The organism is Mycobacterium sp. 5-140-3-2 (assembly GCF_035666375.1).
Lineage (GTDB): Bacteria > Actinomycetota > Actinomycetes > Mycobacteriales > Mycobacteriaceae > Mycobacterium > Mycobacterium intracellulare.
This window is the reverse complement of the sequence record NZ_CP142025.1, coordinates 620,592-676,618: the sequence shown is the minus strand read 5'-3', so window position 1 is coordinate 676,618 and position 56,027 is coordinate 620,592. Positions and strand designations below refer to the sequence as shown.

60 protein-coding genes and 4 tRNA genes (2 of these 64 cut by a window edge) are annotated in these 56,027 nt (G+C 67.4%); 38 read left to right on the top strand and 26 right to left on the bottom strand.

Annotated elements, in window-relative coordinates:
• The 3 genes in view from P6281_RS03450 to P6281_RS03440 are tightly spaced (at most 10 nt apart) and all read left to right on the top strand, a layout consistent with a single transcriptional unit that may run on beyond the window.
• Window positions 1–579 carry the end of a hypothetical protein gene (locus P6281_RS03450; RefSeq protein WP_014379116.1) on the top strand. It extends 768 nt beyond the left edge of the window, so only the last 579 of its 1,347 coding nucleotides appear in the window; its start codon lies beyond the left edge, outside the window; it ends in the stop codon at window positions 577–579.
• A gap of 10 nt (window positions 580–589) precedes the next feature.
• Window positions 590–820: a helix-turn-helix transcriptional regulator gene (locus P6281_RS03445; RefSeq protein ID WP_041787012.1), complete on the top strand. Its 231-nt coding sequence runs from the start codon at window positions 590–592 to the stop codon at window positions 818–820.
• Window positions 821–1,978, top strand: coding sequence for a tyrosine-type recombinase/integrase (locus P6281_RS03440; protein WP_041787011.1), 1,158 nt, complete (start codon window positions 821–823; stop codon window positions 1,976–1,978). It abuts the gene before it with no gap.
• Window positions 1,979–2,010: 32 nt separating this feature from the next.
• On the opposite strand, the gene P6281_RS03435 is transcribed toward P6281_RS03440, so the two are convergent.
• The 3 genes from P6281_RS03435 to P6281_RS03425 form a co-directional block, all read right to left on the bottom strand.
• A tRNA-Phe gene (locus P6281_RS03435) sits at window positions 2,011–2,087 on the bottom strand.
• A gap of 27 nt (window positions 2,088–2,114) precedes the next feature.
• Window positions 2,115–2,191 (bottom strand) — tRNA-Asp (locus P6281_RS03430).
• 29 nt (window positions 2,192–2,220) lie between these two features.
• Window positions 2,221–2,293 (bottom strand) — tRNA-Glu (locus P6281_RS03425).
• Between the two features lie 124 nt (window positions 2,294–2,417).
• Here P6281_RS03425 and P6281_RS03420 point away from each other — a divergent pair.
• Window positions 2,418–2,493 (top strand) — tRNA-Lys (locus P6281_RS03420).
• 39 nt (window positions 2,494–2,532) lie between these two features.
• On the opposite strand, the gene P6281_RS03415 is transcribed toward P6281_RS03420, so the two are convergent.
• Window positions 2,533–3,432, bottom strand: coding sequence for a class I SAM-dependent methyltransferase (locus P6281_RS03415; protein WP_014379114.1), 900 nt, complete (start codon window positions 3,430–3,432; stop codon window positions 2,533–2,535).
• 119 nt (window positions 3,433–3,551) lie between these two features.
• Here P6281_RS03415 and P6281_RS03410 point away from each other — a divergent pair, with 119 nt between their 5' ends.
• The 3 genes from P6281_RS03410 to P6281_RS03400 are packed head-to-tail and all read left to right on the top strand — an operon-like array spanning window position 3,552 to window position 4,744.
• The gene (locus tag P6281_RS03410) at window positions 3,552–4,052 is read left to right on the top strand and encodes a nucleoside deaminase (protein ID WP_014379113.1); all 501 of its coding nucleotides are present in this window, start codon (window positions 3,552–3,554) and stop codon (window positions 4,050–4,052) included.
• A gap of 45 nt (window positions 4,053–4,097) precedes the next feature.
• Window positions 4,098–4,496 carry an ArsR/SmtB family transcription factor gene (locus P6281_RS03405; protein WP_014379112.1) on the top strand — a complete coding sequence of 133 codons (399 nt, stop codon included), beginning with the start codon at window positions 4,098–4,100 and terminating at the stop codon, window positions 4,494–4,496.
• 44 nt (window positions 4,497–4,540) lie between these two features.
• A complete protein-coding gene (locus tag P6281_RS03400; protein ID WP_014379111.1) occupies window positions 4,541–4,744 on the top strand; it encodes a hypothetical protein in 204 nt (67 codons plus the stop codon).
• A 73-nt stretch (window positions 4,745–4,817) separates the two neighbouring features.
• Here P6281_RS03400 and P6281_RS03395 read toward each other — a convergent pair.
• Window positions 4,818–5,977 (bottom strand): IS3 family transposase gene (locus P6281_RS03395; protein ID WP_324738612.1). Its coding sequence is split into 2 segments (ribosomal slippage): window positions 4,818–5,689 and window positions 5,689–5,977, totalling 1,161 coding nucleotides; the frame shifts between segments, so codons are not numbered across the junction.
• Between the two features lie 116 nt (window positions 5,978–6,093).
• Window positions 6,094–7,146, bottom strand: coding sequence for an oxygenase MpaB family protein (locus P6281_RS03390; RefSeq protein ID WP_036458188.1), 1,053 nt, complete (start codon window positions 7,144–7,146; stop codon window positions 6,094–6,096).
• Window positions 7,147–7,212: 66 nt separating this feature from the next.
• Here P6281_RS03390 and P6281_RS03385 point away from each other — a divergent pair, with 66 nt between their 5' ends.
• From P6281_RS03385 to phoU, 5 genes are all read left to right on the top strand, one after another.
• Entirely contained in the window at window positions 7,213–7,827 is a 615-nt protein-coding gene (locus tag P6281_RS03385; protein ID WP_029384628.1) for a TetR/AcrR family transcriptional regulator, read from the top strand.
• 154 nt (window positions 7,828–7,981) lie between these two features.
• The gene (locus P6281_RS03380; protein WP_009954448.1) at window positions 7,982–9,004 is read left to right on the top strand and encodes an acyl-ACP desaturase; all 1,023 of its coding nucleotides are present in this window, start codon (window positions 7,982–7,984) and stop codon (window positions 9,002–9,004) included.
• 7 nt (window positions 9,005–9,011) lie between these two features.
• On the top strand, window positions 9,012–10,145 hold the full coding sequence (gene dusB, locus P6281_RS03375; protein WP_014379108.1) for a tRNA dihydrouridine synthase DusB: 1,134 nt from the start codon (window positions 9,012–9,014) through the stop codon (window positions 10,143–10,145).
• A 209-nt stretch (window positions 10,146–10,354) separates the two neighbouring features.
• Window positions 10,355–12,490, top strand: coding sequence for an LCP family protein (locus P6281_RS03370; RefSeq protein ID WP_324738611.1), 2,136 nt, complete (start codon window positions 10,355–10,357; stop codon window positions 12,488–12,490).
• A gap of 58 nt (window positions 12,491–12,548) precedes the next feature.
• The gene (gene phoU, locus P6281_RS03365) at window positions 12,549–13,217 is read left to right on the top strand and encodes a phosphate signaling complex protein PhoU (RefSeq protein ID WP_008263921.1); all 669 of its coding nucleotides are present in this window, start codon (window positions 12,549–12,551) and stop codon (window positions 13,215–13,217) included.
• On the opposite strand, the gene pstB is transcribed toward phoU, so the two are convergent.
• The 6 genes from pstB to P6281_RS03335 form a co-directional block, all read right to left on the bottom strand.
• Entirely contained in the window at window positions 13,214–13,990 is a 777-nt protein-coding gene (gene pstB / locus P6281_RS03360) for a phosphate ABC transporter ATP-binding protein PstB (RefSeq protein WP_008263919.1), read from the bottom strand. The genes phoU and pstB overlap by 4 nt on opposite strands.
• A gap of 12 nt (window positions 13,991–14,002) precedes the next feature.
• Window positions 14,003–14,917: a phosphate ABC transporter permease PstA gene (gene pstA, locus P6281_RS03355; RefSeq protein WP_036458183.1), complete on the bottom strand. Its 915-nt coding sequence runs from the start codon at window positions 14,915–14,917 to the stop codon at window positions 14,003–14,005.
• Window positions 14,914–15,957 (bottom strand): phosphate ABC transporter permease subunit PstC, encoded by a 1,044-nt coding sequence (gene pstC / locus P6281_RS03350; RefSeq protein ID WP_036458181.1) that lies wholly within the window; start codon window positions 15,955–15,957, stop codon window positions 14,914–14,916. Before pstC ends, pstA begins: the two co-directional genes overlap by 4 nt.
• A gap of 15 nt (window positions 15,958–15,972) precedes the next feature.
• Complete coding sequence (gene pstS / locus P6281_RS03345) at window positions 15,973–17,097, bottom strand: phosphate ABC transporter substrate-binding protein PstS (protein ID WP_179300170.1); 1,125 nt, start codon at window positions 17,095–17,097, stop codon at window positions 15,973–15,975.
• 164 nt (window positions 17,098–17,261) lie between these two features.
• The gene (gene mshD, locus P6281_RS03340) at window positions 17,262–18,191 is read right to left on the bottom strand and encodes a mycothiol synthase (protein ID WP_095662548.1); all 930 of its coding nucleotides are present in this window, start codon (window positions 18,189–18,191) and stop codon (window positions 17,262–17,264) included.
• Entirely contained in the window at window positions 18,188–18,976 is a 789-nt protein-coding gene (locus tag P6281_RS03335; protein ID WP_014710924.1) for a winged helix-turn-helix transcriptional regulator, read from the bottom strand. Before P6281_RS03335 ends, mshD begins: the two co-directional genes overlap by 4 nt.
• A 169-nt stretch (window positions 18,977–19,145) precedes the next feature.
• Here P6281_RS03335 and lmeA point away from each other — a divergent pair, with 169 nt between their 5' ends.
• The 6 genes from lmeA (at window position 19,146) to P6281_RS03305 (ending at window position 23,165) form a co-directional block, all read left to right on the top strand.
• The gene (lmeA, locus tag P6281_RS03330) at window positions 19,146–19,958 is read left to right on the top strand and encodes a mannan chain length control protein LmeA (RefSeq protein ID WP_036458179.1); all 813 of its coding nucleotides are present in this window, start codon (window positions 19,146–19,148) and stop codon (window positions 19,956–19,958) included.
• Between the two features lie 49 nt (window positions 19,959–20,007).
• Complete coding sequence (locus tag P6281_RS03325; protein ID WP_009955017.1) at window positions 20,008–20,442, top strand: thioredoxin family protein; 435 nt, start codon at window positions 20,008–20,010, stop codon at window positions 20,440–20,442.
• A 224-nt stretch (window positions 20,443–20,666) separates the two neighbouring features.
• Window positions 20,667–21,137, top strand: a complete 471-nt coding sequence (locus tag P6281_RS03320; RefSeq protein WP_036458177.1) for a DUF4395 domain-containing protein — start codon at window positions 20,667–20,669, stop codon at window positions 21,135–21,137.
• 37 nt (window positions 21,138–21,174) lie between these two features.
• Window positions 21,175–22,008 carry a sulfurtransferase gene (locus P6281_RS03315; RefSeq protein ID WP_008263910.1) on the top strand — a complete coding sequence of 278 codons (834 nt, stop codon included), beginning with the start codon at window positions 21,175–21,177 and terminating at the stop codon, window positions 22,006–22,008.
• A gap of 1 nt (window position 22,009) precedes the next feature.
• Window positions 22,010–22,312, top strand: coding sequence for a DUF1416 domain-containing protein (locus tag P6281_RS03310; protein WP_008263909.1), 303 nt, complete (start codon window positions 22,010–22,012; stop codon window positions 22,310–22,312).
• A 196-nt stretch (window positions 22,313–22,508) separates the two neighbouring features.
• Complete coding sequence (locus P6281_RS03305) at window positions 22,509–23,165, top strand: FABP family protein (protein WP_036458175.1); 657 nt, start codon at window positions 22,509–22,511, stop codon at window positions 23,163–23,165.
• A 253-nt stretch (window positions 23,166–23,418) separates the two neighbouring features.
• Here P6281_RS03305 and P6281_RS03300 read toward each other — a convergent pair whose 3' ends face one another.
• The gene (locus P6281_RS03300) at window positions 23,419–24,288 is read right to left on the bottom strand and encodes an aminodeoxychorismate lyase (RefSeq protein WP_014381787.1); all 870 of its coding nucleotides are present in this window, start codon (window positions 24,286–24,288) and stop codon (window positions 23,419–23,421) included.
• A 142-nt stretch (window positions 24,289–24,430) separates the two neighbouring features.
• Between P6281_RS03300 and ygfZ the strand changes: the two genes are divergently transcribed.
• Together ygfZ and P6281_RS03290 are read left to right on the top strand one after the other, a co-directional pair.
• Window positions 24,431–25,525 carry a CAF17-like 4Fe-4S cluster assembly/insertion protein YgfZ gene (ygfZ, locus tag P6281_RS03295; protein ID WP_014381786.1) on the top strand — a complete coding sequence of 365 codons (1,095 nt, stop codon included), beginning with the start codon at window positions 24,431–24,433 and terminating at the stop codon, window positions 25,523–25,525.
• 146 nt (window positions 25,526–25,671) lie between these two features.
• Complete coding sequence (locus P6281_RS03290) at window positions 25,672–25,857, top strand: DUF3073 domain-containing protein (protein WP_008263905.1); 186 nt, start codon at window positions 25,672–25,674, stop codon at window positions 25,855–25,857.
• A 67-nt stretch (window positions 25,858–25,924) separates the two neighbouring features.
• Here P6281_RS03290 and purM read toward each other — a convergent pair whose 3' ends face one another.
• From purM to P6281_RS03275, 3 genes are all read right to left on the bottom strand, one after another.
• Window positions 25,925–27,019, bottom strand: coding sequence for a phosphoribosylformylglycinamidine cyclo-ligase (gene purM, locus P6281_RS03285; RefSeq protein WP_009955025.1), 1,095 nt, complete (start codon window positions 27,017–27,019; stop codon window positions 25,925–25,927).
• 66 nt (window positions 27,020–27,085) lie between these two features.
• On the bottom strand, window positions 27,086–28,612 hold the full coding sequence (purF, locus tag P6281_RS03280; RefSeq protein WP_014381785.1) for an amidophosphoribosyltransferase: 1,527 nt from the start codon (window positions 28,610–28,612) through the stop codon (window positions 27,086–27,088).
• A 137-nt stretch (window positions 28,613–28,749) separates the two neighbouring features.
• Window positions 28,750–29,139 (bottom strand): sterol carrier family protein, encoded by a 390-nt coding sequence (locus P6281_RS03275; protein ID WP_009955028.1) that lies wholly within the window; start codon window positions 29,137–29,139, stop codon window positions 28,750–28,752.
• Window positions 29,140–29,158: 19 nt separating this feature from the next.
• On the opposite strand from P6281_RS03275, the gene P6281_RS03270 reads away from it, so the two are divergent.
• Window positions 29,159–30,373, top strand: coding sequence for an MCE family protein (locus P6281_RS03270; RefSeq protein WP_014381784.1), 1,215 nt, complete (start codon window positions 29,159–29,161; stop codon window positions 30,371–30,373).
• Here the strand turns inward: P6281_RS03270 and P6281_RS03265 are convergent.
• Entirely contained in the window at window positions 30,363–31,001 is a 639-nt protein-coding gene (locus P6281_RS03265; RefSeq protein WP_179293391.1) for an Rv0804 family intramembrane glutamic endopeptidase, read from the bottom strand. The genes P6281_RS03270 and P6281_RS03265 overlap by 11 nt on opposite strands.
• Before the next feature lie 19 nt (window positions 31,002–31,020).
• Window positions 31,021–33,342 carry a phosphoribosylformylglycinamidine synthase subunit PurL gene (purL, locus tag P6281_RS03260; RefSeq protein ID WP_085977660.1) on the bottom strand — a complete coding sequence of 774 codons (2,322 nt, stop codon included), beginning with the start codon at window positions 33,340–33,342 and terminating at the stop codon, window positions 31,021–31,023.
• 102 nt (window positions 33,343–33,444) lie between these two features.
• On the opposite strand from purL, the gene P6281_RS03255 reads away from it, so the two are divergent.
• Entirely contained in the window at window positions 33,445–33,666 is a 222-nt protein-coding gene (locus P6281_RS03255; RefSeq protein ID WP_009951916.1) for a hypothetical protein, read from the top strand.
• Here P6281_RS03255 and P6281_RS03250 read toward each other — a convergent pair.
• The gene (locus tag P6281_RS03250) at window positions 33,663–34,736 is read right to left on the bottom strand and encodes a phosphotransferase (protein WP_014383802.1); all 1,074 of its coding nucleotides are present in this window, start codon (window positions 34,734–34,736) and stop codon (window positions 33,663–33,665) included. The two genes, P6281_RS03255 and P6281_RS03250, sit on opposite strands and share 4 nt — an antisense overlap.
• Window positions 34,737–34,886: 150 nt before the next feature.
• Between P6281_RS03250 and P6281_RS03245 the strand changes: the two genes are divergently transcribed.
• Window positions 34,887–35,501, top strand: a complete 615-nt coding sequence (locus P6281_RS03245) for a TetR/AcrR family transcriptional regulator (RefSeq protein WP_014941258.1) — start codon at window positions 34,887–34,889, stop codon at window positions 35,499–35,501.
• 4 nt (window positions 35,502–35,505) lie between these two features.
• Here P6281_RS03245 and P6281_RS03240 read toward each other — a convergent pair whose 3' ends face one another.
• On the bottom strand, window positions 35,506–36,816 hold the full coding sequence (locus tag P6281_RS03240) for a M18 family aminopeptidase (protein WP_029383871.1): 1,311 nt from the start codon (window positions 36,814–36,816) through the stop codon (window positions 35,506–35,508).
• A gap of 222 nt (window positions 36,817–37,038) precedes the next feature.
• Here P6281_RS03240 and P6281_RS03235 point away from each other — a divergent pair, with 222 nt between their 5' ends.
• Together P6281_RS03235 and P6281_RS03230 are read left to right on the top strand one after the other, a co-directional pair.
• On the top strand, window positions 37,039–38,052 hold the full coding sequence (locus tag P6281_RS03235; RefSeq protein WP_095662547.1) for a Dyp-type peroxidase: 1,014 nt from the start codon (window positions 37,039–37,041) through the stop codon (window positions 38,050–38,052).
• Window positions 38,049–38,846, top strand: a complete 798-nt coding sequence (locus P6281_RS03230; protein ID WP_009951922.1) for a family 1 encapsulin nanocompartment shell protein — start codon at window positions 38,049–38,051, stop codon at window positions 38,844–38,846. Before P6281_RS03235 ends, P6281_RS03230 begins: the two co-directional genes overlap by 4 nt.
• A 22-nt stretch (window positions 38,847–38,868) precedes the next feature.
• Here P6281_RS03230 and P6281_RS03225 read toward each other — a convergent pair whose 3' ends face one another.
• Complete coding sequence (locus tag P6281_RS03225; protein WP_009951923.1) at window positions 38,869–40,575, bottom strand: MOSC and FAD-binding oxidoreductase domain-containing protein; 1,707 nt, start codon at window positions 40,573–40,575, stop codon at window positions 38,869–38,871.
• Window positions 40,576–40,810: 235 nt separating this feature from the next.
• Here P6281_RS03225 and P6281_RS03220 point away from each other — a divergent pair, with 235 nt between their 5' ends.
• The 10 genes from P6281_RS03220 to P6281_RS03175 all read left to right on the top strand — a co-directional run bounded on the left by P6281_RS03220 (window position 40,811) and on the right by P6281_RS03175 (window position 49,480).
• On the top strand, window positions 40,811–41,680 hold the full coding sequence (locus tag P6281_RS03220) for an alpha/beta fold hydrolase (protein ID WP_009951924.1): 870 nt from the start codon (window positions 40,811–40,813) through the stop codon (window positions 41,678–41,680).
• A 98-nt stretch (window positions 41,681–41,778) separates the two neighbouring features.
• Window positions 41,779–43,164, top strand: a complete 1,386-nt coding sequence (locus P6281_RS03215; RefSeq protein WP_014383800.1) for a TetR/AcrR family transcriptional regulator — start codon at window positions 41,779–41,781, stop codon at window positions 43,162–43,164.
• Window positions 43,165–43,279: 115 nt separating this feature from the next.
• A complete protein-coding gene (locus P6281_RS03210; RefSeq protein WP_095662546.1) occupies window positions 43,280–44,326 on the top strand; it encodes a zinc-binding dehydrogenase in 1,047 nt (348 codons plus the stop codon).
• 54 nt (window positions 44,327–44,380) lie between these two features.
• A complete protein-coding gene (locus tag P6281_RS03205; protein ID WP_095662545.1) occupies window positions 44,381–45,262 on the top strand; it encodes a DUF427 domain-containing protein in 882 nt (293 codons plus the stop codon).
• 2 nt (window positions 45,263–45,264) lie between these two features.
• Window positions 45,265–45,690, top strand: coding sequence for a VOC family protein (locus P6281_RS03200; RefSeq protein WP_009951927.1), 426 nt, complete (start codon window positions 45,265–45,267; stop codon window positions 45,688–45,690).
• Window positions 45,691–45,729: 39 nt separating this feature from the next.
• On the top strand, window positions 45,730–46,293 hold the full coding sequence (locus P6281_RS03195; protein ID WP_020415590.1) for a TMEM175 family protein: 564 nt from the start codon (window positions 45,730–45,732) through the stop codon (window positions 46,291–46,293).
• 1 nt (window position 46,294) lies between these two features.
• Window positions 46,295–47,002: a haloacid dehalogenase type II gene (locus tag P6281_RS03190; protein WP_009951930.1), complete on the top strand. Its 708-nt coding sequence runs from the start codon at window positions 46,295–46,297 to the stop codon at window positions 47,000–47,002.
• A complete protein-coding gene (locus P6281_RS03185; protein ID WP_014381777.1) occupies window positions 46,989–48,443 on the top strand; it encodes a dihydrolipoyl dehydrogenase family protein in 1,455 nt (484 codons plus the stop codon). The genes P6281_RS03190 and P6281_RS03185 overlap by 14 nt, the downstream gene beginning before the upstream one ends.
• A gap of 3 nt (window positions 48,444–48,446) precedes the next feature.
• Window positions 48,447–48,914 (top strand): cupin domain-containing protein, encoded by a 468-nt coding sequence (locus tag P6281_RS03180; protein ID WP_009951932.1) that lies wholly within the window; start codon window positions 48,447–48,449, stop codon window positions 48,912–48,914.
• A 98-nt stretch (window positions 48,915–49,012) separates the two neighbouring features.
• Window positions 49,013–49,480, top strand: coding sequence for a YbjN domain-containing protein (locus P6281_RS03175; protein WP_009951933.1), 468 nt, complete (start codon window positions 49,013–49,015; stop codon window positions 49,478–49,480).
• A 12-nt stretch (window positions 49,481–49,492) separates the two neighbouring features.
• On the opposite strand, the gene P6281_RS03170 is transcribed toward P6281_RS03175, so the two are convergent.
• Entirely contained in the window at window positions 49,493–50,575 is a 1,083-nt protein-coding gene (locus P6281_RS03170) for an NAD-dependent epimerase/dehydratase family protein (protein WP_009951934.1), read from the bottom strand.
• A gap of 147 nt (window positions 50,576–50,722) precedes the next feature.
• Between P6281_RS03170 and P6281_RS03165 the strand changes: the two genes are divergently transcribed.
• Together P6281_RS03165 and P6281_RS03160 are read left to right on the top strand one after the other, a co-directional pair.
• Window positions 50,723–51,538, top strand: a complete 816-nt coding sequence (locus P6281_RS03165; RefSeq protein WP_009951935.1) for a lysophospholipid acyltransferase family protein — start codon at window positions 50,723–50,725, stop codon at window positions 51,536–51,538.
• A gap of 81 nt (window positions 51,539–51,619) precedes the next feature.
• Window positions 51,620–53,035 (top strand): wax ester/triacylglycerol synthase family O-acyltransferase, encoded by a 1,416-nt coding sequence (locus P6281_RS03160; RefSeq protein WP_176476782.1) that lies wholly within the window; start codon window positions 51,620–51,622, stop codon window positions 53,033–53,035.
• Here P6281_RS03160 and purQ read toward each other — a convergent pair.
• The 3 genes from purQ to P6281_RS03145 form a co-directional block, all read right to left on the bottom strand.
• A complete protein-coding gene (gene purQ / locus P6281_RS03155; protein ID WP_008263873.1) occupies window positions 53,002–53,676 on the bottom strand; it encodes a phosphoribosylformylglycinamidine synthase subunit PurQ in 675 nt (224 codons plus the stop codon). The two genes, P6281_RS03160 and purQ, sit on opposite strands and share 34 nt — an antisense overlap.
• Window positions 53,673–53,912 carry a phosphoribosylformylglycinamidine synthase subunit PurS gene (gene purS / locus P6281_RS03150; RefSeq protein ID WP_008263864.1) on the bottom strand — a complete coding sequence of 80 codons (240 nt, stop codon included), beginning with the start codon at window positions 53,910–53,912 and terminating at the stop codon, window positions 53,673–53,675. Before purS ends, purQ begins: the two co-directional genes overlap by 4 nt.
• Before the next feature lie 61 nt (window positions 53,913–53,973).
• Window positions 53,974–54,708: an ATPase gene (locus P6281_RS03145; protein WP_197538621.1), complete on the bottom strand. Its 735-nt coding sequence runs from the start codon at window positions 54,706–54,708 to the stop codon at window positions 53,974–53,976.
• Here P6281_RS03145 and P6281_RS03140 point away from each other — a divergent pair.
• Window positions 54,685–55,323, top strand: coding sequence for an MBL fold metallo-hydrolase (locus P6281_RS03140; protein ID WP_008263860.1), 639 nt, complete (start codon window positions 54,685–54,687; stop codon window positions 55,321–55,323). The two genes, P6281_RS03145 and P6281_RS03140, sit on opposite strands and share 24 nt — an antisense overlap.
• 9 nt (window positions 55,324–55,332) lie before the next feature.
• Here the strand turns inward: P6281_RS03140 and P6281_RS03135 are convergent, their stop codons facing one another.
• Window positions 55,333–56,027 carry the final stretch of an FAD-binding dehydrogenase gene (locus P6281_RS03135; protein ID WP_095662543.1) on the bottom strand. 973 nt of this gene lie beyond the right edge of the window, so only the last 695 of its 1,668 coding nucleotides appear in the window; its start codon lies beyond the right edge, outside the window; it ends in the stop codon at window positions 55,333–55,335.

The window sequence follows — 56,027 nt, the reverse complement described above, 5'->3', positions numbered from 1 at the left end:
GTGTCAGTCGGCTCCGCCCTATTCAGCAAGATCGCGACGACCGAGGTCGAGGCCGCGAGCCTGCTCAACAAGTTGGAGGAGCTGCTGGATTGCCGTGGCCGCAGGATGGCCGGCCAAGCGCGTTCGCACACACCGAGCACCGCCGAACCGCTCGTGGTGCTGCTCATCGATGAATTGGCGGGCTTGACCGCTTACATGACAGACGTCGCCCTCAAGAAGCAAGTTGCAGCCTCGCTCTCACGCATCCTGACAAAGGGCAGGGCCGTAGGCCTCGTGGCCACCGCCTTCATGCAGGACCCCCGCAAGGAGATTCTGCCCATGCGCGGGTTGTTCACCCAGACCGTTGCATTGCGGCTGCGTTCACGCGACGAAGTCGCGATGGTTCTGGGTGATGGCCTCGCTGATGCCGCACCCGCGCACCGCATCAACCCGAGTGAACCTGGGACCGGATACGTCATCGCAGAAGACGGATCAACGATGCGAGTACGTGCCGACTACTGGCCAGATTCGTTAATCCGTTCTGTTGCACAAGAATACGGGTTCAAGAGCCAAAGATCTACTGGTCCCGCAGAGAACTGAGGACAGCGGCATGGCAACTCTTGGCATCAACGCCACCACCAAGATAGCGACCTTTCCAGAGCTTCTGACAGCGGAACAGGTGGCGGAGCTGCTTGGCGTGTCCACTGCCACCGTGAGCCGATGGGGCGCGCTACGGGAACACGGCGCAGATGTGGGGCCGCCCTGCTACACGCTATCTGATCGCGTAAGACGTTGGGACGCAGCGGAAGTCCGCGCGTGGCTCAAGCAGGTGCACCGCTAAGTGGCCGGATCAGTACCGCGCGGCATCCGAAAGCGGACCAATTCAGCCGGCCAGGCGCGCTACCAAGTGCGCTACCTGGTGCGCGATCCAAACTCCCCGTCAGGATGGGTCGAGACATCATCGACGTTTGCCACCATGCGGGAAGCGCGCGCGTTCAAGGCGGATCGCGACGGCGAGTCGGCGATCGGCGCCCGACGATTCGACCCCAGACTTGGCCGCGCCAGCCTCTCCGCTATCTGGACGCAATACAGCGCGTCGAAGCAGCCGGCCGTTTCCCCCAAGACGTGGAGCGGCTACGTGCAGCATTGGGAACTGCGTATCAGCCCGCGCTTCGGCCATGTCCCGGTCGACGAGGTCAGCCGGAAGGATGTGCAGCAGTTCATCGGCGGCCTCACCGTGGGCCCGTGGGCCAGACTCGCCACGCTCCGGCTGCTGCGCTCGATTCTCGACATGGCTCGCGAGGACGGCCGAATTCACATCAACCCGGCCCAAGGTGTGTCATCCGGTCGGATGCCGGCGCGGGAACGTCACCGCTACCTCTCCGCTACGGAAGTCGCCGCCCTAGCAACCGCCTGCGGCGGCCAAGGCGACATCGTCACAATCCTGGCCTTTACCGGTCTGCGCTGGTCCGAACTCGTCGGCCTGCGCGTCGGCGACATCGACCTCAAAGCACGCCGCCTCTACGTCCGCCAAGCCGCCCCGGACGTGGAGGGCCGAATTATCGTCGGGCCACCGAAAACTCGCGCCGCCGTCCGAACCGTCCCACTCCCCCAAATCGTCATCGACGCGCTCGAGCCACGAATCGAAAACCGCTCACCTAAAGAACAAGCGATCACTTCACCAAACGGCGGCTTTCTCAGATCAAACAACTGGCGCAGACACACCCACTGGAACAAAGCCCTCAAGCAAACCGGCTTGGCGCCGTTGACGATCCACGACCTGCGCCACACCTACGCGAGCCTCGCCCGCAAATCCGGGGCCGACCTCCGCTACGTCCAGAAGACCATGGGGCACTCGACGCCGACTGTCACCGCCAACATCTACAGCGACCTCTACTCAGACGAACTCGACCACGTCGCTACGAATCTCGACCGGCTCAATGACGTCGCCAAAGACCAGGCGAACGGACAGGAACCGGACACACCGAAATATCCATAGAGTGCTGTCACCGCGTCCGTGCAGTTCAAGACTGGTGGCCAGGGGCGGGATCGAACCGCCGACCTTCCGCTTTTCAGGCGGACGCTCGTACCGACTGAGCTACCTGGCCGGAAGGCAGCGAGTGCCTCGCCGCGCTTGGCGACCCTGACGGGACTCGAACCCGCGACCTCCGCCGTGACAGGGCGGCGCGCTAACCAACTGCGCCACAGGGCCTTGCTGCTGCTCCGCGTCACCGCGTCGCGTACCCCCAACGGGATTCGAACCCGTGCTACCGCCGTGAAAGGGCGGCGTCCTAGGCCACTAGACGATGGGGGCCAGAACCGAATCACTCCGGGGTACTCGCAACGTGGTTTCGTTGGGAGCCACGTCAGCTTAGGTCACGGTGTGCCCAATCCTCAAACGAGCCGGGTTTTCGGTCCAAGTATCCTGAATCTTCGCGGCCCCTATAGCTCAGTTGGTAGAGCTACGGACTTTTAATCCGCAGGTCCTAGGTTCGAGTCCTAGTGGGGGCACCACATCGCGCATCGCGTGGGCCGTGCGCGACCGATGACCGCTCATCGCCCGAGCACAGCGCTGCAGTACGTCACGTCGGCGAAGGCCGCGGCGACGTCGTCGTCGGCGTAGACGAAACCGTTCGCCGCGTGCAGATCCGCGACCGTCGTCGACGACGTCTGCCAGCCGCGCTGGTTCAGGTGATCGACGATGTGGCTGCGCTGGCCGTGGTACACGAGGTCGTTGAAGTCGATCTCGAAGCCGAGTTCGCTCATCCGGTCGTGGTGAGCACGCCACCGCGGGTCGGCGAAAACCGCGGTGTCGGGCACGAATTCGAAAGCGAGACGACTGCCGGGGGCGCTCAGCGAGGTGACGTTGTCGAACAGCGCATCCTGAGCGTCGTCCGGCAGATAGACCACCAGGCCTTCGGCGCTCCACGCGGAGGGGGCCTGGGGATCGAATCCCGCGGCCCGCAGGGCCGAGGCCCAGTCGTCGCGCAGATCGATCGCGACGGTGCGCCGCTGCGCGGTCGGCTCGGCGCCCAGATCGCCCAGGGTCAGGGTCTTGAACTCGATGACCTCCGGCATGTCGACCTCATAGACGACGGTGCCGGCCGGCCAGGGCAGCCGGTAGGCGCGGGAATCCAGGCCCGACGCGAGGATCACCACCTGGCCGATGCCGCCGCGGGTGGCATCCAGAAAGAATTGGTCATAGAACCGGGTTCGGCAGGCCATTCCCTGCGCCATTCGCCGGGGATCGAACTCCGTGTTCCCGCCGGCCTCGATTTCGCCGTTCACCAGGCGGACGTAGACGTCGATGCCGACCGCCCGCACCAGCGGCGCGGCATAGGGGTCGTCGATCAACTTCGCCTCGGAGGACAGCGCCCGCTGGGCGGCCACCATGGTCGCCGTCGCCCCCACGCTTGTCGCCAGGTCCCAACGATCACGATCGGTGCGCGCCATGATGCCCCTTCAGTCGGCTCGGAAAAAGATAGATAATCTAGTTAACATCACGGACTCGGTGTGGCGGCCGACGGGGCTACTCTCCGACCTATCTGCTGCCGTCCCACTCCGGAGGACCCGTGACCGATTTCGCTCAACGAACGATCGAACTGGCTCGCCGCAACGTGGCCGAAGGCGGTCGGCCGTTCGCCACGGTGATCGTCCGGGGCGGCGAGGTGCTCGCCGAGAGCGCCAACCGGGTGGCCCAGACGAACGACCCCACCGCCCACGCCGAGATCCTCGCCATCCGCGAGGCCTGCGTGAAGCTGGGCACCGAGCACCTCGTCGATACCACTATCTACGTGCTGGCCCACCCGTGCCCGATGTGCCTGGGCTCGCTGTATTACTGCTCGCCCCGGCAGGTCGTGTTCCTGACCACGCGCGAAAGCTACGAGCAGTACTACGCCGATGACCGCAAGTACTTCGAGTTGTCCACGTTCTATGACGAATTCGCCAAGGACTGGGACCGGCGGCGCCTGCCGATGCGCTACGAGCCGCACGAGGGGGCGATAGAGGTCTACCGGCTGTGGAACGAGCACAACGGCGGCCGACGCCAGACGACGGTCGTCCCGCCGTCCTGAGCCGCCCCCTTGGCAAGTCCCGCCGACCTTCGCTAGTATTTGCGTATGCATGCAGGTAATAGCAAAGGGCGTCTTCCCGACGACCAGGCCGGCCTGGTGGTCGAGGTCTTCCGGATGCTGGCCGATGCCACCCGCGTGCAGGTGCTCTGGTCGTTGACCGACCAAGAGATGTCGGTCAACGAACTCGCCGAGCACGTGGGCAAGCCGGCGCCGTCGGTTTCCCAGCACCTCGCGAAGTTGCGGATGGCACGTCTGGTCCGCACCCGCCGGGAGGGCACGACGATCTTCTACAGCCTGGAGAACGACCACGTCCGCCAGCTCGTCATCGACGCCGTTTTCAACGCCGAGCACGCCGGACCCGGGGTCCCCGGCCACCACCGCGGCGACGACGGGCTAAAGGCGGTAGCCGAATCGTCGAACCGACACCGCAGCAGCGGCCGCTGAGTCGGCCGGAAGCACAAGGCATTTCACGCAAGGAGGCATCACCGATGAGCGAAGAGCACACCCACGACGCACCGCACGACCACGAGCATCGGCACGGCGACGTGACGCACGCACATGCACACACGTCCCACGAGCACGACCACGTGGAGCACGAACACTCCCACGCGCACGACGACGGGACCGAACACACCCATCGGCACGTGCACCAGGCCGGGCTGGAGGACGTTCACAGCCACGCCCACGCCTAGCGCGGACGACGACCGTACGGCTAGACCGAATTGGGGACTGCCCCGCATTCAGTTGACTCGCGGGGTGGGATTTTCAGGCCGCGGTTGCGGCTTGTGTGTGGAGCAGTTCGAACTCTATCGGGGTGAGTCTGCCGAGTGCGCGTTGCCGGCGGCGTCGGTGGTAGGTCCGCTCGATCCACGACACGATCGCCAGGCGTAGTTCGGCTCGGGTGGACCAGCGTCGCCGGTCGAGCACGTTGCGTTGCAGAAGGGCGAAGAACGACTCCATGGCAGCGTTGTCACCGCACGCGCCGACACGACCCATCGATCCGTGTAATCCGTTGTGCGACAGTGCATGGACGAACTTTCGTGAGCGAAATTGGCTACCCCTGTCCGAATGAACGATCGTCGCGGCAGGTGAACGCAACGCCACGGCGTGATCGAGGGCGGCCACTGCCAGCGAGGACTTCATCCGCGAGTCCATCGAGTAACCCACGATCCGGTTGGAATAGACGTCTTTGATCGCGCAGAGGTAGAGCTTGCCTTCATCGGTGCGGTGTTCGGTGATGTCGGCCAGCCAGACCTGGTTGGCGGCCTGGGCGCTGAACTGACGCTGCACGAGGTCGTCGTGAACTGGCGGCCCGGATCTGCGGTTCAGTCCTCGCTTCTTGGCGAAGACCGACCAGATGCGCTCCTGGGAACACAACCGTGCGACACGGTTCTCGCTGGCGAAGATACCGCGTCCGGGAAGTTCGTCGGCGATGAATCGGTAGCCGAATGCGGGGTCGTCGGCATGGATGTCGCGGGCGGCGTTGATCAGGTGCGCATCATCCCAATCTCGCTGCGATAGAGGTGCTTTGCGCCATTTGTAGAACGCCTGGGTGGAAAATCCGAGGACCCGGCAGGTCACCGTGACGGGCACGCCGTCATCGGCAAGGTCGAGGACCAGCGGGTACATCATTTTGCGTTGGCATCCCGGGACAAGTAGCCGACCGCGCGACGCATCACTTCAGCCTCCTGCTCGAGGAGCTTGATCCGCTTATGCGCCTCGCGCAGCTGCGCCGACACATCCTCAGAGACCGCCGCAGGCGACAGCCGGTTGGCACCGTCCTCGCGGTCGGCGATCTTAAGCCAGCGATGCAGGCAGGCCTCCGAAATCCCGAAGTCCTTCGCGATCTGGCGCAACGGCGCCTCACCCTTGCGGGCCACAGCGATGACATCGGCTCGGAACTCGGCGGGAAACGGTCTCGGCACGAGGTTGATCCTTCCAGCAAGGACGAATCCTCACAGGTCAGGAGTCAACCAAACCGGGGGCAGACCCTTGCCGCACTCCTCCTCACCCCGCTTCGCGGGCTGCATCGTCGTACGGCTCAAGACACCATCGGACAGTAGTGCTTGGGGTCCCCGCGTTCGTCGATCGGCGGCAGATTGCGCGCCGGCGTTTGCACCAGCGGGGTATCGAGCGGAATTCGCCCGCTGGCGCGGTCCAACCCGGCACGCGCCCGCGGGTGCTTGCGGAATCTGCTTGGCACCAGGGCGAATACGAAACGAACCAGGTCGCCAAAACGCCGGTGCAACCACTCGTCGCGGCGCGACCACCGGTAGCCCATCAGCTCCCGCACCGGGGGGTCGTAGAGGCCGACGGTCAGCCAGACGAAGAACGGTGCCAGCAGTTTGCGCTGCAAGGCCCACAAGGGTTCCGGAATCCATTGCGCGAAAGGCGGTTTGGGCAACTCGCTGAGATCGAGCACGGCCCGTGCCGCCTCGTTGCTTTCCAGCACGTTGCGGCACATGTGGTCCCAGTAGGCCTGGAACTCCTCCCACGACTTCGGCACGGGACGCATGCTCATGCCGTACATGCGGTACCACTCGACATGTTCGTCGAACAGTTGACGCTTTTGCGCCTCGGTGATCCCACCGCAAAACCGTTCGGCCACGTGAATGGTGCCCATAAAGAAGGTGGAATGCGCCCAGTAGAAGACGTCGGGGTTCAGGGCGTGGTAGCGGCGGCCCTGGTCGTCGACGCCCTTGATGTCGGTGTGGTAGTCGCGGACTTCGGCGCCGGTCACCGGGGCGCGCTCACCGTCGAAGACGACCCCGCCGATGGGGTACAGCGAACGCAGCAGACGCGGCCACCGCTCGCGGAAGAAGGTGGAGTGGTCGAGCACCGCCGCGCCCAGTTGGGGGTGCATGTTCTGCATCGATCCGGCCCATGGGCCCTGCAGCATGCCCCGCCAGTCCCCGAAATAACGCCAGGTCAGGGAATCGGGTCCCAGCGGTGTTGGCGGCGCGTCGTAGCCCAGTGGCGATACGGGACAGCCGCCCGCGACACCGTTGGAGCCGTCGGCCGGCCCGCCAGACTGATCAGGGGCGCCGGTCGCGTCGCTGGTCAGGGGGTGCGATGCGGACGTATCTTGAGTCACTATTGGATTCCTGTAGGTATCTGAATTTTTGACTACAGCCGTTGTCATTTTCAGCTTAGGAGCGATGTGCAGACGGGTCAACGACGGGGCCGCTGGACCGGCGTCCCCTTGGAGAGTCGCCTCGCGCTTCGCCGTGACAATCTGATCAGCGCCGGGGTGCAGCTGCTCGGCGGTTCCGGGGGGCCGGCGCTGACCGTGCGCGCGGTGTGCCGCAAGGCCGCGCTGACCGAACGCTACTTCTACGAAAGCTTCGCCGACCGTGACGAATTCGTGCGCGCGGTCTATGACGACGTCTGCACGCGGGCAATGAACACCCTGACGTCGGCGACGACCCCGCGAGAGGCCGTCGAGCGGTTCGTCGAGCTGATGGTGGACGACCCGGTCCGCGGGCGCGTGCTGTTGCTGGCGCCGGCGGTGGAGCCGGTGCTGGTGCGGTCGGGCGCGGAGTGGATGCCCAATTTCATCGACCTGCTGCAGCGCAAGCTGTCCCGGATCGGCGATGCCGTGCTGCAGAAAATGATCGCCACCAGCCTGGTCGGTGGCCTGTCGAGCCTGTTCACCGCCTACCTGCACGGGCAACTCGGGGCGACCCGCAGACAGTTCATCGACTACTGCATCAACATGCTCTACATCACCGCGGCGCCGTACGTCCCCGCCGGAGAGCTCGGCAAGTCGCAGTAGCGGGTTTTCATTCGGGCCGGATCGGCAAGCCGTAAAACTGGGGGTTGATCGCGATGTCAAACCGTTATCGACCACGCCCGACGAGGAACTTGCTGCTACCGAAGTACACAGATATATTGACTGCTACCCATCGACACAGATAACTGGAGGCACTATGTCAGCCGAGCTGACAAACCTACAGCTGCTGCACGAACTCCAGCCGGTCGTCGAGAAGTACCTGAACCGGCACGAGAGCATGCACAAGAACTGGAACCCGCACGACTACATCCCGTGGTCGGACGGAAAGAACTTCTATGCGCTCGGTGGGCAGGACTGGGAGCCGGGACAATCCAAGCTCTCGGACGTCGCCCAGGTGGCGATGGTGCAGAACCTAATGACCGAGGACAACCTGCCGTCCTATCACCGCGAGATCGCGATGAACTTCAGCATGGACGGCCCCTGGGGCCAATGGGTCAACCGGTGGACCGCGGAGGAGAACCGGCACGGGATCGCGCTGCGCGACTACTTGGTGGTCACGCGCGCGGTCGACCCGTACGAATTGGAGAAGCTGCGCATCGAGGTGGTCAACCGCGGCTTCAGCCCCGGCCAGAACCACCAGGTTCGCGAAGACCTGTTCGCCGAGAGCCTGTTCGATTCGGTCACCTACGTGACCTTCCAGGAGTTGGCGACGCGGATCTCGCACCGCAACACCGGTAAGGCGTGCAACGACACGATCGCCGATCAGTTGTTGGCCAAGATCTCAGCCGACGAGAACCTGCACATGATCTTCTACCGCGACGTCACCGAGGCCGGGTTCGAGATCGCGCCCAATCAGGCGATGAAGTCGCTGCACAAGGTGTTGCGCAACTTCCAGATGCCCGGCTACCAGGTGCCCGAGTTCCGGCGCAAGGCCGTGATGATCGCCGTGGGCGGCGTGTACGACCCGCGCATCCACCTCGACGAGGTCGTCATGCCGGTGTTGAGGAAATGGCGCATCTTCGAGCGTGAGGACTTCTCGGGTGAGGCCGCCGCCTTGCGCGACGACCTGGGGGTGCTGATCAAGGAGCTGGAGCAGACCTGCGACAAGTTCGAGGTCTCCAAGCAGCGCCAGCTCGACCGGGAAGCCCGCACCGGCAAGAGGACCACAGCCGTCGAGCTGCATCGGACGGCGGGCACGCTGACCATGAGCCGGCGGTAACCAAGCGGTGCGCATCGGTTCCATCGCGCTCGCGAGCCCGGTGGTTCTGGCACCGATGGCTGGCGTCACCAACGTCGCCTTCCGGACGCTGTGCCGTGAGTTGGAGCGATCCAAGGTCGGCACCGTCAGCGGCCTCTACGTCTGCGAGATGGTGACGGCCCGCGCGCTCGTCGAGCGTCACCCGGTCACCATGCACATGACCACGTTCGCCCCCGACGAGTCGCCCCGGTCGCTGCAGCTCTACACCGTCGACCCCGCGACCACCTACGCGGCCGCCAAGATGATCGCCGACGAAGGCCTGGCCGATCACATCGACATGAATTTCGGCTGCCCGGTGCCCAAGGTGACCAAGCGCGGCGGCGGGTCGGCGCTGCCCTACAAGCGGCGGCTGTTCGGCCAGATCGTCGCCGCGGCCGTGCGCGCCACCGAGGGCACCCAGATACCGGTGACCGTCAAGTTCCGCATCGGCATAGACGACGAGCACCACACGCACCTCGACGCCGGACGTATCGCCGAAGCCGAGGGCGCCGCCGCGGTCGCGCTGCACGCCCGCACGGCGGCGCAACGCTACTCCGGCACCGCCGATTGGGACGAGATCGCCCGGCTGAAGCAGCATGTGCGCACGATCCCGGTGCTCGGCAACGGCGACATCTACGACGCCAGCGACGCCCTGACGATGATGGCCGCCACCGGATGCGACGGCGTGGTCATCGGCCGCGGCTGCCTGGGCCGCCCGTGGCTCTTCGCCGAGCTGTCGGCGGCTTTCACCGGCAGCCCTCCGCCCACACCACCGACGCTGGGCGAGGTCGCCGACATCGTCCGCCGGCACGGCCAGCTGCTGGCCGCGCACTTCGGCGAGGACAAGGGCATGCGCGACATCCGCAAGCACATCGCGTGGTACCTGCACGGCTTTCCCGCCGGCTCCGAGCTGCGCCGAGCGCTGGCAATGGTCAAGACGCTCGACGAGCTGGACCGCCTTCTCGACCGATTGGACGCCAACGTGCCCTTCCCGGACGAGGCGAGCGGGCCCCGGGGCCGGCAGGGTTCACCCGCCCGGGTCGTGCTCCCGGAAGGCTGGCTGGACGACCCCGACGACTGCACGGTGCCGGCCGGCGCCGACGTCATGCACTCCGGCGGCTGAGTCCACCGGCTCGAAATCGCTTCCGGACCGATAACTCAGTACGATGTGGGCTTTGTTGCATGCGCTTGGACGGCGGATGATTTTGTGCCGCCGCACGGGCGCGACGAAAACGGATGGCACGAGCCGTCGCGCCGACACGAGCGGCGCCGCGCTGCCACCACGCACGGACACGCTGACGTCTGCATCAGAGCTTCGGAGGCCGGTAGGACATGAGTGACGGCGAGCGCGACGCCACTCGTAACGGTCGGCATGCACCGGGCGAGGTTCACGCCCAACCGATCCCGACGGGCCCGTCGCCGAGCCTGGGCGCCGCTCCCTGGGAGCGATTCTTCGAACCGCCGCCCGACGACAACATCCATCGCTGGCAGCCCGAAACGGCCGTCGAGCCCGCCGCGCCGCAGGAAGTCGACGACACCGAGCACACCGGAAGCCACGCCGGGGGCGGGGTCAGCGTCGCCGATCTGATCGCCAAAATCGGTGCCCCCGACCGGCCCATCCACAGACGCGCGGCCCCGGAGGTCGAGCCTTCCGAGCCCGAATTCCCCGAGCCCGAATTCCCCGAACCCGAATTCTTCGAGCCCCGCCCCCAAGCCTTCCGGCCCGAGCCCGAACCGCCGCTCGAGCTGCAGAAAACACAGGTCATCGACGACCTCGCCTACTCGTTCGACGCGGTCTCCGAGCTTCGCGAGCTCATGGACGCCGACTACCCGAACGAGGACGAGCCCGACGAGCCGGCATCCGGCGCCGTCGACACCGCCGCCGAGGAGCCCAAACGCCGGCGCCCGATGCTGCTGGCCGGCCGCTCGGTGGCGGCGCTGGCCGCCGTGCTGGCGCTGGTGATGACCGGCGGGGCCTGGCAGTGGAGCACGTCGAAGAACGCCCGGCTCAACACGATCAACGCACTCGACCCGCACTCGGACGACATCCGCGACGCGAACGGGCAATACGGCGACGAAGACTTCTTGATCGTCGGCCTCGACTCGCGCGCCGGGGACAACGCCAACATGGGCGCCGGCGACACCGACGACGCCGACGGCGCCCGCTCGGACACCGTCATGCTGGTGAACATCCCGGCCAATCGCAAACGCGTGGTGGCGGTGTCGTTCCCGCGCGACCTGGCGATCACCCCGATGCAGTGCGAGGCCTGGGACCCCACCACCGGCAAGTACGGCCCGCTCTACGACGCGAAGACGCAGACGTGGGGACCGAAGATGGTCTACACCGAGACCAAACTGAACTCCGCGTTCGCCTTCGGCGGCCCGAAGTGTCTGGTGAAGGAAATCCAGAAGCTGTCCGGATTGAGCATCAACCGCTTCATCGCCGTCGACTTCTCAGGCTTCGCGAAAATGGTGGATGCCCTCGGCGGCGTCGAGGTGTGCTCGAGCACCCCGCTGCACGACTACGAGCTGGGCACCGTCCTTGAACACGGCGGGCGCCAGGTTCTCGACGGTTCCACCGCGTTGAATTACGTACGGGCCCGCCAGGTCACCACGGAGATCAACGGGGACTACGGCCGCATCAAGCGCCAGCAGCTGTTCTTGTCGTCGCTGCTGAGGTCGTTGATCTCGGCGGACACGCTGCTTGACCTCAACAAGCTCAACAACGTCGTCAACATGTTCATCAGCGACACCGTCGTCGACAACGTGAAGTCCAAGGACCTGGTGCAGCTCGGTCAGTCGTTGCAGGGGATGGCGGCCGGCCACGTCACGTTCGTGACGGTGCCCACCGGCGTCACCGACCAGAACGGCGACGAGCCGCCCCGCATGTCCGACATGCGGGCGCTGTTCGACGCCATCATCAACGACGATCCGCTGCCGGAGGAAAACGACCAGAACGCAAAGAATTTGGGCGCATCGTCCGGCTCGGGCACGACGGGCGCGTCGAAGGCCCCGACCACCAGGAAACCGTCCCCGACGCCGGAGGCCCAACACGAACAGGTCACCACGACCTCGCCGAGCGGTGTGACCGTGCGGGTTTCCAACGCCACCACGCAGACCGGGCTGGCGGCGACCGCGACCACCCAGCTCAAGCGGGACGGCTTCAACGTGATGGCCCCCGACGACTATCCGAGTTCGGTGACCGCGACGACGGTGCTGTTCTCGCCCGGCAACGAAGAGGCCGCGGCCACCGTGGCGTCCTCGTTCGCCAACGCCAAGGTCCAGCGGGTGTCCGGCTACGGGCAGGTCGTGCAGGTGGTTCTGGGCCCCGACTTCAAGTCGGTCACCGCCCCCTCGCCGAGCGGCTCGCCGATGAGTTTGCAGATCGAACGCGGCTCGAGCAACGCGCCGGCCAAGCTCCCCGAGGACCTGACCGTCACCAACGCGGCCGACACCACCTGCGAATAAGCCGTTTTGACGGCGCTCCGCGGCCTGTCTGGGACGCGGGGAACGTATCCTTGACGACATGCGAACCGCCTACCACGAGCAACTCTCGGAGTTATCCGAGCGGCTCGGCGAGATGTGCGGCTTGGCAGGAATCGCCATGGAGCGGGCCACCCAAGCCCTGCTGCAGGCCGACTTGGTGCTGGCCGAACAAGTGATCTCCGACCACGAAGCGATCGCCGCGATGAGCGCACGCGCCGAGGAAAGCGCCTTTGTGCTGCTGGCATTGCAGGCGCCGGTGGCCGGTGATCTGCGCTCGATCGTGAGCGCCATTCAGATGGTGGCGGACATCGACCGCATGGGTGCGCTGGCGTTGCACGTCGCCAAGATCGCCCGACGGCGGCATCCCCAGCACGCCCTGCCCGAAGAGGTCAACGGCTACTTTGCCGAAATGGGCAGCATCGCAGTCGAATTGGGAAACAGCGCCCAAGAGGTGGTGTTGTCGCGCGACCCGGAGAAGGCGGCCCGGATCCGCGAAGAAGACGACGCGATGGACGATCTGCACCGGCACCTGTTCTCGGTGCTGATGGACCGGGAATGGAAGCACGGCGTGGCGGCGGCCGTCGACGTGACGTTGCTGGGCCGCTTCTACGAGCGTTTCGCCGACCACGCCGTCGAGGTGGCCAGGCGCGTCATTTTCCAGGCGACCGGCAGACTGCCCGAGGAAGAGGCGAAACCGCCGTCCAGCTAGCCGAAACGGCCCGAGATGTAGTCCTCGGTCGCCTTTTGATTCGGGTTGGAAAAGATCTTCTCGGTGTCGTCGACCTCGATCAGCCGCCCCGGTTTCCCGACGGCTTCCAGGTTGAAAAACGCGGTGTAGTCGCTGACCCGGGCCGCCTGCTGCATGTTGTGGGTGACGATGACGATCGTGTAGTCCTGCTTCAGCTCGCTGATCAGCTCCTCGATGGCCATCGTCGAGATCGGGTCCAGCGCCGAGCACGGCTCGTCCATGAGCAGCACGTCGGGCTGCACGGCGATGGCCCTGGCGATGCACAGCCGCTGCTGCTGCCCGCCGGACAGACCACCACCGGGCCGGTCCAACCGATCCTTGACCTCGTCCCACAGGTTCGCGCCGCGCAGCGAGTATTCGGCCGTCTCATCGAGCACCTTGCGATTGCGCACCCCTTGCAGCTTCAGGCCGGCCACCACGTTGTCGCGAATTGACATGGCGGGGAACGGGTTCGGACGCTGGAACACCATCCCGATGGCCCGGCGCACACCGACCGGGTCGACACCGGCGCCGTAGATGTCCTCGTCGTCGAGCAGCACGCTGCCCTCGACGCGCCCGCCGGGCACCACCTCATGCATGCGGTTGAGGGTGCGCAGCACCGTCGTCTTGCCGCACCCCGACGGGCCGATGAACGCGGTGACGCTGCGCGGCAACACCGTCAGCGTCACCTCCGCGACGGCGTGAAACGACCCGTAGTAGATGTTGACGCCCTTGAGGTCCAACCGTTTGGCCACTACTGCTCCTGCCTATGACTTTCTGGCGCCAAGGAATTTCGCTATCACTCGAGCCACGATATTGATCGCGGCGATCACCAGGATGAGGGTTAACGCGGCACCCCACAACCGATCCGTGGGGATGGGGTTGAGGCCCGCGCCGACCGACGTCTGGTTGTACATCATGCCTGGCAGCGTCCCCATGAAGTCGCTGAAGATGTTGAAGTTCATCGATTGCGCATAGCCGACGAGGATCAACAGCGGCGCCGTCTCCCCCATCACCCGTGCCATCGCCAGCAAGATCCCGGTGACGATGCCGGACAGCCCGGTGGGAATGACCACCCGGACGATGGTCTTCCACTTGGTGATGCCCAGGGCGTAGCTGGCCTCGCGCAGATCCACCGGAACCACCCGCAGCATTTCCTCGGTCGCCCGCACGATCACCGGCAGCATCAGCAACACCAGCGCCAGCGATACCGCGAACTCCGAGCGGGGCAGGCCCAGCGTGGCCACACACAACGCGTAGACGAACAACGCCGCCACGATCGAGGGCACCCCGCTCAGGATGTCCACCATGAACGAGGCCAACCGGCCCAGCGCGGTGCCGCCGCCGTATTCGACCAGATAGATCGCGACCATCAGACCGATCGGAATGGAGATGGCGGCGCACACCAATCCCTGCAGCACGGTGCCGACCAGCGCGTGGTAGGCGCCGCCGCCGGTCACGAAGGCCGTCATCCCGGCTTGCGAGTGCGACCACCAAACGGTCGACGTGATCGCCTTGACTCCCTTGACGGTCACCGACCACAGCACCATCACCAGCGGCGCCACGGCGACCAGCAATGCCAGTGAAACCAGTACGGTCGCAACACGATTCGCGGTACGGCGGCGCCGGGACAGCGGTGAGAACGTCCGCGACTTGAGCGGGCGGTCCAGCATCGACGTCATCGCGCGGCCTTTCGGCCGGCCCCGGCGACGGCGCCCCGGGCCAGGGCGTCGACGAGGAAGGTGAGCGCGAAGAGTGTCAGGCCCGCGGCGATGTAGGCGCCCGACTTGAACCGGTCGTCGAACTCGGCCGCGGCGCCCGCGATCTTGGTGGCGAAGGTGGAGCCGCCGTCGAACAGCGACCAGCCGAACGCCGACTGGGTGCCCCGCAAGATGATCAGCAGCGCGACTGTTTCACCCAGCGCGCGCCCCAGCCCCAGCATCCCGCCGCTGATGTAGCCGGACCGCCCGAACGGCAGGGTGACGGTCTTGACCACTTCCCATCGGGTGGCGCCCAGCGCCAGCGCGGCTTCGATCTGGTCCTGCGGTGTCTGGACGAAGACCTCGCGGGCGACGGCGGTGACGATGGGCAGGATCATCACCGCCAAGACGATGCCGCCGGTGAAGATGGTGCCGCCGCCTGCGGCCGACGCGTTGCCGTCGGCGAACAGAAAGCACCAGCCCATGGAGCGGTTGAGCCAGGTGGCGATGGGCCGCAGTTGTGGCGCCAACACGTATAGACCCCAGGCGCCGTAGATGATCGAGGGAACCGCGGCCAGCAGATCGACCGCGTACGCCAGCGGCGTCGCCACGCGCCGCGGCGCGTACTGGGTGATGAAGAGGGCGACGCCCAGCGCGACGGGCATGGCCAAGGTCAACGCGAACAGCGACACGAACACGGTCACCGGCAACAGGCTGGCGATCCCGAAGTGCATCGCCGACGGGTCGGTGGTGACCCAGTTACCGCCGTAGCTGAAGAAGTTCTCGCGGTTGCGCTGCAACGCCGGTGCCGCGCGCCCGAGCAGGAAGACGGCGATCGCGGCGATCACGACGATGATCAGCACGCCCGAGGTCTGCGCGAGCCGCCGGAATATCCGGTCTCCCACATGCGGTCTGGCCTCGCCCCACGGGCTGGTGGGTATCGTCGGCGACTCGGGAATGGACGTGGCGAGGACCGCGCCCGCGCCCGAGTCGATTGGGTTTGGCCCCGAAAACTCCGTCACTGCGATCTCACCTGGTCACTGCAGCGCATCGATCGCGGCGACCAGTCGTTCCTTGACCTTATCGGGCAGCGGAATGTAACCGGCCGAGGAAAGTTCGGCCTGCCCGCTGGTGGCGGCGATGGAGAGGAACGATTTGATTGCCCCGGCGGTCTCGGCGTCGTAGCCCTTGGAGCAGACGATCTCGTAGGTGACGAGCACCAGCGGATAGACGCCCGGCTCCTGCGAGCCGTACATGGCGTTGAGGTCGAGCAACAGGTCGTTTCCCTCGCCGAGGAATTTGGCCGCCTTGATGGCGTTTCCGGCCGTGTCGTTGGTGAGCGGGACCACCCCGCCGCGGGTGGCGATTTTGGCGTAGGACATGCGCGCCTGGTCGGCGAAGCCCTTCTGGACGTATCCGATGGCGCCCGGAATGGTCTGGACGGCCTGGATGACCCCGGACGACTTCGCCGCGCCCTCGCCGACGCCGCCCTGGAATTCCGTACCGACCCCTTTGGCCCAGCTCTGCGGGGCGGCGGCGGTCAGATACTTCTGCACGTTGTCGGTGGTTCCCGACGAGTCGGACCGGTAGATCGGCGTGATCCTGGTGTCGGGCAGGGCCACTCCCGGGTTGAGCCCGACGAGGATGGGGTCGTTCCAGGTGGTGATCTTGCCGGTGAAAATTTTGGCCACCGCGTCACTGCTGACCACCAGGGCCGGATTCCCCGGCAGGTTGTAGGCGAGCGCGATCGGGCCGAACACCAGGGGCAGGTCCCACGCCGGGTTCCCGCCGCACCGGCTGGCGGCCGGTCCGATCTGTTCGGCGACCAACGGAGAGTCGGCCCCCGCAAAGTCCACGTGCCCGGCGATGAACTGCTCGCGACCGGCGCCCGACCCGGTCGGGTTGTAGGCCAGACCCTTGCCCGGGCAGTACTGGCCCCACACCTGGTTGAAGACTGTGATGGCGTTCGCTTGCGCGGTCGAGCCTTCCGCCGTCAGGTTGTTCTTGCCGCCACACCCCGCGGTGCCCGCGGGGGCGGTGACGCTGGGCGCCGCGGCTTTGGGACGGTTCTCGTCGCTGCCGCAGGCGGTCAGCGCCGCGACGCCGAGTGCCGTCGCCAGCACCACCGCGGCCGCCGCCCTGCCCTGCCTGTCGAGCTTCACCGATCTCGCTTTCATGACACCGTTCAAGACGCATGTGGGCGCCGCTGGTCATCCCCTGCCAGGTTGCCCGTCGCGGCGAAAGTATGCGCCGCCCCGGCGCACAGCAACGCCTCGGTAGCAAGGACCAGGTTAACGATCCGGCTCGACGCCCCGCGTACCCGCGGTCAGTTGGCCGCGGGTGTGACCGCGTATGCGGTGTCGACGCTGTAGGTGGTGAACCCCAAGCGCTGGTAGGTGCGCACGGCGGCGACGTTGTCCGACTCGACGTAGAGCATGACGGTGGGATCGGCGGCGTCGGCCAGGCGGCGGGCCAACCATTCGATGCCGACGGCGGTCAACGCCTGGCCCAGTCCGCGGCCCTGGGCCGACGGATCGACGCCCACGACGTACACCTCCCCCAACCCGGGCCGATCGAGGTGCACCTTCGTCCAGTGAAAACCCAGCAGCCTGCCGCCCTGATCGCCGGCGGAGTCATCGAACGCCAGAAATAAGCCGGCCGGGTCGAACCACGGTTCGTCGCGCCGCTCCGCCAGTTCGACGTCGGTCCAGCCGCCCTGCTCGGGGTGGTAGGCAAACGCGGCGTTGTTGACGCGCAGCAGCTCGGCGTCGTCGGCCGTGCCCGAATAGGTGCGGATCTGCACCCCGGGCACCGACGGCGCGGTGTCGGGGAGATCGCGCAGCGAGCGTCGCATCTGCATCAGTTCCCGCACGGGCGCCAGGCGCAGCGCGGACGCGGTCGCGCGGGCGGGCTCGAGCGTGCCGTGCGCCCAAAACCGGTTGCTCGCACCCGTTTTGGACAACGCCGCGCGAATCAGCGCGGCCCCGATCCCGCGCCGACGCGCCCGTGGGTGCACGACGAGTTCGGCCATGGCCGTCTCGCCCTCGCGGGCCGGGCTGAGATTGAGATAACCGACGATTGCGCCGGCGTCGTCCGAGGTGATCCGCAGGTGCTCGGTGCGGTCGTGTCCGAGTTCGCGCAGTACCTGCTCGCCGACGGGCGCCACCCCATCGAATTCCGTTGCAGCACCGACAAGTTCGCGCACGCCCCGCTGTTCGTCGTCGGTCAGCGTCCGGCGCCAGTCGGGCGGGATCACTGAGTGTGCAAGGGATCGACCAACGGATCTTTGACATCCTCGGAGTCGGATTCCGCATTGGATTCGCCGCCATCCGTGCCGTCGGGGTCGGACGAGTCGGCCGCCGGAGTGCGGCCGCGGGCCGGGCGGACCGCCTTGTAACCCACGTTGCGGACCGTGCCGATCAACGCCTCGTGCTCGGAACCGAGTTTGGCCCGCAGCCGACGCACGTGCACATCGACGGTGCGGGTGCCGCCGAAGAAGTCGTACCCCCACACCTCATGCAGCAACTGCGCCCGCGTGAATACCCGCCCGGCGTGCTGAGCCAGGTACTTGAGCAACTCGAATTCCTTGTAGGTGAGATCGAGGGGGCGGCCACGCAGCCGGGCGGTGTAGGTGCCTTCGTCGATCACCAACTCGCCCAGGCTCACCTTGCCGGCGCTTTCCTGGTCCGCGAGCCCGCCGCGGCGGCCGACCACCAGCCGCAGCCTCGCGTCGATCTCGGCCGGTCCGGTGGTGGGCAGCAAGATCTCGTCCAGACCCCAGTCCGCGCTGATGGCCACCAGCCCGCCTTCGCTCACCACCGCCAACACGGGAACCGACCGGCCGGCGGTGCTCAGCAGGCGGCACAGCCCACGCGCGGACGACAAATCGGTGCGCGCATCCACAATCACGGCGTCCGCCGTCCCGGCCTCGAGCAGCGAAGCTGGTTCCGGCGGCGCCGTCCGCACGGGATGCGGAAGCAGCGACAACGAGGGCAGGACCGGATCGGGATGCAGCTCCGAGGTCAGCAGTAAAAGCTCCAACTAGTCCCTCCAGCTCGGGGGAACGGCATCTCCCAAATTCACAACGCCATCACGCGTTAGTTACCAGGTCATCTAACGATAACGTGTTACCTGGTTTTTTCGCGTGGCGGACGAGCCACTGTGAGCCCCGCCACGGGCGATCCGGCCCCGCCGGGGGTTACGCCACAATATGCGGGTGCGCAAGGTGCTGATTGCCGTGACCGCGACCGCGATCCTGCTGGCCGTGGTCGCCCTCGGCGCGATCGGAGTCGACTACGGCACCAGCATCTATGCCGAATACCGGCTGTCGGCCAGCGTGCGCAAGGCGGCCAACCTGGGCAGCGACCCGTTCGTGGCCATCGTGGCGTTTCCCTTCATTCCGCAGGCCATGCGCGGCAACTACGACCAGGTGGAGATCAAGGCCAACGCCGTCGAACACGCGATGACCGGCAAAGCCACCCTCGAGGCCACGATGTACTCGGTGGATCTCGCGCATGCGGCGTGGCTGATCACGCCCGACGCGAAGCTCGCCGTGCACAAGCTGGAAAGCCGCATCATCATCGACTCGACCCACCTGGGCCGCTACCTGGGCATCAGCGACCTGATGGTCGAGGCCCCGCCCAAGGAAACCAACACCTCGACCGGCGGCGTCACCGCGTCGGGCATCTCCGACAGCCATGGGCTGGTGTTCACCGGCACGCCCAAATCCTCCGGCTTCGATCACCGCGTCAGCGTCTCGGTCGACCTGTCCATCGCCCCCGATGACCCGGCGACGTTGGTCTTCATCCCCACCGGCGTGCTGACCGGGCCGGACACCGCCGACCAGACCGTCCCGGCCGACAAGCACGACGCGGTGCTGCACGCCTTTGCGGGCAGGCTTCCCGATCAGCGACTTCCCTTCGGCGTCGCGCCCACCACCGAGGGCGCGCGCGGCTCCGACGTCATCATCGAGGGCATCACCTATGGAGTAACGGTGTCCCTCGATGGGTTTAAACGGTCATGACGCACGCTGACGATGCCGCCGAACGCGGCGATGGCCAGGGGTGGCGCGCATGATGACGGTGATCGTGGTGACCGTCGCCGCGCTCGCCGTCGCGACGCTGCTCGGCTGGCTGTTGACCCGCCGCTCCGGCAGCATCCGGGAAATCGATCCCGGGCCGGATCGCGACCCCGCCGCCGACGTCGCAGCCCTGGGACTTTCCCGCGGCGGCCCGACCGTCGTGCATTTCAGTGCCCCGTGGTGCGGGCCGTGCGACCGGGTGCGCCGGGTCGTCACCCAGGTCTGCGACGACCTGGGCGACCCGGGATCTCCGATAGCCCACGTCGAGGTCGACCTGGACGCCAATCCCGAGACCGCGCGCCGTTATTCGGTGCTGTCCCTGCCCACCACGTTGATCTTCGACATCGACGGGCGGCAGCGCTACCGGACCTCGGGAGTGCCCAGCGCCGCCGACCTGCGGTCCGCCCTGAAACCGCTGTTGGCTTGACCACGGTGTCATTGGGTAAGCTGACCGACGTGTTAGCCCGCCTCGAGCCCATGCTCACCAAGCGCCGCGCAGTTGCGCTGTGCCGCACCGCGGGCTGTTGTTGTTGCTGTTGCTGCTGAGTAGCCGCGCCTTCGCGTAGCACTCGGAGCGGGCCCGGATCCCGACCGTGGCACCTCTCCCATCGTCGTTTCCGTCAGCAACAGGGGTATTCGAGGAGTAACACCTTGCCGAGCAGCAACACCGCCACGCAGCCCGACCTCGTCGACGTGCGTGGACCACGATTTGCCGCGTGGGTGACCACCGGGGTCTTGATCCTGACGCTGGTCGTGTCGGCGGTCAGCCCAGCCGCCGCGGCGGCGATCCTTGCCATCCAGGCCGTCATCTTCGCCATCGGCGCCGTCGCCGGGCCCCGCCAGCACCCCTACGGCCGGATATTCGCCGCCGTCGTCGCGCCCCGGCTGGACCCGGTGCAGGACCGCGAACCCGCCGCGCCGCTGAAGTTCGCCCAACTCGTCGGCCTGATCTTCGCCGTGCTGGGTACGGCCGGTTTCGCCGCCGGTGCCGTCCTGGTCGGCGTCATCGCCACCGCGGCCGCCCTGGCGGCCGCGTTCCTCAACGCGGCCTTCGGAATCTGCGTGGGCTGCCAGCTCTACCCACTGGTGGCCCGCTTGCGAGGCGGCGCGCGCCCCACCTGACCTGCTGTAACCAAAAGTGATCGAAAGGACCCACTCCATGGCACGCTCCGACGTCCTGGTCTCGACCGACTGGGCTGAGAGCAATCTCGACGCGTCCGGCGTCGTCTTTGTCGAAGTCGACGAGGACACCAGCGCTTACGACGCCGGTCACATCCCCGGCGCGATCAAGCTGGACTGGCGCTCCGATTTGCAGGACCCGGTCAAGCGCGACTTCGTCGACGCCCAGCAGTTCTCGAAACTGCTCAGCGAGCGCGGCATCTCCAATGACGACACCGTGATCCTCTACGGCGGCAACAACAACTGGTTCGCCGCCTACGCGTACTGGTACTTCAAGCTGTACGGCCACGAGAAGGTCAAGCTGCTCGACGGCGGCCGCAAGAAGTGGGAGCTCGACGGCCGCGCACTGTCCAGCGATACCGTCAGCAGGCCCGCGACGTCGTACACGGCGGCCGCACCGGACAACAGCATCCGGGCGTTCCGCGACGACGTCATCGCGGCCATCAACGTCAAGAACCTCGTCGACGTGCGTTCCCCCGACGAGTTTTCCGGCAAGATCCTGGCGCCCGCGCATTTGCCGCAGGAACAAAGCCAGCGGCCCGGCCACATCCCGGGCGCCATCAACGTGCCTTGGAGCAAGGCCGCCAACGAGGACGGCACCTTCAAGTCCGACGAGGAGCTGGCCGAGCTGTACGCCGCGGCCGGCCTGGACGGCGACAAAGAAACGATCGCCTACTGCCGCATCGGCGAGCGGTCGTCGCACACCTGGTTCGTTCTCTACGAATTGCTCGGGCACAGGAATGTCAAGAACTACGACGGCAGTTGGACGGAATACGGTTCCCTGGTGGGGGCCCCGATCGAGTTGGGAAGCTGATATGTGCTCTGCACCGAAGCAAGGACTGACGTTGCCCGCCAGCGTCGACCTGGAAAAGGAAACGGTGATCACCGGCCGCGTCGTGGACGGCGATGGCCAGGCAGTGGGTGGCGCGTTCGTCCGCTTGCTGGACTCGTCGGACGAGTTCACCGCCGAGGTGGTGGCCTCGGCCACCGGTGACTTCCGGTTCTTCGCCGCTCCCGGATCCTGGACGCTGCGCGCACTGTCGGCGGCCGGCAACGGGAACGCCGTCGTGACGCCGTCGGGCGCCGGCATCCACGAGGTCGACGTCAAGATCGCCTGATCGGCCAGCTGCCCGCGACTGTGCCGCGACGGGACGAATAGACTTGTCCCCGTGGTGCTGTTCTTCGAGATCATGCTGGTTGTGGCGGTCGTGGTGATTTCATGGTTCGCCCTCTACACCCTCTACCGGCTCATCACTGACGAGTCGTGACCCGCGCCGGCGACGATCCAGAGCGCAGCGATGGGGAGGAGCGACCATGACCTCCGACGAACCGTTGAGTGCGGCTAGTTCCGGCGACCGGGCGGTGGCCGCCGCCGCTGAGCGCGCCAAGGTGACCGCCGGCCGCAACATCCAGTCCTTCGATGACCTGCCCCTACCCGCCGACACCGCCAACCTGCGCGAGGGCGCGAATCTCAATGACGCGCTGCTGGCGTTGCTGCCGCTGGTCGGCGTGTGGCGCGGCGAAGGCGAGGGCCGCGGCCACGACGGCGACTACCGGTTCGGCCAGCAGATCGTGGTCTCTCACGACGGCGGCGACTATCTCAACTGGGAATCGCGATCCTGGCGGCTGAGCGCGACGGGCGATTACCAGGAGCGCGACCTGCGTGAGACCGGTTTCTGGCGCTTCGTCAACGATCCCGACGACCCCAGCGAATCCCAGGCGATCGAGCTCCTGTTGGCCCATTCGGCGGGCTATGTCGAACTGTTCTACGGGCGCCCGCGCACCCAGTCGTCGTGGGAGCTGGTGACCGATGCGCTGGCCCGCAGCAGATCCGGCGTGCTGGTCGGCGGCGCCAAACGGCTCTACGGCATCGTCGAGGGCGGCGATCTGGCCTATGTCGAGGAGCGGGTCGACGCCGACGGCGGCCTGGTGCCGCATCTTTCGGCGCGGTTGTCCCGGTTCGCCGGCTAGCGGCTCGGTAGCGGCCGCCGGCATGGAGCGGCCCCCGAGCCGTATTCCAGGTCGGACAAAACCGGAAGCTCGGGGGCCGGGTGACTGCGGGGAATTCGCCAGCGCATCTGTATCGCCAGCTCTTCCGAGCCGATGCAGCTAGCGCGCAGCCACCTCACATGTCCATGAAGCTATCAATTTCTCGGACCACCTCCTTCCTTGTGTACGGCCGACCGTACCCGCGAATCCCAGAGGCGACAACAGGATTCAGCGCTCAGCGATCGCTGACGATGGCGGCGTCGACCAATTCGGCGAAGTCCGCCGCCATCGGCGACCGCGGCAGCGGCAATCCGTTGAGGGTATGCACCCGGGCGGCCAACGTCATGCTCGAGATCAGCCAAACACCTTGCGCAGCAACCAGATCCGCGACGCGCAGCGCCCGGTAGTCGCAGTCGTACCCCTTTGCCCGGGCCACCTCGAACAGGGCCTGCTGGGTGGTGCCGCGCAGAATCGGATACCACGGCGGGGGCGTCAGCAGGCACGGCGTGCCCTCGGGTGCATCGGAGTCGGTGGCGACCACCACGGTCGAGCGTGGGCCCTCCAGGATGTAACCGTCCGTGCTGACGAAGATGACGTCACCGGCATCCTGGCGGCCGGCGTGGCGCAGGGCGGCCATGTTCACCGCGTAGGACAGCGTCTTGGCGCCGGCCAGCAGCCACGGCATCGCGTCGACGCCCGTGGCGGGCAGTCCGCGATCGAGGGTGATGGCCGCCAGTCCGTTGCGTCGGACCGCGGTGACGCGTTCGGGAACGCCGTTGACCATGACGTAGGCCGTCGGCGTCGAACCGCCCTCCCGGCCACGGCTGTAGATCAGCCGCATCGCGCCTTCGTCCGCGGTGCCCGCGCACCACCGCCGCGTGGCCGCCTCGATCGCACTACGCCAGCGCGGCAGATCCGGGGCGGGCAGATCGGTCAGCACGGCCGACTGGGTCAGCCGCTGCAGATGCGATTCGATCAGACAGGCCCGGCCGTCGCGCACCAACAGCGTCTCGAAGACGCCGTCGCCGCGCACCGCCGCCAGGTCGTCGGCGTGCAACAGCGGCGCGTCCGGCGAATGGATTTCGCCGTCCAGCGTGACGATCACACCGTTCGGGCCAGCCATGGTGGAAAAGCCTATCGGCTCAACGCTCCCGGGCCGAATGTGAAGCCGGCCGCACAGTCGTCAACGAACGTGCGGCGAGCTGCACACTCGTTGGGCGCACACTCGACGGCCGTAGAGTTGACGTGTGAGCCACCCCGTCCCCGCACCCGATTCCGGACCCGACGCCGGCGCCGTCTGGCATTACGGTGACCCGCTGGGCGAGCAACGCGCGGCCGAAACCGACGCGATCGTGGTCGACCGCTCCCACCGCGGTGTGCTCACCTTGACCGGTAACGATCGCCAGACGTGGTTGCACAGCATTTCGACGCAGCACGTCAGCAACCTGCCCGAGGGCGCCAGCACGCAGAATCTGAGCCTGGACGGTCAGGGCCGCGTCGAGGACCACTGGATCCAGACCGAGCTCGGGGGCACCACCTACCTCGACACCGAACCGTGGCGCGCCGAGCCGCTTTTGGAATACCTGCGCAAGATGGTGTTCTGGTCCGAGGTCACCCCGAGCGACGCCGATCTGGCCGTGCTCTCGTTGCTGGGCCCGCGGTTGGCCGACCAAACGATCCTCGACGCGCTCGGAGTGGATGCGCTGCCCGCCGAGCTGTCCGCGGTTCCCCTCGACGGCGGGTTCGTGCGACGGATGCCCGGCACGCCTGCCGGGTCGGTCGAACTGGACCTGGTGGTTCCGCGCGGCGACGCCGGTGACTGGCGAAACCGGTTGTCGCAGGCCGGGGTGCGGCCCGGCGGCGTGTGGGCCTACGAAGCCCACCGGGTCGCGGCAGTGCGGCCACGGCTCGGCGTCGACACCGATGAACGCACGATCCCGCACGAGGTTGGTTGGATCGGCGGCCCCGGCGAGGGCGCCGTTCATCTGGACAAAGGCTGTTACCGCGGGCAAGAGACCGTCGCGCGGGTGCACAACCTGGGCAGGCCACCCCGGATGCTGGTGTTGCTGCACCTGGACGGCTCGGTGGAACGGCCGTCAACGGGCGACCCGGTGCTGGCCGGTGGACGTGCCGTCGGCCGCCTCGGCACCGTGGTCGATCACGTCGACCTCGGACCGATCGCGCTGGCGCTGCTCAAGCGCGGATTGCCCGCCGAGACGGAATTGGCGACCGGTCCGGAGGCCGCGGTCGCCGCCGTGATCGACGTCGATTCCCTGCCTCCCACCGAACAGATCGGCGCCGGGCGACTGGCCGTTGAACGGTTGCGGGGCGGTGCGGGATAATGAACGGTAACGTCCGCCACAGCGAGCAGGGGGCACCGACGCCCACTGGCGGGGCACGGTAAACTGTTGGCAGGACAATACGACACCAGGAGATCGGAGCCGCCTACTCGTTAGGCCGCTCCGTTATTGCGCGAGGGGGTTCCCCCATGGGCCGCGGCCGGGCTAAGGCAAAGCAGACCAAGGTTGCTCGAGAACTCAAATACAGTTCTCCGCAGACCGACTTCCAGCGGCTTCAGCAAGAGCTGTCCGGGACTGGCTCCGACGAGCCCACGGAACTGGACACCGACGGCGCCGACGGATCCTGGGACGACCAGGACAGCTGGCGGCGCTAGAACCAACGCCTCGGCGCCGATGCCTCGAGCACCGGCGCCGCATCAGTTCAGCTGAAGTCCGGGGCCCTCAGAATCTCGGGTGCTGACCGACGAGCTTGGCCCGCGGGCCCGCCTTTCCACCTTTGCCGACCGTGCCCAACACCCAGCAATCCAGGTGCCGTGCGGTCAGGATGGCCAACGCGCGGTCGGTGTCTTCCGGGGCCACGACGGCGATCATGCCGACGCCCATGTTGAACGTCTTCTCCATCTCTTCGCGTGTCACCCGGCCGCGCTGAGCGATCATGGCGAACACCGGCGCGGGTGTCCAGGTGCCGCGGTCCATTTCGGCGACCAGCCCGTGCGGGATGACGCGCGCCAGGTTTCCGGCCAGTCCACCGCCGGTGACGTGGCAGAAGGTGCGGACGTGGGTTTCGGCACACAGCGCGAGACAGTCCTTGGCGTAGATGCGCGTGGGCTCGAGCAGCTCTTCCCCCAGGGTGCGGCCGAACTCTTCGACGTAGCCTTCCAGGTTCATCCGGTCGATCTCGAGGAGCACCGTGCGGGCCAGCGAATACCCGTTGGAGTGCAGGCCCGACGATCCCATCGCGATGATGACGTCGCCGGGTTTGACCCGATCGGGCCCCAGCACGTCGTCGGCCTCGACGACCCCGATGCCGGTGGCCGAGATGTCGTAGTGGTCCGGTTCCATCAGGCCGGGGTGTTCGGCCGTCTCACCGCCGAGCAACGCGCAGCCGGCCCGCACGCACCCTTCGGCGATGCCACTGACGATGGCGCTCAACCGTTCCGGCACGGTGCGGCCGACGGCGATGTAGTCCTGCAGGAACAGCGGCTCCGCGCCGCACACCACGAGGTCGTCGACCACCATCGCCACCAGGTCCAGCCCGACGGTGTCGTGCTTGTCCATCGCCTGCGCGACCGCCAGCTTGGTTCCGACGCCATCGGTGGAGGCCGCGAGCAACGGCTCGCGGTAGTCGCCGCGTAACGCGAACAAGCCGGCGAATCCGCCCAAGCCGCCCCGCACCTCGGGTCGCGTGGCCTTCGTCGCCAGCGGCTTGAACAGTTCGACGGCGCGATCGCCGGCTTCGATATCCACCCCGGCCGACGCGTAGGTGATGCCCTGACTGCCTGCGTGGCGCGCGGGGCTCTTTCCGGGATCCGTCATCGCGATAAAGGCTACCGGGCGGCGCTGACCGCCGGTATCAAACGTCGGCGAAGGAGCGCAACCGAGTCAGTGCACCACCGGCACTTCGTCGGCCGCGAGATCGTCGAGCCCGGCACCGCGCGCGGCGTTGGCGAGCATGTGCTCGATGACGTTCTTGCCCAGCGCGGTCTCCTCGGGCAGCTCGATCGGATACTGGCCGTCGAAGCAGGCGGTGCACAACCGCGAGGCCGGCTGTTCGGAGGCCGCGACCAGGCCGCGCAGCGAGATATAGCCCAGCGAGTCGGCACCGATGGCGTGTCGCACCGCCTCGAGCATCTCCTTTTTGTCTTCGACCGCGTTCGCGATCAATTCGGCCGGCGACGGGAAGTCGATGCCGTAGAAGCAGGGCCACTTGACCGGGGGCGACGCGATGCGCACGTGCACCTCGACGGCGCCGGCCTCGCGCAGCATCCGCAACAGCGCGCGCTGGGTGTTGCCGCGCACAATGGAGTCGTCGACGACGATGAGCCGCTTGCCGCGGATCACCTCGCGAAGCGGGTTGAGCTTCAGCCGGATACCGAGTTGGCGGATGGTCTGGGACGGCTGGATGAAGGTGCGCCCGACGTAGGCGTTCTTCATCAGGCCCTGGCCGTAGGGGATGCCCGACTCCTGCGCGTAGCCGACGGCCGCCGGGGTGCCGGACTCGGGCACGCCGATCACCAGGTCGGCCTCCACGGGGCGTTCACGGGCCAACCGGCGGCCGATTTCCACCCGGGTCGCGTGCACGGACCGGCCGGCGATCGTGCTGTCGGGCCGGGCCAGGTACACGTACTCGAAGACGCAGCCCTTGGGGGTGGGGTTGGCGAAACGCGTGGAGCGGACGCCGTCGGCGTCGATCGCCAGCAATTCACCCGGCTCGATGTCGCGCACGAACGAGGCGCCGACGATGTCGAGCGCGGCCGTTTCGGAGGCCACCACCCAGCCGCGGTCCAGCCGTCCGAGCGAAAGGGGCCGCACCCCATGCGGATCGCGGCACGCGTACAGGGTGTTCTCGTCCATGAAGGTCAAACAGAACGCGCCGCGCACGGTCGGCAGCAGGTCCAGCGCCGCCTGCTCCAACGTGGAGTCGGCGGCGCCGTGGGCCAGCAGCGCGCCCAGGATGTCGGAGTCCGTCGTCGCCGGGGCCGGGGCGCGTTTGGCGATCAGGCCCTCATCGCGGGCGCGGGCGGCGAGTTCGGCGGTGTTGACCAGATTCCCGTTGTGCCCCAACGCAACCCCGGTGCCGGCCGCGGTGTTGCGGAACACCGGCTGCGCGTTCTCCCAGGTGGTGTCGCCGGTGGTGGAGTACCGGCAGTGCCCGATGGCGACGTGGCCCGGCATGGCGCCCAGCGTCTGCTCGTCGAACACCTGGCTGACCAAACCCAAGTCCTTGAAGACCAGCACCTGCGACCCGTCGGCGACGGCGATACCGGCGGCTTCCTGCCCGCGATGCTGCAGCGCGTACAAGCCGTAATAGGTGAGTTTGGCGACGTCCTCGCCCGGGGCCCAGACCCCGAATACGCCGCATTCCTCACGGGGTGCGTTGAAGTCCTCGTCGGGCTCTTGGGCGGTCACGATTCGGCGGCTCCCCGGGGAACGGTTGGTGACGCTAGGGAGTCTACGGGCACCGGGGCCGAGCCGCCGAATCCACCAGGCGTGTTGAGCGACGAAATACCCGCACCAAACCCTAAAGATGCAGTTCAGGGTTGCATTCAGCCCACATCGAACAACGGCAGGCAGTGGTCAATCTCACCGGCTCGGGAGCCGGAAAGACGCAGCGTACCGGTGCCCTTCGCCTCGGCGAACGACAACTTGCCGGTGGCCAGCAGCAGCCAGGTCCGCGGATCGGTCTCCACCACATTCGGCGGAGTGCCGCGGGTGTGCGTGGGGCCGGCGACGCATTGCACCGCCGCGAACGGCGGGATCCGCAGCTCCACGCTTCGTCCCGGCGCCACCGCGGCCAGGGTGCGGGCGGTGAGCCGCACGGCCGCCGCCAATTCGTCACGGCTCGGTGCCGGAGTGGTTTCGTCAGCCAACCATTGCGCCACGGCCAACACGGCCTGCCGGGTCTTGGCCGGATCGGCCTTGTCGCGCGGCGCCATACCCTAGGGTCTCAAAACCATGGAGCCCCGTCGCTTGCGGGAGCGGCCACCGTACAAGACCGTCGGCCTGGTGACGATCGTGGTCATGGCGCTGATCGTGTTGCTGCTGTATGGGCAGTTCCGGGGCGACCTCACGCCCATTACGCAATTGACGATGGTGGCCCCGCGGGCGGGGCTGGTGATGGACCCCGGGTCCAAGGTCACCTACAACGGGGTCCAGATCGGCCGCGTGTCGAGCCTTTCGGAGGTCACCCATCGCGGCAAGCCGGCCGCGAAAGTGGTGCTGGACATCACCCCGAAGTACGTCAAGCGGATTCCGGCCAACGTCGCCGCCGACATCAAAGCGACCACGGTGTTCGGCAACAAGTACGTTGCGCTCAGCGCGCCGAATCACCCTGCGGCGCATTCGATCACGCCATCCATCGTGATCGACGCGACTTCGGTGACAACCGAGTTCAACACCTTGTTCGAAACGGTCACCTCGATCGCCGAGAAGGTCGATCCGGTCAAAGTGAACCTGACGCTCAGCGCGGCCGCGCAGGCGTTGACCGGACTGGGTGAAAAGCTCGGCCGGTCGCTGATCGACGGCAACGCCATCCTCGACGACGTGAACCCCCGGATGCCGGCGCTGCGCACCGACATAGCGCAGCTGGCGGCCCTCGGCGACACTTATGCGCACGCCTCCCCCGACCTATGGGACGCGCTGGACCACGCGGTGACCGCAGCGCGCACGCTCAACCGCCAGCAACGCGATCTGGATCAAGCGCTGCTGGCGGCCGCGGGATTGGGCAACGCCGGCGCGGATGTTCTCGGTCACGCGGGGCCGTACTTCGCGCGCGGTGCCGCGGATTTGGTGGGAAGCAGCCAGCTGCTCGACGAGTACAGCCCCGAAATCTATTGCACCATCCACAATTTCGACGAAGTCGCGCCCAGGGTCCACAACGCGCTCGGCGACAACGGGTACTCGCTGGGCGCCCACGCCTCGGGCGCTATCGCCGGCGCACCCAATCCGTACATCTGGCCGGAGAACCTGCCCCGAACCAACGCCCGCGGCGGACCGGGTGGGACACCGGGGTGCTGGCAGAAGATCACGCGAGAACTGTGGCCCGCCCCGTTCCTGGTCATGGACACCGGCGCGAGCATGGCTCCCTACAACCACTTCGAGGTCGGTTCACCGCTCGCGGTCGACTTCGTGTGGGGCCGCCAACTGGGTGACTACACCATCAACCCCTGACGGCGCCCCGAGACCTCGCGGCCAACACCGCGAGGGCGCCGGCCTCGTTGATGGCAAGGTGGGCCAGCATCGGTGCGGCGAGGCTGCCGGTGCGATCGGCCAGCCAACCGAACAGCCAACCGCCGATGCCGGTGACCAGCACGGTGGCCGCCACGGGCTCACCGGTCGCGCGGGCATCGGGGATGTGCGAGAGGCCGAAAGCGATGGCTTGCAGCACCCTTCCGCCGCGTCTGCCGAACGCCGCGGAGCCGGCGGTGGCCAGCGCCGCGCGGAAGGCGGACTCCTCGGACCACACCGTGCCCACGGGTATCCGCACCAGCAGCCAGTCCGGCGCGGAGGCGGGCGTTTCCCGGACGGCCATCGATTGGCGCACCGGTGGCAGGCGGGTGGTCGCGGCCACCGTGCTCGCCGCCGAGAACGCGACCGCCGACCCCAGCCGCAGCCCGGCCCACAACCGTGGCGGCCCCAGGCCCAGCGGGGCCCGCGTCACCAGCACCAGCGCGCCCCCCAGGCCGGCCTGCAGCGCCACCCGCCACCGGGCCGGCAGCCGCGGGCCGGCGAAGCTCCAACCGACCAGGGCGGCGGCCAAAGACAGGGCGTAAGCTTGACGAGAACGCCTGGCAGGCATCAGGATTCGATGCTGGCGCTCATCCGAAGAGCCGCGGCAGCACCGACTCGGAGGTCTCGCGCAGTTCGGCGAGGGAAACCGTGAACAGTCCCTGGACCTCCACCTCGTCGGAGGCCTGGTCGACGACGCCGATGCGCACCGCCGGCAGACCGCGCGCCTCGCACATCGAACGGAACCGGCTCTCCTCGGTGCGCGGCACCGCCACCAGCACGCGGCCGGCCGACTCGGAGAACAACTGCACGAACGGATCGGCACCCTCGGGAAGCACGATGCGACAACCGGTTTCACCGGCCAGGGCGGCCTCGACGACGGCTTGGGCGAGGCCGCCTTCGGACAGGTCGTGCGCCGCGGACACCAGGCCGTCGCGCGACGCCGAGCGCAACACCTCGGCCAGCAGCCTTTCGCGGTCCAGGTCGACCTTGGGCGGTAACCCGCCCAGGTGATCGGCGGTCACCTGCGCCCACACCGATCCGTCGAACTCGTCGCGCGTATCGCCCAGCAGCATCAGCGTTTCGCCCGGCTCGGTGCCCAGGCCGGTGGGGATGCGGCGACCGACGTCGTCGATGACGCCGAGGACCCCGACCACCGGGGTGGGCAGGATCGCCGTCGACCCGGTCTGGTTGTAGAAGCTGACGTTGCCGCCGGTGACCGGAATCCCCAGGGCCGCACAGCCTTCGGCCAGGCCCCGCACCGCCTGGGAGAACTGCCACATCACGCCGGGGTCTTCGGGCGACCCGAAGTTGAGGCAGTTGGTCACCGCGACCGGGGTGGCGCCGGTGACGGAGACGTTGCGGTAGGCCTCGGCCAGGGCGAGTTGGGCGCCGGCGTAGGGATCCAGCTTGGTGTAGCGGCCGGACGCGTCGGTCGACAGCGCGATACCGCGGCCGGTGACCTCGTCGACGCGGAGCATGCCGCCATCGGCGTGCTCGGCCAGCACGGTGTTGCCCCGCACGTACCGGTCGTACTGCTCGGTGATGAACGCGCGGCTGCACAGATGCGGGCTGCCCAGCAGGGCAAGCAAAGTCGCGCGCAGCTCGTCGCCGGTGGCGGGCCGCGGCAGCCGCGTCGAGGCGTCGGCGTTCAGGGCGTCCTGGGTGTCGGGGCGAGCGACCGGACGCTGGTAGACGGGGCCCTCGTGGGCGACCGTGCGCGGCGGCACGTCGACCACGGTCTGACCGTGCCAGGTGATCCGCAGCCGGTCGCCGTCGGTCACCTCGCCGATCACGGTGGCCAGCACGTCCCACTTGCGGCATACCGCCAGGAAGGCGTCGACGTTCTCCGGGGTGACCACCGCACACATCCGCTCCTGGGACTCGCTGCACAGGATCTCCGCGGGCGTCATGCCGGTGGTGCGCAGCGGCACGTTCTCGAGCTGGATCGCCATGCCACCGTCGCCAGCCGACGCTAATTCCGAAGTGGCACAGGATAATCCGGCACCACCCAGGTCCTGTATGCCGACCACCAGGTGCCCGGCGTACAGCTCGAGGCAGCACTCGATGAGCACCTTCTCCATGAACGGGTCGCCCACTTGGACCGACGGCAGTTTCTTGCGCGAGTTCTCGGCGTCGAAGGTGTCCGACGCCAGCACCGACACGCCGCCGATGCCGTCCAGCCCCGTGCGCGCCCCGAACAGGATGATCTTGTTGCCGGCGCCCGAGGCGAACGCCAGATGCAGGTCCTCCTGGCGCAACACCCCGACGCACATGGCGTTCACCAACGGGTTGCCGGCGTAGCACGCGTCGAAGACGGTCTCACCGCCGATGTTGGGCAGACCCAACGAGTTGCCGTAGCCGCCGATGCCGCGGACCACGCCGTCGACCACGCGGCGGGTGTCCGGCGCGTCGGCCGCGCCGAACCGAAGCTGGTCCATCACCGCGACCGGCCGCGCGCCCATCGCCATGATGTCGCGGACGATGCCGCCGACACCGGTGGCCGCGCCCTGGTACGGCTCGACGTAGGAGGGATGGTTGTGCGATTCCACCTTGAAGGTGACTGCCCAGCCGTCGCCGATGTCGACGACGCCCGCGTTCTCGCCGATTCCGGCCAGCATGCCGGCGCGCATCTCGTCGGTGGTGGTCTCGCCGAAGTAGCGCAGGTGCACCTTGGACGACTTGTACGAGCAGTGCTCGCTCCACATCACCGAGTACATCGCCAGTTCGGTGTCGGTGGGGCGACGCCCCAGGATCTCGCGAATGCGCTGGTATTCGTCGTCTTTGAGGCCCAGCTCACCGAACGGCTGCGGCTCGTCGGGGGTGGAGGCGGCGTGCTCGACGGTGTCGATCGCGTGGGTGCGCGCACTCGTCCCGGAGACAGTCACGGGACACAGTCTAGGGCTGGACATCGGCAAGGCGCTCTCGCCGCCCTACCGGGCGCGACGAACGTTTGCACCTGTAGTCGGCGGGTAGCCGCACAGTGTCCGAAGATCAATCAACCGGAGTACGAAATGACAGTTGAAACCGGACACATCACCGGCACCAAAGACAAGAACTACAACCTGATTTGGTACACCGAGAAGTGCCTCGACAACGCGTTGCGGTTAGAGACCTACATCCAGGACGCCGAGCGCGCCAGGGACAAGGACGTGGCCGAGTTGTTCCGCAAGGCGCAATCAGACAGCCGCAAGGGCGCCGAGATGGCGGAACAGCTGCTGGCCAAGCGCCTCTAGCCGGCGATCTCGGCCAGCGCCGCGGCCGTATCCAGGTCGGCGTAGGCGAACGAATACCGTTGGGCCAGCGCGAGCGCGATGTCGGGGCGCTGCCAGAGCTCCCCGGCGCTGGCGGTGCACAGCCACAGGGTCAGCCCGTGCGCCACCGAGGCCCGGTACCGCAGCCAGACCTCATCGGGGCTCGGCATCTCCGCTTTCGGCAGGCCGAGCGCACCGCGGTACTCCTCGAGGAGATCGCGCTCGCTGCGGCGGCGATCCTCGACGGTCAGGGCGCCCTGCAGGAAGTAGCCCAGGTCGAGTGACCAGTTGCCGCGCCGGGCCACCTGCCAGTCGAGGAACCCCACCTCGTCGCTGGGCAGCAGATAGGTGTTGCCGATGTGCGGATCGCCGTGCAGCAGGGTCTGCGGCGACGCGGTCAGCGTTCTGATGTAGGGCTTCCAGATCGATTCGATCAGCGCGTCGATGGTCAGCGAGGTCACCTGCTCGGGGGCGTCCGGGCCGAGGCGTTCCAGCGCGGCCGGCAGCGGCGCCATTTCCATGCCGTCCCAGGGCAGGAACGGCTCGAGCCAATCGAGCGCCGGCTCGGTCAGAACCCGTTGGCCCCAGTACCGTCCGTGCATGCGGGCCAGGCCGCGCACGCCGGTGGCGACCTGCTCGACGGTCATCGGCCTGGTGGCGTCGCGGGGACCGGCGCCGCGCGCGGTGAGGTCTTCCATGACCATCACGAAGTCGTAGGCGTCCTCGTCGATCAACGCGGTGTAGACGCGGGGGTGCTCGAGGGGCAGATCGACCCCGCAGGTGAACAGCCGCGGCTCGTGAAACATGCCGCTGGTCATGCGGATCAGTTCCTTGTGGTCGGGGTCGGCGGCCTTGACGAACACCGACGCCGGTCCGCTGCCGTTGCGGTAGGTCACCCCCAGGCGGGCGCGCCGGTTGGTGCCGTCGTCGCGAACCTCCACGGTGACCGTGTCCACCTCGACGCCGGGATGCGCGGCGGCCAGCGCCGCAGACATCCACTGCGGCGAGATGTCATCCCAGGTCGTGGGCACCGACAACGCGGGGGCATTCATGGGTGGACTCCTTCGTCACGGATCACCGGCATAGAAACGACACGTATCGTTTCCTACACTTGTCCCGGTGAAGGTAACCCGAGCGCACGCCCGCCCGCCAGTCCCGAATCGGTTCGCCCCCGCAACCGGGCGCACCTAGGCTCGGCCCACATGTCAGACGAGCGGGCCGGCCGGCCCCGTGACACCCGGCTGCATCACGCGATCCTCGATGCCACCCGCGAGCTCCTGACCACCGGCGGCTACGCCGAGTTGTCGATGGAAAGCGTCGCGGCGCGCGCCGGCGTGGGGAAGAAGACCCTCTACCGGCGCTGGGCATCGAAAGCCCCGCTCGTCGCCGAGGCCGTCCTGGAGGCGTACGGCGGAACCGGATCATTTCCCGTCGCCGAGACCGGGGACCTGCGCGCCGACCTACAGGCGTGGCTGCGCGAGCACGCCGACTTCCTGGCGCAGCCGTCGAACGCCGCGTTGGTGCGGGCGCTCATCGCCGCGGCGGCCGCCCGCCCGGCCGATGGCGACGATCTCTACCAGCAGCTCAGCGCGCCCCAGCTGGACGGGTTGACGACGCGACTTCGCCGGGCCGTCCGGGACGAGGAACTGAGCGCCGCCGCCGACCTCGACGCGATCGCCGAGGCGCTGATCGGCACCATGCTGTTTCGCGCGTTAACCCACGGGGGCGCAACCGATTTCGCTGCGGAGGGACCGCGAACTTTCGATGGGCTGCTCGACGCGATCCTGCACGGCGCGGCCACGACCAAGCCCGATTAGGCCGTCAGGCCGGCGACAAGAACGCGTGCATCGCCGCCGAATAGGCGGCCACGTCGTGCGCGCCCATCAGCTCGCGGGCGGAGTGCATCGCCAACTGCGCGGCGCCGACGTCGACGGTCGGGATGCCGGTGCGCGCAGAGGTCAACGGCCCGATCGTCGATCCGCACGGCAGGTCGGCCCGGTGCTCGTAGCGCTGCAACGGCACCCCGGCCTGCCGACAGGCCAGCGCGAAGGCCGCGGCGGTGCGGCCGTCGGTGGCGTAGCGCAGGTTCGGGTGCACCTTGAGCACCGGCCCCGCGTTGACGGCGATCGGGTGGCCGGGCTCGTGCCGCTCCGGGTAATTGGGGTGGGTGGCATGCGCCATGTCCGCGGAGGCCAGCAGCGACGCGGGCAGCCGGCGCAGGTAGTCCTCCCGGGTGCCGCCCGCCGCCAGCACAATTCGTTCCAGGACGGTGCCCAACAAGTCCGATTGCGCGCCGTGGTCCGAGGACGAGCCGACCTCCTCGTGATCAAAGAGCACCAACACCGGCAGGTAGCCCGCGCCCTGCTCCCATGCCAGCAGCGCTTCCAGTCCCGCGTAGCAGCTGGCCTGGTTGTCCAGCCGGGGCGCGCTCAGCAGGTCCGCGATCCCGTTGTCCGAGGCGCCGATCACCGTCGAGGGAGTCAGGTCGTGCGTCATCAGGTCTGCGGCCAGCACGTCGGTGGGCGCCACTTCGGCGCGCTCGGCGACATAATCGACGAAGGACCGCGCCGTCTCGCCGACGCCCCACACCGCGTTGAGGTGTCGCTGTGGGTCCAGCGTCAGCGACTTGCGATCCTCGGCCAGGTGGATGGCCAGCTGCGGCACGCGAAGGATCGGCTCGTCGATCCGGATCAGGCGGTGCGCGATCCCGGTGCTTTGATCCTTCGCCCGCACCGACAGGCGCCCGCTGATTCCCAGATCGCGGTCCAGCCAGGAGTTGAGCCACGCGCCCCCGTACGGCTCGAGCGCCACCACCCGCCAGCCGGCGACCACCCGATCGGGGTGCTGCTTGACCCTGAGGTTGGGGCTGTCGGTGTGCGCTCCGACGATCCGGAACGGCCCATCGGCTCCCGCCGAATTCCAGGCGACCAGCGAACCCGCCCGCACCGTGAAGTAGCGCCCGGGCACCGACGGCCAGCGTTGGGCCTCGCTCAGTTCGGTGTACCCGGCGGCGTTCAGCCGGGCGGCCACCGTGGCGCAGACGTGAAACGGCGACGGCGACGCGTCGATGAACTCGCAGAGTCCTTGTGCGCTCGCCGAGGACTTCGTCTGGTTTCGAGGCCCGCCGGACATGTTGACATCATGGCTGTCCGAGCCCGCGGCGTTCACGCTAGGGTCGATTGCGCGCTCCTTGCTCGCGCCGCTTCCGGCGCTCACCGTCGCCACGCTAGGGTCGATTGCGCGCTCCTTGCTCGCGCCGCTTCCGGCGCTCACCGTCGCCACGCTAGGGTCGATTGCGCGCTCCTTGCTCGCGCCGCTTCCGGCGCTCACCGTCGCCACGCTAGGGTCACCAGAGTGCCCCCCGTCCAGCCGCAACCCGTCCTCGCGCCGCTGACGCCCGCGGCGATCTTCCTCGTGGTGACCATCGACGACGGTGGAGAGGCAACCGTCCACGACGCGCTGCAGGACGTATCCGGACTGGTGCGCGCGATCGGTTTCCGCGAGCCGCAGAAGCGGTTGTCGGCGATCGCCTCGATCGGCTCGGACGCCTGGGACCGCTTGTTTTCCGGGCCGCGTCCCGTCGAACTGCACCGGTTCATCGAACTGAACGGCCCGCGTCACAACGCTCCCGCCACGCCCGGGGACCTGTTGTTCCACATCCGGGCCGAGAGTCTGGACGTCTGTTTCGAACTGGCCGACCGGATCTTGAAATCGATGGCCGGCGGGGTCACCGTCGTCGACGAGGTGCACGGCTTCCGGTATTTCGACAACCGCGACTTGCTCGGGTTCGTCGACGGCACCGAGAACCCGGACGGCCCACTTGCCGTCAGCGCCACCGCGATCGGCGACGAGGACCCCGACTTCGCCGGCTCCTGCTATGTGCACGTCCAGAAATACGTGCACGACATGTCCGCGTGGAACGCGATCTCGGTCACCGAACAGGAGCGAGTGATCGGCCGCACCAAGCTCGAGGACATCGAACTCGACGACGACGTCAAGCCGGATGACTCCCACATCGCCCTCAACGTCATCACCGACGACGACGGCACCGAACTGAAAATCGTCCGGCACAACATGCCATTCGGCGAGCTCGGCAAGGGCGAGTACGGCACGTACTTCATCGGCTATTCGCGCACACCGCGAGTCACCGAACAGATGCTGCGCAACATGTTCCTCGGCGACCCGCCCGGCAACACCGACCGCATCCTCGACTTCTCCACCGCCATCACCGGCGGGTTGTTCTTCTCCCCCACCGTCGACTTTCTCGATGATCCCCCGCCCCTGCCCGCAACGCCGGCGGCGGCGGAAACGTCTGTTGCACAGGACGGCTCACTTTCGATCGGAAGCCTGAAAGGAACCACTTCATGAACAACCTCTACCGCGACCTGGCACCGGTCACCGAAGCCGCCTGGAAAGAAATCGAATTGGAGGCGACCCGGACATTCAAGCGCCACATCGCCGGGCGCCGGGTCGTCGACGTCAGCGAGCCCGGCGGTCCCGTCGCCGCCGCCGTCAGCACCGGACGGCTGGCCAACGTGGCGTCACCCACCGAGGGCGTGGAGGCGCACCTGCGTGAGAGCAAACCGCTTGTGCGGCTTCGCGTTCCGTTCACCCTGTCGCGCTACGAGATCGACAACGTCGAGCGCGGCGCCAACGACTCCGACTGGGACCCGGTCAAGGCGGCGGCGAAGAAGCTCGCGTTCGTGGAAGACCGGGCGATCTTCGAGGGCTACGCCGCGGCGTCGATCGAAGGCATCCGTTCCGCCAGCTCCAACAAGACGCTGACGCTGCCGGCGGACCCCAGCGAGATTCCCGACGTCATCACCCAGGCGATTTCCGAGCTCCGCCTGGCCGGCGTCGACGGCCCGTACTCGGTGCTGCTGTCCGCCGACGTCTACACGAAGGTCAGCGAGACGACCCAACATGGATATCCGATCCTCGAACACATCGACCGGCTGGTTCCCGGAGACATCATCTGGGCCCCGGCCATCGACGGCGCCTTCGTGCTGACCACCCGCGGCGGCGATTTCGACCTGCAGCTCGGGACCGACGTCACGATCGGCTACACCAGCCACGACGCGGACACCGTGCAGCTGTATCTGCAGGAGACGCTCACCTTCCTGTGCTACACGGCGGAGGCATCCGTCCCGCTGACCGCATAGCAACACACCCCTCGCTCTGTCGCTAAAGGTCCAGCACCACATCGGTTTCGGGAGCCGCCGAGCAGATCAACACCGACCCGTCGGCCGGTGGCTCCAGCGGCCGCTGGACGTAGGTGGTCGTCCCGGCGACGACCCCGGTGACGCACACATGACAGACGCCGCTCCGACAGGAGAAGCGGGTGGGCACATCGCAGGCTTCGGCGAGCCCGAGGATGCTGCGGTAGTCCGGCGACCAGTGGGCCGTCAACCCGCTGCGCGCGAACGTGATCGACGGCCCCGTGCCCGGCGGCCCGGCGGGCTGATGGGGCGGCCTGTGCGGTCCCGTTTCGACGACGCCGGGGTTGATCGCGGGCAGCGCACCAAATAGTTCGCTGTGGATCAACGCGGGGTCGAATCCGATGCCGACCAGGTATTCGCGGATGTCCGCCATGAATTGCGTTGGCCCGCAGAGGTAAACGACGCCATCGGTCGGCAATCCCAATCCCTCGATGGCATCACGGTTCAGCCGTCCCTGCGTTTCGGAGTAAAAAACATGCTGACGGGCGTGGGGCAACGACTCGATCAGCGTTGCGACTTCCGCGGCAAAGGGCTGGGTTTGGCGATTGCGAGCGGCGTGCACCCACCAGATGTCTCGCTCGCTGCCCGCCCCCGCGAGTGCATGCAACATCGCCAGCACCGGCGTCGCCCCGATTCCGGCGGAAAAGAGCACGACGGGGCGCCGGTCCTCGGTGAGGCAGAAGTCGCCGCGCGGGGCGGCCGCCGTTATCACCATCCCCGGCCGGATGTGGGTGTGCAGCCAGCCGCTGACCAATCCGTGATCTTCCCGCTTGACGCTGATGCGGTAGTACCCGGCCGACGGATCGCCCGACAGGGAATAGCTGCGCAACGGCGCCGGCTCACCGGCCCCGGGAATCTTCACCGTGAGGTACTGACCCGGTAGCGCGGGCGGCAGCGGGTCGGAGTCGTCGGCCTGCAGCCGAATCGAGAGCACTTGCGGGCTCTCCCGACGCGTCTCGACAACCCGTAGGTTACGGAATCCCTTCCATCCGGGTTCGACCGGGATGGGCGAGGCCGCGGCCGCACCATCGGGTGCGGCCAGCATGTCGCGAAAAGACTGCTGCCATCCCGGGCTCAGCCCCGGAACATCGACGGCCTCGCGCAGCCGCTCGACGTTGCGGTCCGGTAGGTAGAGCAACGCGTCGACCTCGGCAACGCTGAGCCGGTGGCGGCCGCGGCGGGTCCGCACGATGTCGTCCCCGGCCCGCACCCGGCCTTCGGTGATGACCCGGAAGTAGAAGCCCGGACGGTGCTGGGAGACAAGTAGATTGGGCATGTCGGGCTCGTCGAGGCGAAGACCGACCCGAAAGCACGTGACTCGCGGTTGAGTGACCTCGAATTCGGCGTCGCCGATGCGATAACGGTCACCGATGCACACCTCGTTGTCGGCGAGCCCGGTGACGGTGAAGTTTTCGCCGAAATGCCCGGGCCGCAGGTCGGTGCGGCCCAGGTACGTCTTCCAGAAGTCGTAGGACTCGCTCTGGTACACCATCACGGCCCGTTGTTCCCCGCCATGGCCGGCGAGGTCACCCTGCCCGTCGCCGTCGACGTTGAGTCGACGCACCATGACCGGCCCGTGCACCGGGGTCTTCCAGATGCCGGTGTAGACCGTTTTGTCTCGCCATCGGACGTTCTTGGGCATACCCACGTTCACCGAAACAAGCTTGCCCACCGTGTCACCTCGAACCAGCTCGCCATGGCACCAGTCACCCAACTGGGATGGTTGGCCCAGAATATGGCAGCGCGATCCGCACGGCAACACTTCGGCCGCACGGGGCTGTTGCCCGGGTCCGGTTTGGTGCATACTGGGTCATACAACCCAAAAATGCGACGAGCTGGTCTGTCGATGTCTACCGAACGCGGTCGCGGCGCTCGCGTGCGAAAAGCGTTGGCTGAGGAGGAATGTCATGCCGGCTGTTCATCATCGATACGCCACGGTCGACGGCCACCGACTCTTCTACCGGGAAGCCGGCGACCCGAGGGCTCCCGCGGCGCTGTTGCTGCACGGGTTTCCCACCAGCTCCTACATGTTTCGCGGTCTGATACCGGCCCTGGCGGACCGCTACCACGTCATCGCGCCGGACCATCTCGGATTCGGGCTGTCCGACGCGCCGCCCGTCGAGGAGTTCGATTACACCTTCGACGCGCTGACCGACCTCACGGCGGGCCTGTTGCGAACCCTCGGCGTCGACAGGTACGCCATGTACGTCCAGGACTACGGCGCGCCGATCGGCTGGCGGCTGGCGCTGCGCGACCCGTCGGCGATCACCGCGATCATCACCCAGAACGGCAACGGGTATGACGCGGGATTCGTCGAGAGCTTCTGGAAGGTCGTACACGCCTACCAGCGTGAGCCCACCGCGGACACCGAGGCCGCGGTGCGCCAGTTCCTCACGCTGGACGCCACCCGGTGGCAGTACGTGACCGGCGTGGCCGACGAGACCCTGGTCGATCCCGAGTCGTGGCATCACGACTACGCGCTGCTCTCCCGGCCCGGCAATGACTTGATGCAGCTCAAGCTGTTTCGCGACTATGCCACCAACGCGCCCCTGTATCCGCGCTTACACGAGTACTTCCGGGCCAGCGGGGTGCCGTTGCTGGCGGTCTGGGGTCGCGGCGACGAAATTTTCGGACCGGCCGGGGCCGAGGCCTTCGCCGACGACCTGCCCGACGCCGAGATCCACCTGCTCGACGGCGGGCATTTTCTGTTGGAGTCCGCGCTCGATGACGTCATTCCCCTGATCCGGAACTTCCTCGCCAAGCAGCTCGGGGCGTGATGCCCGGCCGCCGGGCGCGCCGCAACCGACCCGTGACGATCCGGCCGTCTGGGTTGGAGATCCCATAAACGGGGGCACCCACGGGTTAGCCTGACGCGATGGCCCATCCCGACGTTCGTGACGAACAACGGTTGACCGCCAAGGGGCGTGCCACCCGCGACCGAATCGTGCAAGCGGCGGCGCAGTTGATCGTCACCGACGGCCTGTCCGCGGCCAACATGGAGAACGTGCGGCGCGCCGCCTCGGTCAGCGGCTCGCAGCTCGCCCACTACTTCGCCGACAAGGGCGCGCTGATTCGCGCGGTGATCCGACGCCAAATCGGCGTCGTCTTGGACTTTCACCGCCAACCCACGCTTCGAGGCCTGAGTACGTTCGACGACTTCGAAAAATGGATCGAGATGAACATGCGCTACCTGCGGCGCATCGGATACGTCGGCACCCCCACCTATCACGCGCTGGCCGGCCAGCTCGCCAAGTCGGACGATGCCACGCGCGACGCGTTGGCGGCCGGCTACAGCCGGTGGATCGATTTGGTGGAGAAGGCAATCCAGCGGATGAAAGACGACGGGCTGCTGGTTGCGGATGCCGACCCGCGGCAGCTGGCGTTGGTGATCATCACCGCGCATCAAGGAGGCGGAATCTTGGCCTTCACCTACCAAGAGGAATGGCCGCACGCCGATGCGATTCGTTTCGCGGTGAACTACTTGCGGATGTTCGCCACCGACAGTGCCGAACGGATTCCGCGGCGGCCCCCGCGCCGGGCGCGGAGCCGCCGCCCGCGCAAAGCCGGCGGATCCGTGCGCGCCCAAGGCCACCAGGTGACTGAACATCCCTCGCCGCGGTACACCCACAAGGGTCTGGCGACCCGTGCGCGCATCATCGAGGCCGCGGCCCGGCTGATGTTCGAGCGCGGCGTCGCCAACACCAGCATCGACCAGGTGCGGCGCGCCGCCGAAGTCGGCGGATCCCAGATCTCCCACTACTTCCACGACAAGCGCGACCTGACCCGGCACGTCGTCGACGTACGCCGAAACAATGTGCGGGACTTCCACACTCAAGCGAAGTTCGCCGCGCTCGACAGCCTCGATGCGCTGCAGGCGTGGGCCGATGCCTGCGTCTCCGACATCGATCCGGTGTACCGGGTCGGAGGCTGCGTATATGGGTCCTTGGCGGGCGAGCTGATCGAGGCCGACGACGAAATCCACGACGACCTGGCCGCCGGATACGACCAATGGATCGAACTGTTCCGCACGGGCCTGCAGGCGATGTGTGACCGTGGCGACCTGCGCCCCGACGCCGATCCGCGCCACCTGGCGGTGCCACTGGTTGCCGCGCACCAGGGTGGCGCACTGCTCACGCACGCCACCGGCGATCCGCAGCCGCTGCGGGCCGCCGTCACCGCCGCCGTCGACTATGTGCGTTCGTTCGCGGTTTCGCCGCGCAAGGGCGGACCCCGCGCGCCTCGCGGTCAGCGCAACTCCTGACCGCCCGCCCTGGACATGGCGGAAACGTTCGAACATAATACTGGGTCAGTTGGCCCATTATTGTGCGGCAGGCACCGGCGTATCGCGCTGCCAACGATGTCGAAAGAGGCAGTCCATGTCCGTCACGGATTCACCAGAGCTGCCCACCGCACCGGCCGTCGTGCGCGAGCGCCCCGGCGGGGAAACCATGCGGGCGATCATCCTGAAGGGATTCGGCGGGCTGGACAACCTGGTTTACGACGACCTCCCCAAGCCGCTGCCGAAAGACGGCGAAGTCGTCATCGCGGTGAAGGGCTTCGGGATCAACCACGCCGAGATGCACATGCGTCGGGGCGAGTGGGCCGAGGCCGCGGAGGTGAGCGGCATCGAATGCGTCGGCATCGTGGACTCGTGCCCGGGCGGTGAGTTCCCGGTCGGCGCCAAGGTGGCCGCGCTGATGGGTGGCCTCGGCCGAACCATCAACGGCAGCTATGCGCAATACACGCGCGTGCGCGCGGCCAACGTCGCCCTCATCGACTCCGAGCTGTCGTGGGCGGCGTTGGCGGCATTGCCCGAAACGTTCGCGGTGGCCTGGACATGCCTCTTCCGCAATCTGGATCTGAAGGCCGGGCAGACACTGGTATTACGCGGGGCCACGTCGTCCCTGGGGCAGGCCGCACTCAAGATGGCGGTGGCCGCCGGCGCACGAGTCATCGCGACCGCGCGCAGCAGGGGACGCTTCGCGATGCTCGAGCAATTGAGCGCGTCGCGAATCGAGCTGGAGCGGCGCGACCTGGCAGGCCACCTTCCCGAGAGCGGCCGGATCGACGCCGTCCTCGATCTCGTCGGCAACAGCACCATCCTCGACTCCCTGGACATGCTGCGCCGCGGCGGCACGGCCTGCCTGGCCGGTTGGCTGGGCGGGCTGGAGCCCATCGGGGATTTCAACCCGTTGTTGCGCATGGCATCCGGTGTGAACTGGAACTTCTTCGGCAGCTTCGTCTTTGGCACGCCTGGCTTCCCGCTGTCCGACGTCCCGCTGGGGGACATCGCCGGACAGGTCGCCGACGGCACGCTGGAGGCGAAACCGTCTCGGGTCTTCTCCTTCGACCAGATTCATGAGGCGCACCGGCTGATGGAGGCCGGAGAGGCCGGCGGCAAGATGGTCGTCGTGCTGGAGTGACGTGTTGTCGAAACACCGTGGCACGCGGGGGATTCAGGAAAGGTAGGTGTCCACATGGGACTGGCATGGCAGCAGGGCCCGCTGGCAACCGGGTCGATCGGGCACTTCCTCACCGAGCAGCCGATGCCGTCGCGGCTGCTCTTTGCCGAGCCGTTGCGCCGTCGGATGCGGGTGCGCTTCGCGGAACGGTGGATCGCCGACAGCGAGGACGTGCTCCTGTTACACGAGCCCGGCCGTTACCCGGTGGCCTACTTTCCGTCAGGGGATATCGAAGTGGGGACGTTGACCGCCGAGGATCGGGTGACGCAGCACCGCGACCTCGGCGACACGCAGTGGTTCACCGTCAAGGCACCGGGGCGGGAGGCCGCCCACAGCGCCTGGGAACATACCGGTCTGCCCGCGCATGCGACGGTCCTGCAGGGCCGGGTGGCTTTTGCCTGGCGCGCCATGGATGCCTTCTATGAAGAAGAGGAACGGATCGTCGGGCACGCCGCGGACGCTTACCACCGCATCGACATCCGTTCCACGGCACGGCATCTCGTCGTCCGCGATGGAGAGCGCGTGATCGCCGAGACTCACCGACCCGTGGCCCTGTATGAATCCCGCTTCGCGCCCAGATGGTACGTCGAGCGCGACGATATCGACGAGTCCGCCCTCAAACCCGTTGCTATCCAGACCTTTTGCCCATACAAAGGAATCTGCTCGTACTATGACATCGGCGGCCACCAGCACGCAGCGTGGTCTTACGTCGATGCGTGGACCGAAGTGTCGCGCGTCCGCAACCTGGTGTCCTTCGAACCGGACAAAATCAATGTGTACCTCGACGGCAAGCAACTTCGGCTGGAACCAGGCCAAACCGTCATCGCGCACGGTGTCGACCGCGGGTTGGACACCGACGAGGTCTTAGGAAGGAATCCGGTAAGGGGCACGTCATGAGGATGTCCATCGAAGTCGTCATCCTGCCCGTCGCCGATCCCGACCGGTCACTACGGTTTTACCGCGACCAGGTCGGCTTCGCCCTCGATGTCGATTACGCGCCCGCGCCCGGGTTCCGGGTCATCCAATTGACGCCCGAGGGATCGCACGCCTCAATCCAATTCGGCGTGGGATTGACCGACGCGCCGGCCGGCTCGGTGCGGGGCCTATACCTCGTGGTCCCGGACATCGAAGCCTGCCGCGCCGAGTTGATCGGTCGCGGCGTAACCGTCGGCGAGATCCGCCACAAGGACACCGACGGCGGCTGGAGAGGCGGGTTCCTCCCGGGTACCGACCCCGATCGCGGTGACTACGCGAGCTTCGCCGACTTTCGCGATCCCGACGGGAACGCCTGGGTCTTGCAGGAACGAAACCACCAGCGGGGTTGAGGAGGCGTCGTGGCCGCGCGGAAAACGAGTCCAGACCGGGTGGGCGCATTCTCAGACGGAGTGTTTGCGGTCCTCATCACGATCCTCGTCCTCGAGCTCAAGCCGCCGAAGTCCTACACCTTCAACGCGTTATTACCGGAATGGCCCACCGGACTGAGCTATGTGGTCAGCTACGTGTTCATCGCCATCGTCTGGGTGAATCACCACCACCTGTTCGGCTACGCGCAAGTGGCGACGCCACGATTGGTGTGGTCGAACTTTGCGCACTTGTTCTCGGTGTCGCTGATTCCGATCACCACCGAGTGGATCGCCGACAGCAGGCTGGCCGCCGCACCGGTGGTTCTGTATGCCTCGGTGTTCGTGCTCGTCAACATCACCTACTTGGCGCTGTGCCAGGAAGTGGTCGATCGGCCCGCCCACGAGGACCTCACCCAGCGAGTGCGCCGACTGCTACGCATGCGGTCGTTCATCACGATCGGCGTCTTCGCGGCGGCGGCAGTCGTCGCATTGTGGTGGCCGGCCGTCGGAATGGTATTGATTTGCATGTGTCTGGCGGGGTATCTGCGGCCGGATGTGCCCAACGTTAAAAAGGTCGAGCCCTAGCATGACGACACCCTCCGTCCTCGTTTTCGATGTCAACGAGACGCTGATCGACATCGAGTCCCTCGCACCGCTTTTCGCGGACTTGTTCGGCGACGAACGCGTGCTGCGCGAGTGGTTCGGTCAGCTCATTCAGTACTCGATGACCATCACACTGGCCGGCAAGTACGTGCCGTTCCCCGTTCTCGCTCAGGCGGTGCTGCGCATGCTGGGTGACGTCCACCGGGTGGACGTCACCGATGACCACCTCGATCGCCTGACGACCGGGTTGCTCACCATGCCGGCACACCCCGATGCCGCCGAGGGCCTCGCCACATTGCGCGACAACGGTTTTCGGTTGGTAACCCTGACGAACTCCCCACCCAACCCGGACGGCCCGACGGCGCTACAGAATTCGGGGCTGGCCGGCTTTTTCGAGCGCCAACTGAGCGTCGATGCCCGCCGCGCCTTCAAACCGTCGCCCGCCGTCTATCGGTACGTGTGCGACGAGCTCCGTGTGACACCCGGTGATTGCATGATGGTGGCCGCACACGTGTGGGACACCCTCGGCGCGCAGAGCGTCGGGTTCAGTGGGGCTCTGATCACCCGGCGCGGCAACGCGCCGTTACCGGTCCGCAGCCTGCCGCAGCCGAACATCGTCGCCGGCAACCTTCGCGAGCTGGCCGAGCGCCTAACCCAAACCGAAGGGATCGCCAAGAGTGGCAATAGCTAGCGAACGAGACTTCGACGTCATCGTGCTCGGCGCCGGACCGATCGGGCAGAACGCCGCCGAACGCGCCCGCGCCGCGGGCCTGCGCGTCGCCATTATCGAACGCGAACTCGTCGGGGGCGAGTGCTCCTACTGGGCGTGCGTGCCCAGTAAAGCGTTGCTGCGTCCCGTCATTGCCCTCGCCGACGCGCGACGCGTCGACGGTGCTCGGGAAGCGATCACCGGATCCATCAGCGCCGACGGTGTCTTCGGCCGCCGCAACCGGTATGTGACCGACTGGGATGACAGCGGCCAGGCCGATTGGGTGAGCGGAATCGGCGCGACGTTGGTACGCGGTCATGGAAGGTTGGACGGCCCCCGGCGAGTCGTCGTCACCACCGGCGACGAGCGTGTCGGGCTCACCGCGCGGCATGCGGTGGTCGTGTGCACCGGAAGCCGTCCCGCCCTGCCCGATTTGCCCGGAATGGCAGAGGCCAAGCCGTGGACCAACCGGCGCGCCACCGACAGCAGCGCGGTCCCGGAGCGGCTGGCCGTCGTGGGCGCCGGCGGCGTGGGTGTCGAAATGGCTACGGCCTGGCAGGGATTGGGCTCCCAAGTGACGCTCCTGTCGCGGGGGTCGAGGTTGTTACCCCGCATGGAACCGTTCGTGGGCGAGCTGATCGCCCGCGGGCTCAGCGACGCCGGCGTCGATGTGCGGGTAGGTGTCACGGTGCGCGCGCTGCGGCGCCAGGACGACACGAGCGTTGTCCTCGAATTGGACGATGGCAGCGAGCTGACCGTGACTGAGGTGCTGTTCGCCACCGGTCGGGCACCGCTGACCGACGATATCGGCTTGGAGACAGTGGGATTGGAGCCGGGCAGCTGGCTCGAGGTGGACGACACCTGCCTCGTGCGCGGCGCGGTCGAGGACGGCTGGCTCTACGCCGCCGGCGACGTCAACCACCGCGCCCTGCTCACGCATCAAGGCAAGTATCAGGGCCGCATCGCCGGCGCGGCCATCGGAGCACGCGCAACCGGAAGACCGTTGGACACCAGCCCGTGGGGTGCACACGCGACCACCGCCGACCACTACGCGGTGCCACAAGCCTTCTTCACCGATCCCGAATCGGCCGCGGTCGGACTGACAAGCCAACAAGCCCGGGACGCCGGCTACCGGGTCCGAGCCGTCGATATCGAGATCGGGGACGTGGTGATGGGGGCGAAACTCTACGCCGACGGTTATACCGGCCGCGCACGAATGGTGGTCGACCAGGAGAGCGGGCGGCTGCTGGGCGTCACCATGGTCGGCCCCGGCGTGACCGAGCTGTTGCACTCGGCGACCATCGCCGTCGCCGGCCACGTGACCGTCGACCGCTTGTGGCACGCCGTGCCGTGCTTCCCGACGATCAGCGAGCTGTGGCTGAGATTGCTCGAAGCGTATCGGGATGGCCGGGACGATAATTGACCCATGGCCACCTCCGACGGATTCCATCCCGACTTCGACGACACGGCCGCACCGGTCGCCCGCAACCGAGTGCGCCACATCAAGGCGTCCGAGATCAGCTCGGACACGGCACAGTCGGAGGGGCTGCGGCGCTTCGCCGCCCTATCGGGCGCGTCGGTCGGAGCGGAAAAGCTCTGGATGGGTGAGACGCACGCGTCGCCGAAATCCGCCTCGGACAACCATCACCACGGTGACTCGGAGACCGCGATCTATGTGCGAAGCGGCCACCCGGAGTTCGTGTTTCACGACGGCACCCAAGAGGTACGTATTGCCACCGAACCCGGTGACTACGTCTTCATTCCGCCGTATCTTCCGCACCGGGAAGAAAACCCCGATCCCGACACCGCGGCCGAGGTCGTGATCGCCCGCAGCACCCAGGAAGCGATCGTGATCAATCTTCCCGCCCTGTATCCGCTCGACGGGCCTCGATAAACGGGCAGCGGGCCACTCAGCGAATTCTCAACAGATTCTTCGGCGCCACATCGCTTGGCTCCCAGCGTCCGCAAAGTCGCCGGCGACACCATACGTCTATGACGAACGAGCAGATGTGCGCGAACCTTGTCGAACGCTATTTGCGCACCCGCGGACGGCAATACTTTCGCGGGCACCGCGACGGCGAACACTTCTTCGTCACCGGCGCTCCGCGACGGCTGCACGTTCATTTCGAGATCTCGCCCGCGCACGACGACGTGTTGATCATCCGGGTCACTCCGGGGTGCTACTTTCCGGCCGCCGACCGCCCCTGGCTGACGCACTTCGCCGACACGTGGAACCGCCAGGACCGCCACGTCACCGCGATCGTGCACGGCTCGTGCGATCCGCAGCGCATCGGCGTGGTGGCCCGCAAGTCGCAATGGATCCGAAGCAAAGTCTCCTTCGCCGAATTCGCGTCCCTCGTCGACCTGACGATCGCGGACGCCACCGAGCTCTTCGAGGAGCTGGACCCCGCCGCCGGCCTGCCGCCCGCCGAGCGGTCCTTGCTGCGTCACGCCGGCTGACGCCCGCCCGGTCTAGGCGCCGCTCGCGGCACCCGGGGCATCGGGGCGCGGCTCACCCAGCTTCGCCCGGATGGCGCCCCACGGATCGGCGTAGCGCCCGGGCGTATCCCGGTAGGCCGCACGGCTTTTGAGAAACCGCCGCGCCAGCGGCGAGATCAACCGCATCGGGTAGCGCCGCCACCCCGCCGTCGCGCGCATCTCGTCGAGCATGTCCGGCCACGAGTGGTGCTGGAATCGCAGGACTTGTTGGGAGCGAGCGGTATCCATCCAGTCGGTGACGAACCAGTCGTCGTCGCTGTCGGGATCACCCGGACGTCCCCCGGGCAGGACGTCGACGAGACCCCGGGCGGCGGCCAGCGCCTTGCCGACCTCGCCCTGCCGAATCCGGTGCGACTCGTCGCCTGCGATCAGCAGGGTCTCACCGACGACGTCGGCCGTGGTCGCCGCGGCGAACGCACGGGCGACGTCGCGCACATCGACGGTGTGGATGCGCCCGTCCGTCGGCAGGGCGCTTTCGAAGAACAGTGCGTCAACGCTGAACGGCATGGCCTCCGGGTCGACGCTTATCACCCCGCCCAGGCGCAAGATCACCCATTCGAGGTTCGAGGACCGGATGTGCTGTTCCGCTTCGGCTTTGTGCGCGCCGTAGAGATCAGCCGGGTTCATCGGGGAATCGGCGCGCAACAGCTCGGCGTTGCGGTGCGGGTTACGCGCCCCGTACACGGCGTTGCTCGACGCCTGGATGAACCGCACCGGGTGCGGCCGGGCCTGCGCGGCGCGCAGCAGCGTGAGGGTCGCGTCGACGTTGACGCGGCGCCCGAGGGCGGGACTGCGGTAGATCCCGGGCGGGATCACCGCGGCCAGGTGGACGATGGCGGTGGGTGAGGTCGCGGCGAGCAGGCGGTCGACATGGCCCGGGTCGGTCAGATCGGCCCAGTGCGCCTCGACGCCGTCGGGCAGCGTCCTCGCCGCCTTGCGCTGGGTGGGGGTGCCCAGATCCGTCGCGACCACGCGGTGGCCGTCGGCGACCAGCCGACGCACCGTTTGTGAGCCGACGAGCCCGAAACCCCCGGTGACAAGAACCTTCTCGGACATGATCCCCCAGCGCCGGGTCGCCCCCAGCAAACGAATATGACATTCTCCAAATTCGAAAGTATCATATGTCATCCATGGCCTGAGGTTTGAGACCGGCGTCACACCGGCAACCAATAGCAAATGGCACGATCACGACAGCGGGGAGCCATGAAGGGCAGCGGTGCGGGCGCGGCGGACAATCACGAGACCGCCAAATGGGATCCGGCCTTCACCGAACGGGTCGCCAACGCGCTCGGGCCGGCCATCAAACGGTATTACCGGGCCGAGGTGCGAAACATCGACAACGTCCCGCCGTCCGGTGGGGCGCTGGTGGTCTCCAACCACTCCGGCGGCATGCTGACACCGGACGTGTTGATCTTTTCCCCGGCCTTCTACGAAAGGTTCGGCTACGACCGCCCCGTCTACACGCTCGGCCATTACGGGATCTTCATGGGGCCCTTGGACGGCTGGCTGCGCCGCCTCGGGGTGATCGAGGCCAGCCGCGAAAACGCCGCCGCCGCCCTGCATTCGGGCGCGGTGGTGCTGGTGTTTCCCGGCGGCGACTACGACTCGTACCGCCCGACGTTCAGCGCCAACACCATCGACTTCAACGGGCGCACCGGCTACGTGCGAACGGCGATCGAAGCCGGCGTGCCGATCGTGCCGACAGTGTCGATCGGCGCCCAGGAGACCCAGCTGTTTTTGACCCGGGGCAACTGGCTGGCCCGCAAGCTGGGGCTAACGAAGGCCCGCATGGACATCCTGCCGGTCAGCGTCGGGTTCCCGTTCGGGCTCAGCGTGATCTTCCCGCCCAACCTGCCGCTGCCGGCAAAGGTCGTCACCGAGGTGCTCGAGCCGATCGACGTCACCGCGCGCTTCGGTGAGGACCCCGACATCGACGAGGTCGACGCCCATGTCCGCGCCGTCATGGAGGACGCGCTGAAGCGGTTGGCCGAGCAGCGCCGGTTTCCGATCCTCGGCTGAGGATGCCGCCAATCCGCGCCGGCGGCCGGCGCCCTGCGGCATAGTTGTTGGCCTGGTCGCGTCGGCAGGGCGAGGTGACGTGTGAAAAGACTCAACGGCATGGACGCCATGCTGCTCTACAGCGAGACGCCCAACCTGCACACGCACACGCTGAAGGTGGCGATCATCGACCCGGCCGACTGCGACGGCGAGTTCGGGTTCGACGCGTTCCGCCGCCACGTGCGCCGGCGGCTTCACCTGCTGGAACCGTTGCGCTACAAGCTCGTTGACATCCCGTGGCACCTGCATCACCCGATGTGGCAGGAAAACTGTGAGGTCGACCTGGACTATCACCTCCGTCGCGTCCGGGTGCCCGCGCCGGGCGGGCGGCGAGAGCTCGATCGGGTCATCGGCGAGGTGGCGTCGACCCCGTTGGACCGCACCCGGCCGCTGTGGGAATTTCACTTCGCCGAGGGACTGGCCGACGGCCGGTTCGCCTTGATCGGCAAGGTGCACCACGCGTTGGCCGACGGTGTCGCGTCGGTCAACCTCCTGGCGCGCGCGATGGATCTGCGGGACGGGCTCACCGACGAGCGCGACAACGACGAAGCCGGTGTCACGGTTTCCGATGCCGACCTGCTGCGCGCCGCCGCGCGCGACCACGTCCGGCAACTCGCGCAACTGCCACGGCTGCTCAAAGACGCGGCCGTGGGGCTGATGCGGGTGCGGCGTCGCTCCCGCGAGCGCGGAGACCACCCCGATCTCGCCGATGCTTTTGACGCGCCCCCGACGTTTCTCAACCATGTGGTCTCACCCCGGCGCTGGTTCGCCAGCACGTCGTTACCGCTGCCGCAGGCCAAGGCGACGGCAAAAGCGTTGGGCATCACCATGACCGATCTGGTGCTGGCGACGGCGGCCGGCGGGCTGCGAACGCTCTTGCTGGCCTACGACGGCGCGGCCGACCGCCCGATCATCGCGTCGGTGCCGACCGCCACCGACAAGTCGGACCGGATCACCGGCAACGAGATCAGCGGGCTGATGATTTCGCTGCCGGTGCATGTCGACGACCCGATCGAACGGGCCCGGCTGATCTCGGTGGCCACCCGGATCGCCAAGGAAGACCACGAGATCCTCGGCCCGCAGCTGTACGGGAAGATGATGGCCTACCTGCCGACCGCCTTCGCCCCGGCGGCATTTCGCTGGCTGGGTCTGCGCGAGGTGCCCAACAAGCTGATGAACGTCGCCGTATCCAGCGTGGTCGGACCGCGCGAACGCGGCCACTTCGGCGGCGCGGCCGTCAGCGAGATCTATTCCACGGGTGTGCTCTCGCCGGGCGCCCCGGTCAACATCACCGTGTGGAGCTACGTCGACCGGCTCGGCGTCGCCGTGCTGACCGACGATCAGACGTTCGACGACCCGCATGAGGCGACGGACGCCATCAGCGCGGCCTTCGACGAATTATGCTGTGCCGCAGGCATTTCCGATCAGCCGGCGAGGACCCCGTCCAGCACCGAGTAGAACAGGCCCAAGCCGTCGTCGGAGGGCCCGGTCAGCGCCTCGATGGCATGCTCGGGATGCGGCATCAGGCCCACCACGCGGCCGTCGGCGGAGCTGACGCCGGCGATGTCATGTTGCGAACCGTTGGCGTTCTCGTGGTACCGGAACACCACCCGCCCCTCGCCCTCGAGCTCCTCGAGCACCTCGGCGGGCGCCACGTAGCGGCCCTCGCCGGACTTCAGCGGCACCAGCAGATCGGCGTCCGGTTCGAAACGCGACGTCCACGCCGTCGACGTCGACGCCACCCGCAGCCACACGTCGCGGCAGATGAAATGCAAACCCACGTTGCGGGTCAGGGCACCGGGCAGCAGGCCGGCCTCGCAGAGCACCTGAAAACCGTTGCAGATACCCAAGACCGGCATCCCGCGCCGCGCGGCGTCCACCACTTCGGTCATCACCGGGGCGAACCTGGCGATCGCCCCCGCCCGCAGGTAGTCACCGTAGGAGAAGCCGCCCGGAACCACCACGGCGTCGACGCTTTTCAAATCGGCGTCGGCGTGCCACAGGTTGACCGGCTCCGCGCCGACGCGGCGCGCCGCCCGGGCGGCGTCCACGTCGTCGAGCGTGCCGGGAAACGTGATGATCCCGATGCGTGCGGTCACGTCGTCTCCCGGCTGATCGTCCAGTCCTCGATCACGGTGTTCGCCAACAGCGATTCGGCGATCTCGGCCAGCGCCGAGTCGTCCACGCTGTCGTCCACTTCGAGCTCAAACCTCTTGCCCTGCCGGACATCTGATATCCCCGGGTGACCGAGGCGGCCCAGCGCGCCGACGATCGCCTGACCCTGCGGGTCCAGGATCTCCGCTTTGGGCATCACGCTCACGATCACCCGGGCCACCGGCGCTCCTCCTCAGTTGGCGTTTCGCCGCCAACTCTACCGGCGAAACCGCAGCTCGCCCTCACGGGCACGAGGCAATGTAGGCCTCGCACAGCGGCGCGCCCATGGCGCCCAGCACCGGGTCGTCGGCCATCGCCGGCCAGGGCGTCTGCGGCGGGGACGTCGACCAGAGCGTGACCTCGCTGACCGTGCTGCTGGCCGGGTGGGCGAAAAGGTAGGTGTGCATCACCACCGGGCCGCTGATCACGGCGGCCATGCGGTTGGTGTCGTCGCTGGTCAACGACGGCGATTGCTGCGGCGCACGCTGCTGGCAACTCCGCAACGCGGCGACGGCGCTACGGAACGCCTCGGCCGCGATCTCACCACCGCGGGCCGTATCACCGCGCCAATGCAGGATCTGGGCCTGCAACTGCCACTGACCGTCCGGATGCTGCACCGTCAAGCGGGCGGAGACCGCCGAGTCGCGGGGGTCCCGAGCGGTGGCCGGCGTGGCGCACAGCTCCTCGAACCGAAACCGGGGGCCGGGCGCCGAGCCCGTCGTCTGGACCGCCCGACCGGCGAGCGCGGGCCAGTGGTACACCGCGTCCAGCGGCACGGCACGCTGATCGATCCACGCGGTGTTGGGGATCCGGTCGCACATGGCGGGGCAGGTCTCGGGCTCGCCGTGCGCAGGGATGACGACGACCAGCGCGACCGCGAGGCCGCCGGCGACCAGCATCGTGGCCAGGATCACGCGCAGCGGCAGCTTGTCCATCAAGGCACAATCGTAGATATGCAACTGACGCATTTCGGTCATTCGTGCCTACTCGCCGAGTTCGACCAGACACGCGTGCTGTTTGATCCCGGTACCTTCGCCCACGGTTTCGAGGGAATCACCGGCTTAACCGCCATCTTGATCACTCATCAGCACCCCGACCACGTCGACGGGAAACGGTTGCCGGCACTGCTCGAGGGTAACCCGGACGTCGCGTTGTATGCCGACCCACAGACCACCGCGCAACTCGGCGCGCCCTGCCGCGAGGTACACGTCGGCGACGAGCTGCAGATCGGTGAGCTGACCGTGCGGGCCTCGGGGGGCAAGCACGCCGTCATCCACCCGGAAATCCCTGTGATCGAGAACATTTCGTTTCTCATCGGCGACGGCGAGCATCCCGCCCGGTTGATGCATCCCGGCGACGCGCTGTTCGTGCCCGACGAGCCGGTGGACGTTTTGGCCACCCCGGCGGCGGCCCCGTGGATGAAGGTTTCGGAAGCGGTCGATTACCTTCGCGCGGTGGCACCAGCGCGCGCCGTCCCCATCCACCAGGGGATCATCGCCCCCGATGCGCGTGGCATCTACTACGGCCGGCTCACCGAGATGACCAGCACCGACTTCCAGGTGCTGCCCGAAGAGGACGCCGTCACCTTCTAGCGCGAGCAGCTAGGTGATGTCGTCGGCGGCGCCGCGGCCGGCGGCGCGGCCCGAGAAGATGCATCCACCCAGGAATGTGCCCTCCAGCGCGCGGTAGCCGTGCACGCCCCCGCCGCCGAAGCCGGCCGCATCGCCGGCGGCGTACAGCCCGCTCAGCGGAGTGCCGTCGGAGGTCAACACCCGTGCGGCAAGATCGGTTTCGATGCCGCCCAGCGTCTTTCGCGTCAAGATGTGCAGCTTGACCGCGATCATCGGCCCGGCCTTCGGATCGGTCAACCGGTGCGGCGCCACGACCCGGCCCAGCCGGTCGCCCAGATAGCCGCGGGCCGCACGGATCGCGGTGATCTGGCCGTCCTTGCTGAACCTGTTGGCGACCTCCCGGTCCCGCGCGGTGACCTCGGCCTCCACCGTGGCGTAGTCCAGCGGTTGCACGTCGGGCAGCTTGTTCATCGCGGACACCAGGTCGCGCAACGAATCCGCACTGACGAAGTCCACGCCCCGATCGACGAACGCCTGCACGGGCCCCGGCGGTCCGGAGCGTGCCCGGTTCCGCAGCAGCTCGCGCACGCTCTGCCCGGTCAGATCGGGATTCTGTTCCTGCCCGGAAAGCGCGAATTCCTTCTCAATGATCTTGGCGTTCAACACAAACCACGTGTAGTCGAACCCGGATCGGGTGATGTACTCGAGCGTGCCAAGTGTGTCGA

Coding starts and splice junctions, on each gene's coding strand:
- P6281_RS03445 (WP_041787012.1), top strand. CDS start 590: ATGGCAACTCTTGGCATCAACGCCACCACCAAGATAGCGACCTTTCCA.
- P6281_RS03415 (WP_014379114.1), bottom strand. CDS start 3,432: ATGGCGCGCACCGATCGTGATCGTTGGGACCTGGCGACAAGCGTGGGG.
- P6281_RS03405 (WP_014379112.1), top strand. CDS start 4,098: ATGCATGCAGGTAATAGCAAAGGGCGTCTTCCCGACGACCAGGCCGGC.
- P6281_RS03400 (WP_014379111.1), top strand. CDS start 4,541: ATGAGCGAAGAGCACACCCACGACGCACCGCACGACCACGAGCATCGG.
- P6281_RS03380 (WP_009954448.1), top strand. CDS start 7,982: ATGTCAGCCGAGCTGACAAACCTACAGCTGCTGCACGAACTCCAGCCG.
- P6281_RS03370 (WP_324738611.1), top strand. CDS start 10,355: ATGAGTGACGGCGAGCGCGACGCCACTCGTAACGGTCGGCATGCACCG.
- phoU (WP_008263921.1), top strand. CDS start 12,549: ATGCGAACCGCCTACCACGAGCAACTCTCGGAGTTATCCGAGCGGCTC.
- pstA (WP_036458183.1), bottom strand. CDS start 14,917: ATGACGTCGATGCTGGACCGCCCGCTCAAGTCGCGGACGTTCTCACCG.
- lmeA (WP_036458179.1), top strand. CDS start 19,146: ATGCGGGTGCGCAAGGTGCTGATTGCCGTGACCGCGACCGCGATCCTG.
- P6281_RS03325 (WP_009955017.1), top strand. CDS start 20,008: ATGATGACGGTGATCGTGGTGACCGTCGCCGCGCTCGCCGTCGCGACG.
- P6281_RS03315 (WP_008263910.1), top strand. CDS start 21,175: ATGGCACGCTCCGACGTCCTGGTCTCGACCGACTGGGCTGAGAGCAAT.
- P6281_RS03310 (WP_008263909.1), top strand. CDS start 22,010: ATGTGCTCTGCACCGAAGCAAGGACTGACGTTGCCCGCCAGCGTCGAC.
- P6281_RS03305 (WP_036458175.1), top strand. CDS start 22,509: ATGACCTCCGACGAACCGTTGAGTGCGGCTAGTTCCGGCGACCGGGCG.
- P6281_RS03290 (WP_008263905.1), top strand. CDS start 25,672: ATGGGCCGCGGCCGGGCTAAGGCAAAGCAGACCAAGGTTGCTCGAGAA.
- purM (WP_009955025.1), bottom strand. CDS start 27,019: ATGACGGATCCCGGAAAGAGCCCCGCGCGCCACGCAGGCAGTCAGGGC.
- P6281_RS03275 (WP_009955028.1), bottom strand. CDS start 29,139: ATGGCGCCGCGCGACAAGGCCGATCCGGCCAAGACCCGGCAGGCCGTG.
- P6281_RS03270 (WP_014381784.1), top strand. CDS start 29,159: ATGGAGCCCCGTCGCTTGCGGGAGCGGCCACCGTACAAGACCGTCGGC.
- P6281_RS03265 (WP_179293391.1), bottom strand. CDS start 31,001: ATGCCTGCCAGGCGTTCTCGTCAAGCTTACGCCCTGTCTTTGGCCGCC.
- purL (WP_085977660.1), bottom strand. CDS start 33,342: ATGTCCAGCCCTAGACTGTGTCCCGTGACTGTCTCCGGGACGAGTGCG.
- P6281_RS03255 (WP_009951916.1), top strand. CDS start 33,445: ATGACAGTTGAAACCGGACACATCACCGGCACCAAAGACAAGAACTAC.
- P6281_RS03250 (WP_014383802.1), bottom strand. CDS start 34,736: ATGAATGCCCCCGCGTTGTCGGTGCCCACGACCTGGGATGACATCTCG.
- P6281_RS03245 (WP_014941258.1), top strand. CDS start 34,887: ATGTCAGACGAGCGGGCCGGCCGGCCCCGTGACACCCGGCTGCATCAC.
- P6281_RS03240 (WP_029383871.1), bottom strand. CDS start 36,816: ATGTCCGGCGGGCCTCGAAACCAGACGAAGTCCTCGGCGAGCGCACAA.
- P6281_RS03230 (WP_009951922.1), top strand. CDS start 38,049: ATGAACAACCTCTACCGCGACCTGGCACCGGTCACCGAAGCCGCCTGG.
- P6281_RS03220 (WP_009951924.1), top strand. CDS start 40,811: ATGCCGGCTGTTCATCATCGATACGCCACGGTCGACGGCCACCGACTC.
- P6281_RS03215 (WP_014383800.1), top strand. CDS start 41,779: ATGGCCCATCCCGACGTTCGTGACGAACAACGGTTGACCGCCAAGGGG.
- P6281_RS03210 (WP_095662546.1), top strand. CDS start 43,280: ATGTCCGTCACGGATTCACCAGAGCTGCCCACCGCACCGGCCGTCGTG.
- P6281_RS03205 (WP_095662545.1), top strand. CDS start 44,381: ATGGGACTGGCATGGCAGCAGGGCCCGCTGGCAACCGGGTCGATCGGG.
- P6281_RS03200 (WP_009951927.1), top strand. CDS start 45,265: ATGTCCATCGAAGTCGTCATCCTGCCCGTCGCCGATCCCGACCGGTCA.
- P6281_RS03190 (WP_009951930.1), top strand. CDS start 46,295: ATGACGACACCCTCCGTCCTCGTTTTCGATGTCAACGAGACGCTGATC.
- P6281_RS03180 (WP_009951932.1), top strand. CDS start 48,447: ATGGCCACCTCCGACGGATTCCATCCCGACTTCGACGACACGGCCGCA.
- P6281_RS03175 (WP_009951933.1), top strand. CDS start 49,013: ATGACGAACGAGCAGATGTGCGCGAACCTTGTCGAACGCTATTTGCGC.
- P6281_RS03170 (WP_009951934.1), bottom strand. CDS start 50,575: ATGTCCGAGAAGGTTCTTGTCACCGGGGGTTTCGGGCTCGTCGGCTCA.
- P6281_RS03165 (WP_009951935.1), top strand. CDS start 50,723: ATGAAGGGCAGCGGTGCGGGCGCGGCGGACAATCACGAGACCGCCAAA.
- P6281_RS03140 (WP_008263860.1), top strand. CDS start 54,685: ATGCAACTGACGCATTTCGGTCATTCGTGCCTACTCGCCGAGTTCGAC.
- P6281_RS03145 (WP_197538621.1), bottom strand. CDS start 54,708: ATGACCGAAATGCGTCAGTTGCATATCTACGATTGTGCCTTGATGGAC.